The organism is Streptomyces amakusaensis (assembly GCF_039532665.1).
GTDB classification, from domain to species: Bacteria; Actinomycetota; Actinomycetes; order Streptomycetales; family Streptomycetaceae; genus Streptomyces; species Streptomyces amakusaensis.
Map to the genome: position 1 here is coordinate 1 of NZ_BAAASB010000033.1, position 57,283 is coordinate 57,283.

At 71.1% G+C, this 57,283-nt stretch carries 25 protein-coding genes; 17 read left to right on the plus strand and 8 right to left on the minus strand.

The window, feature by feature from the left end; genetic code table 11:
* The 3 genes from ABD371_RS34080 to ABD371_RS34090 form a co-directional block, all read left to right on the plus strand.
* The coding region (locus tag ABD371_RS34080; protein WP_344486041.1) for an alpha/beta fold hydrolase at positions 1-1,568 on the plus strand (1,568 nt) is incomplete at its 5' end.
* A gap of 21 nt (positions 1,569-1,589) precedes the next feature.
* Positions 1,590-2,621: a ketoacyl-ACP synthase III family protein gene (locus ABD371_RS34085; protein WP_344486044.1), complete on the plus strand. Its 1,032-nt coding sequence runs from the start codon at positions 1,590-1,592 to the stop codon at positions 2,619-2,621.
* A 16-nt stretch (positions 2,622-2,637) separates the two neighbouring features.
* Positions 2,638-9,321, plus strand: coding sequence for an SDR family NAD(P)-dependent oxidoreductase (locus ABD371_RS34090; RefSeq protein ID WP_344486046.1), 6,684 nt, complete (start codon positions 2,638-2,640; stop codon positions 9,319-9,321).
* A 60-nt stretch (positions 9,322-9,381) separates the two neighbouring features.
* Here ABD371_RS34090 and ABD371_RS34095 read toward each other — a convergent pair whose 3' ends face one another.
* Together ABD371_RS34095 and ABD371_RS34100 are read right to left on the minus strand one after the other, a co-directional pair.
* Positions 9,382-10,077 carry a LuxR C-terminal-related transcriptional regulator gene (locus tag ABD371_RS34095; RefSeq protein WP_344486049.1) on the minus strand — a complete coding sequence of 232 codons (696 nt, stop codon included), beginning with the start codon at positions 10,075-10,077 and terminating at the stop codon, positions 9,382-9,384.
* 269 nt (positions 10,078-10,346) lie between these two features.
* The gene (locus ABD371_RS34100) at positions 10,347-13,232 is read right to left on the minus strand and encodes an ABC transporter substrate-binding protein (RefSeq protein WP_344486107.1); all 2,886 of its coding nucleotides are present in this window, start codon (positions 13,230-13,232) and stop codon (positions 10,347-10,349) included.
* 169 nt (positions 13,233-13,401) lie between these two features.
* Between ABD371_RS34100 and ABD371_RS34105 the strand changes: the two genes are divergently transcribed.
* Entirely contained in the window at positions 13,402-13,719 is a 318-nt protein-coding gene (locus ABD371_RS34105) for a GNAT family N-acetyltransferase (protein WP_344486052.1), read from the plus strand.
* Positions 13,720-13,841: 122 nt separating this feature from the next.
* Positions 13,842-15,665, plus strand: a complete 1,824-nt coding sequence (locus ABD371_RS34110) for a serine/threonine-protein kinase (RefSeq protein ID WP_344486055.1) — start codon at positions 13,842-13,844, stop codon at positions 15,663-15,665.
* Between the two features lie 67 nt (positions 15,666-15,732).
* Here the strand turns inward: ABD371_RS34110 and ABD371_RS34115 are convergent, their stop codons facing one another.
* A complete protein-coding gene (locus tag ABD371_RS34115) occupies positions 15,733-19,290 on the minus strand; it encodes a S8 family serine peptidase (protein ID WP_344486058.1) in 3,558 nt (1,185 codons plus the stop codon).
* Between the two features lie 263 nt (positions 19,291-19,553).
* Positions 19,554-20,000, minus strand: coding sequence for a DoxX family protein (locus tag ABD371_RS34120; RefSeq protein WP_344486061.1), 447 nt, complete (start codon positions 19,998-20,000; stop codon positions 19,554-19,556).
* Between the two features lie 435 nt (positions 20,001-20,435).
* On the opposite strand from ABD371_RS34120, the gene aroF reads away from it, so the two are divergent.
* Positions 20,436-21,491 carry a 3-deoxy-7-phosphoheptulonate synthase gene (aroF, locus tag ABD371_RS34125; protein ID WP_344486064.1) on the plus strand — a complete coding sequence of 352 codons (1,056 nt, stop codon included), beginning with the start codon at positions 20,436-20,438 and terminating at the stop codon, positions 21,489-21,491.
* A 479-nt stretch (positions 21,492-21,970) separates the two neighbouring features.
* Entirely contained in the window at positions 21,971-22,879 is a 909-nt protein-coding gene (locus ABD371_RS34130; RefSeq protein ID WP_344486067.1) for a ParB N-terminal domain-containing protein, read from the plus strand.
* A gap of 142 nt (positions 22,880-23,021) precedes the next feature.
* Here ABD371_RS34130 and ABD371_RS34135 read toward each other — a convergent pair whose 3' ends face one another.
* Positions 23,022-24,167 carry an alpha-hydroxy acid oxidase gene (locus ABD371_RS34135; RefSeq protein ID WP_344486070.1) on the minus strand — a complete coding sequence of 382 codons (1,146 nt, stop codon included), beginning with the start codon at positions 24,165-24,167 and terminating at the stop codon, positions 23,022-23,024.
* A complete protein-coding gene (gene hppD / locus ABD371_RS34140) occupies positions 24,151-25,248 on the minus strand; it encodes a 4-hydroxyphenylpyruvate dioxygenase (RefSeq protein WP_344486073.1) in 1,098 nt (365 codons plus the stop codon). Before hppD ends, ABD371_RS34135 begins: the two co-directional genes overlap by 17 nt.
* A 225-nt stretch (positions 25,249-25,473) precedes the next feature.
* Between hppD and ABD371_RS34145 the strand changes: the two genes are divergently transcribed.
* The 7 genes from ABD371_RS34145 to ABD371_RS34175 all read left to right on the plus strand — a co-directional run bounded on the left by ABD371_RS34145 (position 25,474) and on the right by ABD371_RS34175 (position 36,534).
* Positions 25,474-26,625 (plus strand): prephenate dehydrogenase, encoded by a 1,152-nt coding sequence (locus tag ABD371_RS34145; RefSeq protein ID WP_381735449.1) that lies wholly within the window; start codon positions 25,474-25,476, stop codon positions 26,623-26,625.
* A 329-nt stretch (positions 26,626-26,954) separates the two neighbouring features.
* Positions 26,955-29,837: a helix-turn-helix transcriptional regulator gene (locus ABD371_RS34150; RefSeq protein ID WP_344486079.1), complete on the plus strand. Its 2,883-nt coding sequence runs from the start codon at positions 26,955-26,957 to the stop codon at positions 29,835-29,837.
* A 157-nt stretch (positions 29,838-29,994) separates the two neighbouring features.
* Positions 29,995-32,265 (plus strand): aminotransferase class I/II-fold pyridoxal phosphate-dependent enzyme, encoded by a 2,271-nt coding sequence (locus tag ABD371_RS34155; RefSeq protein WP_344486082.1) that lies wholly within the window; start codon positions 29,995-29,997, stop codon positions 32,263-32,265.
* A gap of 248 nt (positions 32,266-32,513) precedes the next feature.
* Positions 32,514-33,578 (plus strand): 3,5-dihydroxyphenylacetyl-CoA synthase DpgA, encoded by a 1,065-nt coding sequence (gene dpgA, locus ABD371_RS34160; RefSeq protein WP_344486110.1) that lies wholly within the window; start codon positions 32,514-32,516, stop codon positions 33,576-33,578.
* Positions 33,579-33,598: 20 nt separating this feature from the next.
* Entirely contained in the window at positions 33,599-34,252 is a 654-nt protein-coding gene (dpgB, locus tag ABD371_RS34165) for an enoyl-CoA-hydratase DpgB (protein WP_344486085.1), read from the plus strand.
* A complete protein-coding gene (dpgC, locus tag ABD371_RS34170; protein WP_344486088.1) occupies positions 34,249-35,556 on the plus strand; it encodes a (3,5-dihydroxyphenyl)acetyl-CoA 1,2-dioxygenase DpgC in 1,308 nt (435 codons plus the stop codon). Before dpgB ends, dpgC begins: the two co-directional genes overlap by 4 nt.
* 180 nt (positions 35,557-35,736) lie before the next feature.
* A complete protein-coding gene (locus tag ABD371_RS34175; protein ID WP_344486091.1) occupies positions 35,737-36,534 on the plus strand; it encodes an alpha/beta fold hydrolase in 798 nt (265 codons plus the stop codon).
* On the opposite strand, the gene ABD371_RS34180 is transcribed toward ABD371_RS34175, so the two are convergent.
* Positions 36,512-37,792 (minus strand): sensor histidine kinase, encoded by a 1,281-nt coding sequence (locus ABD371_RS34180; protein WP_344486094.1) that lies wholly within the window; start codon positions 37,790-37,792, stop codon positions 36,512-36,514. The two genes, ABD371_RS34175 and ABD371_RS34180, sit on opposite strands and share 23 nt — an antisense overlap.
* A gap of 8 nt (positions 37,793-37,800) precedes the next feature.
* Positions 37,801-38,454, minus strand: a complete 654-nt coding sequence (locus ABD371_RS34185) for a response regulator transcription factor (RefSeq protein WP_344486097.1) — start codon at positions 38,452-38,454, stop codon at positions 37,801-37,803.
* A 391-nt stretch (positions 38,455-38,845) separates the two neighbouring features.
* Here ABD371_RS34185 and ABD371_RS34190 point away from each other — a divergent pair, with 391 nt between their 5' ends.
* From ABD371_RS34190 to ABD371_RS34200, 3 genes are all read left to right on the plus strand, one after another.
* Entirely contained in the window at positions 38,846-39,070 is a 225-nt protein-coding gene (locus ABD371_RS34190; protein ID WP_190126863.1) for an MbtH family protein, read from the plus strand.
* Positions 39,071-39,169: 99 nt separating this feature from the next.
* Positions 39,170-41,224, plus strand: a complete 2,055-nt coding sequence (locus ABD371_RS34195) for an ABC transporter ATP-binding protein (protein ID WP_344486101.1) — start codon at positions 39,170-39,172, stop codon at positions 41,222-41,224.
* A 133-nt stretch (positions 41,225-41,357) separates the two neighbouring features.
* On the plus strand, positions 41,358-57,283 hold a 15,926-nt coding region (locus ABD371_RS34200; RefSeq protein WP_344486104.1), incomplete at its 3' end, for an amino acid adenylation domain-containing protein.

Consider the following 57,283-nt stretch of genomic DNA (forward strand, 5'->3'; position numbering starts at 1 on the left):
ACCCCGCCCTCAGGCTGGTCCCCGTCGGCGTCACCGGCGAACTCTACGTATCGGGTGAGGGCCTGGCGCGCGGCTACGCCGGCCGCGCCGCCCTCACAGCGGGCCGGTTCGTCGCCGATCCGTACGGTCCGGCGGGGACGCGGATGTACCGGACCGGGGACCTGGCGCGATGGCGTGCGGACGGTGAGCTGGAGTACGTCGGGCGGGCCGACGATCAGGTGAAGGTGCGGGGTTTCCGTATCGAGCTGGGCGAGATCGAGGCCGCACTCCTCCGCGACGCGCAGGTGGCCCAGGCCGCTGTCACGGTCCGTTCCGACCGGCCCGACGACCGCCGGCTCGTCGGGTACGTCGTCCCGCGCGCCGGGGCGGTTCTGGAGGGTGCGGTGGTACGGCGGGAGCTGGCCCGCCGCCTTCCCGACCATATGGTCCCGGCCGCGGTCGTCGTCCTGGACGGTCTTCCCCGCACGGTCAACGGCAAGCTCGACCGGCAGGCCCTGCCCGCCCCCGACTTCACCACCGCCATCACCGACGACGCACCCCGTACACCTCAGGAAGCCACCCTGAGCCGGCTCTTCGCCGAAGTGCTCGAACTGCCGCGTGTCGGAATCCACGACGACTTCTTCGAGCTGGGCGGCCACTCCCTCCTCGCCACCCGGCTCATCAGCCGGGTGCGGGAGACCCTCGGTGTCCAGCACACCATCAGGACCCTCTTCGAGTTCCCGACCGTGGCAGCGCTCGCCGGGCTGGACCCCGACGGCGGCGGGACCGGCGACTCCTTCGCCGCCCTGCTGCCGCTCCGGCCGCGCGGGACCAAGCCGCCGATCTTCTGCGTACACCCGGCCGGCGGACTGAGCTGGTGCTACGCGGGCCTGATGAGCGGCATCGACACCGAGCACCCGATCTACGGCCTCCAGGCCCGCGGCATGTCCGAAGAGGAGGAACCCCCCGCCGCACTGGACGACATGGCCGCCGACTATGTGAACACCCTGCGCACCGTCCAGCCGGCCGGCCCCTACCATCTGCTCGGCTGGTCGTACGGCGGCGTCGTCGCCCACGCGATCGCCGCCCGGCTGCGGGAGCAGGGCGAAGAGGTCGCCCTGCTGGCCCTGCTGGACTCCTACCCGAACCCCCCGCTCGCCGGAAAGATCCCCGGCGATCAGGAGATCGCGCAGCTGCTGCTGGAAGGCCTCGGCCGGGACGCCGACGAGCCGGCCCGGAGCGCTCTCGATCTGCCCGAGCTCATGGAACTCGTCCCCGAGAACGGTTCCCCGTTCGCCGGTCTCACCTCGGCGCGGATGCGCTCCCTCGTCGACATCGTCACCAACAACATCCGCCTCGTCGAAGCGCATGAACCGCCGGTTTACGACGGCGATGTTCTCTTCTTCACCGCCACCGAGGGGCGAATCGAGGACTGGATGAGCCATGAGGCTTGGATCCCCCATGTGAACGGCCGGGTGGAGAACCATCCGATCGCCTGCGAACACGGCGAGATGGCGAATCCGGGGCCGCTGCGGCGCATCGGTTCCCTCATCTCCCAGAAACTGTCGCGCCGCGCATCCCGGCCGTGACCGCCCGCCCAGGAGGCGTTTATGAAGCTGGAGAATCTCTACATCAGCGGGCTGGGTACCTACCTTCCCGAGCGAATGACCAGTCGTCGAGCCGTCGACATGGGTCTGTACGACGAGATCCTCATGCTGGACTCCGGAGTCACCGGAACCTTGATGGCCGGGGACACCCCACCCGTGGACATGGCGGTCTCCGCCGCCCGTGACGCCTTGACGAGAGCGGGCTCCGACGCGTCGTCGGTGGATCTGCTGGTGCACTCCTGTGTACTGCGACAAGGCCCCGAAATGTGGTACCCGGGCGGATACATAGCCCGGGAACTCGGAGCCGGGAACATCCCCGCCTTCGAAATACAGCAGGGCTGCAACGGAATGCTGGCCGCCATGGAGCTGGCGGCCGGCCGGCTCAGCCTGGATCCCCTGAGCACGACCGCGCTCCTGACCACGGCGGACAACTTCACCTCCCCCCGTGCCGACCGCTGGCGCGGCTACGGCCCGGGCACGGTGATCGGGGACGCCGGGAGCGCGATGCTGCTCGACACCACCGGCGGCATCGCCCGGGTGCGATCGGTCAACCAGCTGATGATCCCCGAGCTGGAAGGGCTGCACCGGGGCGGCGAGCCGCTGTTCGACCCGCACGGCCGGGCCACCATCGACATGGTCGAGCGGGCCCGGCACTTCGGCCGCGCGGACCGGACGCTCGCGGAGGTCAACGAGACCATCGCGAAATGGCAGGCCGATGTGGCGCTGCGGTCGCTGGACGAGGCCGGGATAGGCGTCGGAGACATCGCCCGGGCGATCTATGTGAACCAGGGGCACTACCTTGTCGCGCAGTTCTTCCTTGACCCTCTCGGAATTCCGGAGTCGAAGTCGAGCTGGGAATTCGGCCGTACCGTCGGCCATCTCGCGGCGAGCGATCACGTGGTGGCGCTCGACCACTATGTGTCGATGGGCCTGCTCAAACCCGGAGACCACGTACTGCTCGCGGGCGCGGCACCGGGCTTTGTGGTCAGCAGCGCCGTGCTGACCATCGACGCGGCCGCCCCCTGGGCGATCTGACAACCGAGGAGTTCACATGGCCAGCCGCAAGCGCCGCGAGACCCCCGAAGACCGCCGGATCCCCAAGGACAGGGCCAAGAAAGGCGGCCCCGCTGTCGCCGTCGTGGGCATAGCGTGCACCTTTCCGGGGGCCGCCGATCTGACCGAGTTCTGGTCACGCCTGGGCGAAGGACACGACAGCATAAGCGAAGTCCCGGCCAGTCGATTCGACATCGAAGAATTCTATGATCCCTGTCCGGGAAAGCCAGGGAAGATCGTCAGCCGCTGGGGCGGATTCCTCGACGGAATCGACGAGTTCGACGCCGACTTCTTCGGCGTGGCACCGCGCGAGGCCCACCACATGGACCCCCAGCAGCGGTTGCTCCTGGAGACCACCGCCGCCGCCGCCGAGGACGCGGGCTTCACCAGGGAGCGGCTGGCGGACGGCCGCACCGGAGTCTTCATCGGCTCCCTGGGCCGTAACTACTGGGACGCGATGAGCCGTTCGGGAGTCCTCGACCTCTACGCCAACGCCGGATCCACGCCCAGCGTCCTCTCCGGCAGACTCTCCTACGCCTTCGACCTCCAGGGCCCCAGCCTCACCGTCGACACCGCCTGCTCCTCCTCCCTCACCGCCGTTCATCTGGCCTGCCAGAGTCTGCGCAGCGGCGAATCCACCCTGGCGCTGGCCGGCGGGGTCAATCTCATCCTGGTCCCCGAGGAGAGCATCACCTTCTCCAGCGGCAAGATGCTCTCGCCCGACGGCCGCTGCAAGTTCGCCTCGGCGTCGGCGAACGGCTTCGTCCGCAGCGAGGGCGTCGGTGTCGTCGTCCTCAAACTCCTGGAGGACGCGATCGCCGACGGGGACGCCGTCCGCGCGGTCATCCTCGGCTCCGCCACCGTCAACGACGGCCGGAGCGGCGGCGCGATGATGGCCCCCGCGCGGTCGGGACAGGAGAAGACCCTGCGGGCGGCCTACGCCGATGCCGGAATACACCCGTCCAGGGTCGACTACGTGGAGGCGCACGGCACCGGCACCAGCGTGGGCGACCCGGTCGAGCTGGGCGCGCTGTCGGCCGTGCTCGGGGTGGACCGTCCCGCGGACCGGCCGCTGATCGTGGGCTCCGTCAAGACGAACATCGGGCACGCGGAGGGCGCCGCCGGAATCGCCGGTCTGATCAAGACGGTGATGTGCCTGGAGAGCGGAGTGATCCCGCCCAGTCTGCACAGCGCCGAGCTGACATCGGCGATCGACTGGGCGAACACCCCGCTGCACGTGCCCCAGCGGACCAGGGAGTGGCCCCAGGACGAACGGCCGGGAATCGCCGGCGTCAGCTCCTTCGGCATCTCCGGCACCAATGTGCACATCGTCCTCGGCGCACACCACCCGGCGCGAACCGCGCCCGCGCCCGCCCCCGCCCCCGCTCCCGAGGACGAGGAGGCCCGCCCCCGGCTGCTGAGTCTCTCCTCGCACAGCCCGAAGACCCTCCGCGAGACCGCCGCCCGCTATCTGCGCCATCTGGAGCCGGGCGGCGCGGGCCACGAGACCCCGCTGCGCGACATCTGCTACAGCGCGGCCACCCGCCGCGACAGCCACGAGAGCCGGCTTACCGTCGTCGGCTCCACCCGCAAGGAGCTGACCGGCAGGCTGTCCGCGTTCCTCGACGACGAGCCCGGCCCCCTCACCCGGTCCGCCGACGATGTGTACGAGGAACGCTCCCGGGTGGTCTTCGTCTTCCCGGGCCAGGGCTCGCAGTGGGTCGGCATGGGCCGTGAGCTGCTCACGGCCGAGCCCGTGTTCCGCCGGGCGCTCGAAGAGTGCGACGCGGCGGTCCGCGCAGAGACCGGCTGGTCCGTGATCGACCGGCTCACCGGCGGCGGAGCGCTCGAAGGCGTCGACGTCATCCAGCCCACCCTGTGGGCGGTCGAGGTGGCACTCGCCGCCCTCTGGCGGTCCTGGGGCGTCGAACCCGACTACGTCGTCGGCCACAGCATGGGCGAGACGGCCGCCGCCTGCGTCGCCGGCTCCCTCGGTGTGGCGGACGCGGCTGCCGTCATCTGCCGGCGCAGCGCCCTGGCCAAGTCGGTCTCCGGGAACGGGGCGATGGCCTCCGTGGAACTCGGGGCCGAGGCCGCCGCCGAGGAGCTGACCCGGTACGCCGGTCTCATCTCCGTCGCCGCGATCAACGGCCCCACCTCGACCGTGCTCTCCGGCGACGGCGACGCGATGCGGGAGCTGCTGACCTCGCTCCAGGAGCGCGGTGTCTTCTGCCGGCTGGTGCGGGTCGACTTCGCCTCGCACGGCCCCCAGGTGGAACCCCTGCGCGAGCCCCTCCTCGAAGCCCTCGGCTCCCTCGCCCCGCGCGCCGGATCCGTCCCCATGTACTCCACCGTCGACGCGGAGCCCGTCGACGGAACCGGTCTCGACGCGGCCTACTGGGCGCGCAATCTGCGGGAACCGGTGCGATTTGGACCCGTCGTCCAGAAGCTCCTGGACGAGGGCCCCACCGTATTCATCGAGATCAGCCCGCACCCCATCCTCACCCCGGCGATGAGCGAGTACGCCGACCAGTCGCCCGGCAGGGCCCTCGCGGTGGGATCCACCCGCCGCAACACCTCCGAACTCGCCGCCCTGCTCGACTCGCTCGCCGCCCTACGGCTGAGCGGACACCCGGTCGACCTCGGCCGGATCTTCGAACCGGAGGCGCGCTACGTGCGGCTGCCCGGCCCGGCCTGGCAGCGGCAGCGGTACTGGTTCCCCGAGCGCCCGCGCACCGAGACGCCCGAACACCCGCCGCCGCCCGAACGCCCGACGGCCCCCGGACACCCGACGCCCGGCCATCCCCTGCTGGGCGCGCCCGCGGCGGGCGGGGGCGAGGGCGCGGACCGGGTCTGGGAAGGCCCTCTCGACCTCACGGCCAACGCCTACCTCCGCGACCACCAGGTCCAGGGTGTCGTCATCATTCCCGGCACCGCCTACATCGAGATGGCCGCGGCTGCCGCCGCCACCGTCTTCGGGACCGTCCCCGCCATCCGGGACGTCATCTACCACGAGGGCATCTTCCTCACCGCGTCCGAGCCGCCGCCCGTGGTCCGCGTAACACTGCGCCAGGACCCCGGAGGCGGCTGGGGCTTCGAGATCGGCAGCCGCTACCACGACCAGTCGGAACACCAGCGCAATGTCACAGGCCGGCTGGACCCCGGCCTGGCCCCCGGTGAAGGACCGCCCGGCGGGGCGCCGGCCGAGGTCGCCTCCCGCGAACGGGCGCGGAGCGAGGGAGCGGAACTCTCCGGCGCGGAGTTCTACCGCCGCTTCGCCGCCAAGGGCAACCAGTGGCTCGGAGCCTTCCAGGGGGTCACCCGGCTCTGGCGGCGGGACGGCGAGGCGCTCGCGCGCATCGAGCCCCCGGCGTCCGTCCCCGACGCCGACCCGTCCCACCACTTCCACCCCGCGCTGCTCGACGCCTGCGGACACACCCTGGCGGCGGCCATCGAGAGCTTCCGCACCGACGGCGAACACGACGCCTTCGTCCTCGGCGGCATCGACCGGGTCCGTCTCCACCGACGCCCGCGCGGGCCGGTCTGGAGCCACGCGGTACGCACCGAGGCCCGGCCGGACGCCGTCGTCGGCGATGTCGAGGTGCGCGACGAGGACGGCGAGCTGCTCGCCGAACTCGGCGGCGTACGGCTGCGCTTCCTCGTACCCCGTACGGCGGCCCCCCGACGGACCGACTGGCTCCACGAGGTCGTCTGGCGGCCGGCCGAGCGCCCGGCGCCCGGCGGGCCGCGCACCGGCTTCTGGCTGGTTCTCGCCGATCGGAGCGACACCGCCGACACCCTCAAGGGCATGCTCGGCGGCCGTGTGATCGTCGTGACGCCGGGCGCGGCGCTCGTGAAGAAGGCCCCGGACCGGTACGAGACCGGCCCCGACGACTATCGCGAACTCCTGGCGGAGGTGCGCGGGGAGGTCGGCGACAGCGGCTGCGAGGGCGTCGTCCACCTGTGGTCACGGGACGCCCGCGACCCCGGCCCCCTCGGAGGGAGCGCGGCCGGGGCGACGGCCTCGGCGGCACGGCTGGGCGGCCACAGCGTGCTGCGCCTGATCCGGGCCCTGGAGGGGACGCCGTGGTACGGGAGCGGGCTGTGGCTGGTGACCGAGGGCGCGCAGCGGCTGCCGGACCACCCGGGTGAGATGTCGGTGGGCCAGGCGACGGTGTGGGGCCTGGGCCGCTCGCTGATCCAGGAGCGCGGCTCGGCGCGCTGCGTCCTGATCGACCTGCCCGCCGGGGCCGGGAGCGGGGCCGCCGGACTGCTGGGCGCGGAACTGCTCGCCCAGGACGACGGCGAGAACCAGATCGCGCTCCGGGCCGGCCTGCGGTACACGGCCCGGCTGGTGCCGCACACCCCGGCCCCGGAGTCCGCCACCGCCGAGCCCGCCGGCCGGGCCGCCGCCGTGCTTCCGCCGGCCTTCGAGGTCCGCAGCCGCACGGCGGGCCTGCTGGACGAGCTGGGCCCCGTACCGATGGCGCGGCGCGCGCCCGGTCCGGGCGAGGTCGCGATCCGGGTGACGCGGACGGCCCTCAACTACCGGGACGTGCTGACGGCGATGGGCGCGTACCCCGGCCTCGGCGACGCGGCCCCCCTGGGCTGGGAGTGCGTGGGCGTCATCACGGAACTCGGCGACGGCGTGGCGGGGCTGCTCCCCGGCGACGAGGTCGTCGCGCTCTCCGAGGGGGCACTCGCCAGCCATGTGGTGACCAGCGCCCATCTGGTGGGCAGGATCCCGGCCCGGCTCACGGCCGAGGAGGCGCTCACCCTCCCGGCGGCGTATCTCACCGCGTACTACGGGCTGTGCGAGCTGGCGAAACTGGCCCCCGGCGAGCGGGTCCTGATCCACTCGGCGACCGGTGGCGTGGGGCTGGCCGCGATCCAGCTGGCCCGGTGGCGCGGCGCGGAGATCTACGCGACGGCGGGCAGCCCGCAGAAACGCGCGCTGCTGAAGACCCTCGGCGTGAAGCACGTCTTCGACTCCCGGTCGACGGCGTTCGCCGACGAGGTGGCGGCGGCCACCCGGGGCGAGGGGGTGGACGTCGTCCTCAACTCCCTCGCGGGGGAGGCGATCCCCCGGAGCCTCTCCGTCCTCGCGCCGTACGGACGCCATGTGGAACTCAGCAAGAAGGATCTGATCGAGAACAGCTCGATCGGGCTGCTGCCGTTCTCGAAGAATCTGGCGTTCTTCTCGATGGACCTCGTCGACATGCTCCGGAACCGGCCCCGGCGCGCCGGTGAGCTGCTGGATCGCGTACTCGAACTCGTCGAGGGCCGGGCGGTGGAGCCGCTGCCGTACGAGGAGTACGGCATCGCCGACGTCGAGGCGGCGTTCCGGCGGATGGCGCGGGCCCAGCACATCGGCAAGGTCCTGGTACGTCTGGACGACACGGAGGAGCCCGCCGCCGTCCAGGCCGTCCCCGTCGCGTCGCCCGCCGCCGCGCCCGCGGTCCTTCCGCCCGGCGACGGCGGTCCCGCGCTGGTGTCCGACGGCGCCTACGTGGTCACCGGCGGGCTCGGCGGCATCGGGCTGAAGCTGGCCGCCTGGCTGGTGGAGCGCGGTGCCGGGGAGCTGATCCTGCTGGGCCGCACTCCGCTCGGCGACCGGGCCGGGCTCCTGCGCGAGCTGGAGCGCGGCGGTGCGCGGGTCGCGTACCACGCGGTCGACGTGGCCGACGAGGACGCGCTGCGCGCGGTGTTCGGGGAGCACGAGAGCGCCGGTCTGCCGCCGGTGCGCGGTGTCCTCCACGCCGCCGGGGTCATCGAGCTGGTCTCGGCCGCCGAGACGGAACCCGAGCAGTTCGACGCCATGATCGGTCCGAAGGTCACCGGGGCGTGGAATCTGCACCGGCTGCTCGAAGGGAGTCCGCTCGACTTCTTCGTGCTCTTCTCCTCCGCCTCCGCGGTCCTCGGCTCCCCGATGCTGGGCGCGTACGCGGCGGCCAACGCGGGGCTCGACGCACTGGCGCACCACCGGCGCGACCTGGGGCTGCCCGCGCTCTCGGTCAACTGGGGGTTCTGGTCCTCGGTCGGGATGGTGGCCCGGTACGACGATGAGCACGAGCGGAGTCTCGCGCCGAGGGGGATCGAGAGCTTCACCCCCGAGGAGGGGATCGGGCTGCTCCAGAGCGTCTGGGGGAGCCGGGCGGCGCAGCTCACGGTGCTCGCCGCCGACTGGGGCCGCTGGAGCGCCGCGTACCCCGACGCGGCTCGGGATCCGCTGCTGCGGGAGCTGGTCGCCGAGACGGGCCCGCCCCCGCCCCCGCCGGTCCCGGTGCCTGTCCCCGTTCCTGTTCCTGTTCCTGTTCCTGTCCCGGTGGTGAGTGCCGCCTCCACCGAGGTTGCCGAAGCCGAAGCCGAAGCCGAAGCCGAAGCCGAAGCCGGGGCCGGGGCCGAAGCCGGGGCCGAAGGCTCGGGGCCGGACGGCGACCCGGGCACGGTCCGGGCGTTCCTGACCCAGCGGATCGCGAAGGTGCTGGCTCTGCCCGCACAGCGGCTGCACGACCGCAAACCGCTGAACCGGCAGGGGCTCGACTCGCTGATGGCCACCGAGGTACGGAGCCAGGTCCAGCGGGAGTACGGGGTGATGGTGCCGATGGCGAGAATGCTCGGCGGGCAGAGCCTCACCGATCTGGCGGATTTCATCGCCGACGAACTGGCCGACCGGGCCTGAGCGGAGGCCGGCCGAGGAGCGGGCCCGGGGCGCACTGCCCCGGGTCCGCCGACCGCCCGCCTATTTCTGGGATTCCCGCTGAGGCGGCCGACTGACGATTCCCGCTTCATAGGCGTAGATGACGGCCTGGACCCGATCGCGTACATCGAGTTTGCTCAGAATTCCCTGGACATGTGATTTCACGGTGGACTCCGCCACCTTGAGCCAAGCCGCTATCTCCGGGTTGGACAGCCCCTGGACCATGAGTTCAAAGACGTTCCGCTCCCGTCTGGTCAGCGAGAGGAGATGTTCCCTGCTGCTGTGGTTGCTTCCCTTGAGGGCCACCGAAGCACGGGCCAGATTTCCCACGACATCATCTTTTACGGGGGTGTATCCGGCGATGCTGACCCGGATGGCCGCGATGAGTTCGGCCGGGCTGATCCGCCGGTCCAGAACGGTGCATCTGCCGATGCGGAGCAGATTGATGACCTGGTCCCCCGGGAAGGTGGCCAGGAATATCATGTAGATGGGTATGCCGCTCCTGGACTGCACGGCGACCTGTTCGGCGATCTTCAAGGTGTGCGCCGAGAACTCGTGGTAGCTGCAGAGGATGATGTCCGGTCTGAACTGTTCGGCAGATCTTGGGGCTTCCGAGAGGGCACTCACTTCTCCGATGACCGATATCTCGCGGTCATTGTTGAGTATGGCGCTCAGTCCGGCACGTTCCAATTCGTTCTCGCAGACGAGAAGGACTTTCACTCTGCCGTGCCCCTTCATCGCTCCTCCTCAGTGCCGACTCCCGAATCGATCTCGGTATTCACTCTCTGCCGATATTTCCCAGCCTGTAAGCCGCGTTGACCTTATCTTGGCCTGGTGAGACGGTTCAACAGAGGAATTGAGGAGGTTTCTTGATGTCTTGAACTCGTCGGTTCGATCATGGGGTTGACTGGTCGGATTAATGGTGAAAAGCGGGGGGCGCGCGCCGTGCACCGCACACGACCCGCGCCCCGTGTCAAAGCCCCGGGCTCGCCCGTGGCCCACCGCGTTCACTTCTTCCGGATCGCGCACTCCTTCTTCGTGAGCGGCTCGGTGTTCCCCGCGAGCCTGCTGCACAGCACCCGTGAACGCGAACTCCCGCCGTCGCCGCGCCGCACCTCCTTCAGCGCGATGCTGTGACCCTTGCGGTTCTTGTACGGCGTCGCTCCGGTGAAGTCGATCGTGCCCGTCGCCATCCCCGAGAGCCGGACCGTCCGGAGATTCACCCAGGTCTCGGCGCGGGTGTGCGAGCCGCCGGAGCGGGTCGCCGCCGCGTGCAGAGCCCGGGTCGCGTCGTGCGCCAGCGCCGTCTGACCGCTGGCCAGCACCGGGGTCGTGGGGGAGAGGCGCCGGGAGTCCAGCCCGGGAAGGTGCTTGGCGGCCTCCTGGTAGAAGGCCGTCTCCTCCGCCGCCTGCTCCAGCTCGGCCAGGACCGAGTGGTACAGCGTCACCTTCGAGCCGACCCCGACCCCGTTCGGGGAGAAGTCGGCCTTCGACAGATCGTCACCACCGAGGATGGAGATGTCCTGATTTTCGCACCCCGAATCAGTGCCGAGCTGGTTCATCAGCGGGCCGAGGTGCTCCACCCGGCCCGCGAAGTAGATCACGGTCGACGTGCTCCCCCCGTCGCAGATGCCCTCCGCCCCGGAGGGCAGTTCGGGCTTGCCCCCTTTCACCGCGTACCCCTTCCGAGTCGGCTTGAAGTCCTGGTCTCTCAGCATGGCCATGCCGAACTCCGCCTGCTCCTTCGTGTACAGGTCATCGGCGTTCCCGTCTTCCTGGGTGAGGACGACCGCGTGCTGCTGCTCCTGCTGCCGTCGGCCGGGCTTCCGCAGCTGGGCCGCGATCAGCCCCAACTGCTCGACCTGCCACTCGTCGGTCGCCGCCAGACTGAACCAGTTGCCGAACTCCCGTGCCAGCTGCGTGGCGGAGTTGGTTCCCGAGACCACCGCCAGATCCGCGTTCCGCAGGATCCTGGTCGCCTCCTTGCTGGACTCCAGATTCCGCCCGTTGCCCACGACGCCCACCAGGGTCCGGTCCTTGGCCGCGTACGCGGCGACGGCCTTCGCCATCTCCTTCTGGTGCAGCATGTCCACGCCGCCGTTGGCGATCAGGACCCGCAGCCCGATCGGGGAGTTCTCATTGATGACGGACTGGGCCAGATACACACCTGCCAGCTCCTCGACGCCCTTCAGCGGAGAGGATCCGCCTTCCGGGTCGGCGCTCAGCGGTCCGGCGTAGACGATCGTGACGTATTCGCTGTTGCGCCGCCCCACGACCTTCGTGTTGGCATCCTTGACGGCCTTCTCCAGGTCCGCCAGAGTCCAGCCGGGCCGCCGGCCGTTCTTCCGCTCCTCCCCCTTCTTCTCCTTGGGCACCCAGTCGCCGAACCGCACCTTCCCGGTGGCGATGCCCACGCACTCCGTTCTGCCATGGGGAACGGACCGCTTCACCGTGTCCCCATTGGCGCTCAGCAGCGAAGCCGAGCAGTGCCGGTCGTACAGCGTCTCCGCCCGCACAGCCAGCCCCGCCGTGAGGAGGACCCCCACCAGCCCCATGGCGTGCAGCGACCACACCAGCCGGGCCACGGTCGGCCGGGACGGAGTCCGCACACAGTGCCGAAGCCCCTCCACCGGCACCAGACGGGCGCTGGGCAGCGCCACCTTCAGCACCCAGGGCAGCTGAGCCGGCTCCCGGCTCGGCGACTGCCCGGCCCGCAGATTCCGCGCCCACTCGTGGTACCAGGTCTGCGGCGTTCCGCCCGGCCCCTGGATGACACTGCGCTGGAGCCTCGGCACATCGGTTCCCCGCGCCGCCGCCACGATCAGCAGCGGATCCAGCTCACTGCGCCGGCTGCGGACATCGCTCACCGCCTTGATCAGCTCGATCCCGCCGTTCGCCTCGGTCAGCTGCGGCAGGAAGAGCGCGGGCGGACGCGGCCGTTTGAACCCGCGCAGATCCCAGCTCCACCGGCGGTGGTTGTCCCGCAGATCCTCGAACAGGGCCAGCACATACAGCTGGAGCTGGAAGTCGTCCCCCGACTTGAGGGCCTCCGCCACGTCGTACGCCCGCGCCGAGATCGCGTTCCAGGAACGGGCGGGCCGCAACAGCGAGACATCGGTCGGCCGGCCGCGCGCCGCCGCCCTGAGGAACGTCGTCGTCATGAACCAGCGGCTCTCCCTGCGCAGCCACAGAAAGATCGGAGCCCGTCCCGGCAGCACATTGTCGAGCACCACCAGCAGCAGCAGGAACCCGGTGCCCGAGGCCAGCGCGACCGACCAGTGGCTCCGGGCCAGCAGCGCGGCGAGCACGGCGACCAGGCTCGCGGGGAGGATGTGCGCCATGTCGAACATGCGCAGCCCACTGCTCCAGCGGGCCGCGCCCTTCGGCCGCCAGCGCTGCCGCGCCAGCTGGTCCAGCAGCTGCTGCGCCGGGTCGGGCGGGCTCCCCCGGGAGCCTGCCGCCGAAGGGGCCTGCGGCCAGTCCGCGTCCAGCTCGCCCACGGCGTCCTCGATCGCGCGCACCAGACGGAGCCGGGGGAAGGCGTACCGCCGGTAGATCGAGTGCCGGCTGTCCCACCGCCTCGGATCCCCCAGCTCACGGACGAGTCCGGCCGCCCGCCGCACCTCGGTCGGTCCCTCCTGCTGCGCGGGTGCGACGGCGCAGCGGGTGCCGTGCGTGTCCTGCCCCGTGTACAACTCCTCCACCAGGTTGGTGACTTTCCCGTCGTCGGACGCCTCGTCCGCGTGGAGCACGACGACGGGCATCGGCGGTTCATTGGCACGGAAGTCCCTTATCAGGGTCTCCAGTCTCCGCTGAACATCGATGCCCGCGCCTGTCGACATCCCGACGTGCCCGCCCGAGCACTGCGGCGGTTCATGGTCGCTGTAGACCACGGTCAACCCCCGTTCATCATGGTCCTGCCTACGACGCTAGCGGCCCGGCGCTCGATTGGTGCCCCAACCGGACGGTTTCGCACTCGGACGAAATCCCTCCGCATGGCCTCCGGCCCTTGCCCCGCAAGGCCTGCCGACGCTCCCGGACGGTGTGGCAGACTCGACCGCCATGATCATCGAAGACGCCGGGAGCGAGGACTGGGCGGCCGTCTGGCCGTTCCGGCGGAAGATCGTCTCGGCCGGGGAGACCCGCACCCGGGACCGCGACACCTCCGAGGACGAGGCCCGCGCGCTGGCCGGGCATGTGCTGGAGCGGGCCCGCCGCGACGGCTGCACCGGGATGGTGTTCGGCTCGGCCGTCGAGACCAACCCGGCGGTGGGGCTGTGGACCTCGCTCGGCCTCCGGGTCCTGGGCACCGTCCCGGCGTCGTTCGACCATCCCGAGCACGGTCCGGTGGGGCCGCGTGTGATGTACCGGGAGCCGTAGCCCCTCGTTCAGGTGCCGTCCTGGCGACCGGGGTTCCGCGGTGCCGCGGAGGCAGTACGCTCCGTGGCCATGCGAATGGCTGAGGGTGCGGCTGGGGCCGTGACGGCGGCGTGGTACCGGTGATGGAGAAGGGGCGGAGGATCGACGGCCGGTACCGGCTGGTCAGGGAGATCGGCGCGGGCGGCATGGGGGTTGTGTGGCTCGCCAGGGACGAGTTGCTGGAGCGGGAGGTCGCGCTCAAGTGCGCGCGCGTCCCGGACGCGCGGAGCGCGAGACGGCTCCGGCGTGAGGCGCGGAACGCGGGGCGTTTCCATCACGCCAACATCGTGAGCGTGCTCAACTTCGTCGTCGACGGCTCCGTGTGCTGGATCGTGATGGAGTATCTGCCCTCGCGGAGCCTGCGGGAGATCATCCGGGAGCAGGGCAGGATCGGACCCGAGGCCGCGGGGTCGCTCGGCTGCCAGATCGCCGACGCGCTGGCGGTCTCGCACCGCGCGGGCGTGGTGCACGGGGATGTGACGCCGGAGAACATCCTCGTCACCCCCGAAGGCGTCGCCAAGCTCACGGACTTCGGGATCTCGCGCGCGGCGTGGGGCGAGACCACCCAGAGCGCCGGGGTGCGGGGGAAACCCCGGTACATGCCGCCCGAGGTGGCGCGGGAGAAGGCGCCCGACCACAAGTCGGACGTGTTCTCGCTCGGCGCGTCGCTGTACGCGGCGGTCGAGGGCCACTCGCCGTACGGGCAGGCGGAGCATGCCCTCGCCTATCTGAACCGGGCCGCCGAGGGCCGCGTCGAGCCGCCGCGCAGGGCCGGGCCGCTCACGGAACCGCTGTCGGCGATGCTGAGGGCCGATCCGCGCCGCCGCCCGGGCGCGGCGGCCGTCCGGCAGATGCTGATGGAGCTGACCCCGCCGCCCGCGGAGGTCCGTCGCCGGTTGCGCAGGACCCGGGGCGGCGTGCTCGCCGCGCTCCGGGCGCGGGCGCTGCCGTACCGCGCGCGACCGTCGGCCAGGGCCGCCGGGCTCACGGCGCTCGCCCTGGCGGGGGCCGCGGCGCTGGCCGCGCTCGGACCGTGGGGCCTGGACGGCCGTACGGCACCGCCCGGGCCGGTGGCCGCCGTGCGCGACGCTCGGCGGGCCGACCCCTGCGCACTGCTCGGCCTCGACGCGCTCGCCCGGCACGGACATGCCGAAGTGGACGACGACTACGGGGAGTTCGACCGGTGCGATGCGCTGATCAGCGCGGAGCGCGGCGGTCCGGTGGTCGCCGACGTGGTCCTCAGCTTCTCCGCCGACCGCGCGGAGCTGGGCTCCCGGGCGCGTACGGAACGGATCGGCGAGGTGGTCGTCTCCGAGCTGCCGGGCGGGAGGGACGAGTGCGAGCGCAATCTCCGGCTCGCCGACGGCCATGAGATCTGGATCTCGGCGAGACGCGAGCGCGAGCCCGCCCCCGATCTGTGCGCGCTCGCCGGGGCGGCGACCGAGCACGCGGTGTCGGTCCTCAACCGGGGCCCCGTCCCGGAGCGGCCCGCCTCCTTCGTCCCGAAGTCCCTGGCCCGTCTCGACGCCTGCGCGCTGCTGGACGCCGGGGCCCTCGGCCGCGCCGGCGCCTGGCGGCCCCCGGACGCCGACTTCGCCCGCTGGGAGTGCGCCTGGCGGAGCACGGCCGGAGACACGGCGGTCAATGTCGTCTTCAGCCGGGACAACGAACCGGCGGGCAGCGGGCGGCCGAAGACCCTCGGCGGCAGACGGGCCCATGTCGAACCCGGGGGCCACGGCGACGACACCTGTGTGGTCCGTACGGAGTACCGCGACTACCGGGACCCCTCCGGCGGGAGCGCCGTCGAACTGGTGCTCCTCGAAGTGTGGGGGAAACGGCCGCAGCGCGAACTGTGCGCGACGGCCGAGACCCTGACGACCGCCGTCGCCGCCGAACTGCCGCGCTGACGGGCGTACGCGCGGCGGTCCGACGACGGCACCGGCCCGCCCACCGGGCGGAACGGCTTGCCGGGGATCAGCCCCTGTCGGGGCGCTCCGTCACCCGGACCGTGTTGAGCAGGGGTTTGCCGAAGCCGCCGTGGGCGACGAACCGCACATTGAGCGTTCCGTCGGTCACGGTGACCGTGTAGGTGCGCTGGATCGCCGCGTACGACCCCGCCTCCAGGGCGATGTCCAGCGAGGGCAGCACCTCCACGCCTTCCGCGAGGACGTCGAAGACCCGCTTGTTCGGCCGGGTCCCCGTCACCTCGGCGAAGCCCAGCTCCACCGTGTAGACCCCGTTGGGAACCTGGTCGAAGCGGTACTCGTACATCCCCTCCCGGGCGGTCCGGAACAGCGTCTGGTCATCCGTCCCGGTGATGGCGCGAGCGGTGGATCTCACCGAGGAGTTCCCCTGGTACCCGTACGATCCGGCGGTGTACTTCCGGTCCGGGGTCCAGGTGTCGCCGAGGCTGTCGACCCGCTCCGCCGTCGCGCCGGTGTCCAGCGCGGTCTGATGGCGCGGCACGACTATCTTGACGGGCACGGTCACCACGGGGGCGCGCCCGCTCCGGGACTCGATCCGCACATCGGCGGTGAGCACGGTGCCCGGCGTCAGACCGGAGGTGTCCGCGACGAGGGTCAGCGGCTGCCGCCCGCCGGTCGGCAGTTCGCCGGCGGCGGGAGTGACGCTCAGCCAGGGAGCCTCCTCGGCGACGGTGTACGGGGTGTCGAAGCCCGGGTTGGTCAGTTCGATCGTGCGGGTGCGCCGCTGCTCCGCCGGTGCCACGACGTCGAGTGAGCCGCGGGAGGCGGTGAGCCTGCCGGTGCGCAGCGACTGGCCGACCGAGGCCACGGAGTCGGCCTCCACCCGTACGGCGGCCTCGCCCCGCTGATAGGCGGGGGCGGTGAGCGCCACGGTGTGGTCGCCGACCGGGGCCTGGAGGACATAGCCGCCGTCGGTCCCGGTGGTGGCGACGACCGCCGTGGCCCCCTCGCCCACGGTGACCGTCGCCCCGCCGACGCCCTTGCCGTCGTTGGCGTCCAGGATCTGGCCGCGGACCACGCCGCTCTTGGTGGTGCGGAAGGAGATCGACAGTCCGTCGCCGAGCACCGGGGTGTTGTGCGAGTAGGAGAAGGCGTCGGTGCCCGTCGCGTTCTCCACCCCGATGGTCGCGCTCGACCCGGCCTTGAGGCCGACGCCGGTAGTGCCCTTGTAGTGGTAGGAGACCCTGCCGTCCTCGCCGATCGCGAGGGCGAAGGTGAACCGGTCGGACTGCGCGGCCCAGTGGACGACGTTGCGCCACTCCACGATGTACGCGCGGTGCGGCGCGGTGCCCGTGACACCGGTGTGGACACCGGCCTCGGCGTCCACCACCAGATCGTCCCAGAACGGATAGAGGGCCGCGTTGGGCGTGCTCGTGCTCGGGATCTGGATGTTGGAGTCGTTGGTGTGCGCCCCGCCGAAGCTCACCGTGCCGTTGCTGCCCACCCAGGCGGTGGAGTGGCTCTTGCCGTACAGCGGCACGGGGAACGGCAGCTCCACCCGCTCGGTGACGTCGTCACCGGTCAGGGCCAGCTTGTGGTCACCGGTCGGAAGGGTCCGGGAGCCGGTCGCGCAGGCGTGGCCGTACGCGTCGGTGCGCTCCGGCAGGCTCACCGAGGCGGTGGTGTCCCCGGAGACGGTGACCTGGGTGCTGCCCGCCGTGACACAGCGGGAGGAGTGGGTGGCGCGGATCTCGTACGAGCCGAGCGGCAGGCTCAGCTCGAACCGGCCGTCGGCGCCCGCCGTGGCGGTCACGGGGGTCCCGGTGACGGTGAGGGAGGCCCCCGCCGCGGGTCCCGAGACGGTCGAGACCGTGCCGGTGACCTTCGCCGACGGTACGGGATCGAGGGTGAAGTCGCGGGTGACGGCGGCCCCTTCGGTCACCGGCACGCTCGCGGCGACCCGTCCGTAGCCGAACTTGGTGACGGTCAGCGAGTAGTCGCCCACCGAGAGGGCGGGGAAGGTGTAACCGCCGTCGGCGGCGGTGACGGCGGTGCGGCTGATGGGGCCTTCGGCGACCACCCGCGCGCCGGGGACGGGCGTCCCGGCGGAGGTGACCCTGCCCGTGAGGGAGCCGACGGGGCCGCGCGGAGCGCTCTGGACGGCGGCGAGCGCGTCGAGCCTGCCCTCGCCGAAGGTGTTGTTGTCGGCGGGGGTGCCGCCGCAGCCGGTGCTGTCGACGTCCACCGCGGTCTGGTCGAGGAGCGCCTCGGTCTGCGCCACGGCCCCGCGCAGGGCGGGGGCGGCCGACCAGATCAGCGCGACGGTGGCGGCGGTGTGCGGGGAGGCCATGGAGGTGCCGGAGAGCGATCCGTAACCGCCGTTGCGGACCGAGGAGCGCACATTGGAACCGGGCGCGGCGATGTTCGGCTTGATCCCGCCCTCGTCGCCCGCGCCGCGCGAGGAGAAGCTCGCGATGGCGTTGGCGCTGTCGAACGCCCCCGAGCTGTAGGAGGCCACATAGTCGCCGGGGGAGCCGCTGGTGGCGCAGCCGGGGCCGTTGTTGCCGTTGGAGAAGGCCGGGAAGATTCCGGCGGCGCGCCAGGAGTTGACGACGTCCTTGTACCAGGGGGTGTGGGCCGAGCTGCCCCAGGAGTTGTTGACGATATCGGGGGCGAGGTCGGGCCGGGGGTTCTGGCCGGCCCGGTCGGTGGGGGCCACCATCCACTGGCCGGAGGCGAGCAGCGAGGCCTGGGAGCAGGAGCTGGACTCGCAGCCCTTGGCGGCGATCCACTGCGCCCCCGGGGCCACCCCGATCTTGTTCTCCGCGCCGTCGTCGCCAACCATCGTGCCCATGGTGTGGGTGCCGTGGTTGTTGTTGTCGCAGGGTGCGTCGGTGGGGCAGACGGCGGCCGGGTCGAACCAGTTGTAGTCGTGGCTGAGGGTGCCGTCGGCGGCGCGGCCCCGGTACTGGCCGTCGACCGCCGGGTGCTGGAAGTCGACCCCGGTGTCGATGTTGGCCACGACGACGCCCTCGCCGCGGACCCCGAGTCCGTTCCAGACCTCGGGGGCCTTGATCCGGTCGATGTTCCACTCGACCGCGTTGACCGTGTGCTCCCTGCCGCCCTCGACGGGCCGGGGGAGGGGCACCCGGTCGTCGGCGTCGAGCCGGGAGACCTCGGGCCGCTGGGCGATGCTGTTCGCGAGCTTCGCGTCGCCGACCACCCGGACGGCGTTGACGATCCAGAACGGGGTGGCCTCGGCCCGGGCGTTCTTCAGGGCGGCGAGCAGATCGGCCTGAGTGCGCCGGGCGTGGTCGCGCTGGGCCTCGTACACCGCCTTCGCCCTGGCCGCTTTGGTGGTGGCGCGCCCGGCCGCGGTCAGATCCGCCGAGCTGTCGAGATAGACCCAGAAGGCGGTCTTGCCGTCCGCCAGCTCTGCCCTGAGCCGGGGCTCGATCGCGCGTTCGGCCGATGACGGCCGGTCGGCGGGGGCGGGCGCGGCGAGCGCTGTGCCGGTGCCGATGGGTAACAGGAGAAGCGAGGTCAGAGCCGCGCAGGCTGCGCGCAGGGGTCTGATCCGGCCGGTCCGGCTGCTCCGTGGTGCCACGTTGTCTCCTCTTGCGCTGGCAGCGGGCGGACCCGCTGAGGGACGGGCGGGAAACGTGCGTGGTTCGGGTGCGGCTCACCCATCCTTTTGCCATGAACGGGTCAGGAACCGTTCGTATGGTCGTTCAGCGGGCACCGGGGGACAAGAGGGCCTCGCTCAGCCGTACGGCCCATGTGGCTCATGTGGTTCGTCACGGCCCACGGCCCACGGCCCACGGCCCACGGCCCACGGCGCGCGCCGGGCCGGGCAGGTGGGCCGCGCGGTCAGACCAGGACCAGGGCGGCCGCGACGATGTACACGATCTGCTGCGCGGTGCGCGGACCGATGGCTTCTCCCATCGCCGTCTTCCGCCGGGCCGCGGAGATGTTCGCCGGGAACATGGCGATCATGAGCAGGATGAGCCCGGCCGCCGCCCACCGGGCCGTCGCGGGGATCAGCAGTCCCACCGCGCCCGCCAGTTCGAGGACGCCGGTGACGGTCACCAGCAGACCTGGCCGGGGCAGCGAGGGCGGAACCATGTCGATGATCTCCGCCCGGAGCCTGGGAACGAAGTGGGCCACCCCGGTGAACACGAACATCAGCGCCAGCCCCACGCGCAGCGCGGGCTGCCAGGCGTCGAGCGCCTCCACCCCGGCGAGCCCCGCCAGTCTGGCCCCCAGAAAACCGATGACGAGAGCGATCAAGGGCTCCACGCGGACCTCCCAGGTCATCGCCGGTCCGCCCCCGCCGGCCGAGGGGGGAACGGCTCGCCGCCCACTCCACCATCCGCCCCCGGGGCCCCGGCCGCGGCGCGTGGCGGCGCCTCGGCCGGGCGGGTGAGCACCCCACCCGCCCGGCCGAAGCGCGCGCGGCCCGGGGCCGGGCGAGTTTGTTCCCTCCCGGTTCAATCCGACGGCCGGGGCTCCTCCGAAAGGCCTTTCCGGGAAGGGGGAACTGCTTCCGGGGAATAGGGATTTCCGCAGCCTAAAGCGCCCGGTCCGCCTTTGCCCATGGGGAGTTGGACACGGCACGGCATCGGTCGACTCCGCCGACCGGGCGCTCTTAGGATGCGGAAAATACAACTGGTCGGGATATCTGATCGCCGAATGCGGCGGCTGCCGTTCCCGGCGGGTCCGAGTGTCCGAGTGTCCAAGTGAGGAGAGTTCATGGTTGTGGTGATGGCTCCCGAGGCGACTCAGGAGGAAATCGACGCCGTCGTGGCGCTGGTCCGGTCGGCCGGCGGAGATGCTTTTGTCAGCCGGGGGGTTTCACGGACAATTGTCGGTCTGGTCGGCGATGTGGATGATTTTGAAGCGTTGAACCTCGGCAGCCGCAGCGGGGTGCTCCAGGTGATGCGGGTGTCCGCACCGTACAAACTGGTCAGTCGTCAGCACCATCCGGCCCGGTCGGTGATCCGGGTCGGCGGGGTGCCCATCGGGCCGGACACGCTGAGCGTGATCGCCGGGCCCTGCGCGGTCGAGACGCCGGAGCAGACCCTCGAAGCGGTGCGGATGGCGAAGCGTGCCGGGGCCTCCCTGCTGCGCGGGGGCGCGTTCAAGCCGCGCACCTCGCCCTACTCCTACCAGGGGCTCGGCGAGAGAGGGCTGAAGATCCTCGCCGAGGTGCGCCAGGAGACCGGACTGCCGGTCGTCACCGAGGTCATCGATCCGGGCAGCGTGGACATGGTCGCCTCCTACGCCGACATGCTCCAGATCGGCGCGCGGAACATGCAGAACTTCGCGCTGCTCCAAGCGGTCGGCCGGGCGGGCAGGCCGGTGCTGCTCAAACGGGGTTTCAGCGCCACGATCGAGGAGTGGCTGAGCGCCGCCGAGTACATCGCGCAGCGCGGCAATCTCGACATCGTGCTCTGCGAGCGCGGGATCCGCACCTTCGAGACCGCGACCCGCAACACCCTCGACATCAGCGCGGTCCCCGTCGTCCAGCGGCTGTCGCACCTGCCGGTGATCGTGGACCCCTCGCACTCCGGGGGCCGGCGCGATCTGGTGGTCCCGCTCACCCGGGCGGCGATCGCGGCCGGGGCCGACGGGGTCATCATCGACATCCACCCCGAGCCCAAGACCGCGCTGTGCGACGGCGATCAGGCGCTGGTCGAGTCCGACGTCCGCGAGATCGCCGACGCGGTGACCATCCTGTCGCCCCTGATGGGACGCACGCTCACCATGCCCGTGCGCGCCGGAGCACTTCCGGCGCGGGCGGCGTGAGCCCGTATTCGGGGTAAAAGGTGGGGCCATTGTTACGGGGGGTGTCCCATGTGCTTCATGAGAACACCCCCCTAGGGGTTAGGGGGGCATAAGGGTCGACAGATGGGACTTACGCAGGGGTTACAACCCTCAAAGGACGAATGTTAATTTCTTTCTCATCTGGCAGAAGTCCGGTCAACCGAACGGATGTTCTGCTCGAAAACGTCCAGGGGGGTTCGAAGGAATTGGCAGCGAGCTGGTTTCTGCCCATCGATCCACAGTGCCACAGACGCTACGGGGGCTACCGCAACGATCCGGAAATGAACCCGGGTCGCACAAGTGCCCGCCGCCTCGTCATGAGTGCGTGAGGTGGCTTGATGGCACCCGAAGAAGTGAGCATCGAACAGCTGCCCGTAGACGAAGTAGAGCTGAGTTCTCTGAAGTCGGCGGGGTCACCCAGGCTTTCCGGGGAGAATGCCGAACACGTACACATTCTGGCGGTGACGCAGAGCCCGCTGCCGCCCATCGTCGTGCACCGGGCGACGAGAAGGGTCATCGACGGCTTCCACCGGCTGAAGGCGGCCAGACTGCGCGGGGCCGAGACGATCGAGGTCCGGTTCTTCGACGGGGACGAGGCCGAGGCGTTCGTCCTCGCGGTCAGGCTCAACGTCGCCCACGGCCTGCCGCTGGCCCTGGCCGACCGCAAGCGCGCCGCCGAGCGCATCATCGCCACCCATCCCCAGTGGTCCGACCGGAGGGTGGCCTCGGTCACCGGAATCTCCCCGGGCACCGTCGGCGACATCCGCAAGAGGACCGTACGGCCGGAGCCCGAGGCCCGGCGCGTCGGCCAGGACGGCCGGGTCCGCCCGCTCGACGGCAGCGCCGGCCGGATGCTCGCGGGCGAGCTGCTCGCGGCCAACCCGGAGCTGTCGCTGCGCCAGGTCGCCCGCGCGGCCGGCATCTCTCCCGAGACGGCACGCGACGTCCGCAATCGGCTGCGCAACGGCGACGAGCTGGTGCCGAGGCAGCGCCGCAGGAGGACGCCCGTCGTCCTGAGGGTGGCGGAGGACGAGGAGATCTCCCCGGACGACTCCTTCGGCGGGCGCGGCGAACTGGCCGGCCGGCCGTCGTCCCACCGGGCCGCCCGGCCGCGTACGGACATCGCTCCCGACCGCGCCGTACTGGTGAAGCGGCTCAAGGCCGACCCGGCCCTGCGCTTCACCGAGACGGGGCGCAATCTGCTGCGCCTGCTGGCCCTGCACTCGCTCCGGAACGAGGAATGGGACGCGATCATCAACAACGTCCCACCGCACTGCAGCGACATCGTCGCCGATCTCGCCCGGCAGTTCGCCGACCTCTGGTCGGAATTCGCCGTAAGGATCAAAGACGATGTGGCGCAGATAGGCTGAGCGTCCACCAGGGGTGTCCGAGCGTGGAAAGCGAACGGTTGGACACCGGGCGGGGCTCTCTCGGTACGCCCCCAACCCCTCACACCGCGAAGGGCCCTCCCGCCGTCACGGCGGGAGGGCCCTCGGCCGTTCGCGCCGGGCGTCAGACGGCCGGACCCGCGACGGGAGCGCGTCCCGCGGGCGCGTCGCCGCGCACCGTGCGCAGCCGGGCCGCGGCGGTGACGCCGTCGCAGCCCGCGAGCCCGAGGGCGTCCTCGATCTCCTCGGCCAGCAGCTCCAGGACCCGGGCGGCACCGGGCTCGCCGGCCGCCGCCAGCCCCCACAGCACGGGCCTGCCCACCAGGACGCCCGACGCGCCCAGCGCGAGCGCCCGCACCACGTCGACACCGCTCCGGATCCCGCTGTCGAGGAGTACCTCGCACCGCCCGTCGAGAGCCCGGACCACCTCCGGCAGCGCGTCCGCGCTGGGGATCGCGCCGTCGAGCTGTCTGCCCCCGTGATTGGAGACCACGACCGCGTCCACGCCCGCCTCGGCCGCCCGCAGCGCGTCCTGAGGGGTCAGCACCCCCTTCAGCGCCAGCGGAAGCCCCGTCCGCGCACGCAGCGCCGCCACCGAGGACCAGGTCAGCGCCGAGGAGAACGCCTGACGGGTGTGGGCGGCCACCGCCGAGCCGCCGGCGGGAGACTCATGGGCCGCGGCCCCCGTGTCGATATTGGCCGACCGCACATGGCCGGGCAGCCCGAACCGGTTGCGCACGTCCCGCAGCCGCCGGCCCATCCAGGGCACGTCGACCGTGAGCACGATCGCCGAGCAGCCGGCGTCCTCCGCCCGGCGGACCAGCTCCAGCGCCCGGTCCGGCTCCCGCAGCCAGTACAGCTGGAACCAGACCGTGCCGCCGACCGCCGCGATCTCCTCGACGGGAACACTGCTCAGCGTGCTCACCGTGAACGGCACCCCCGCCGCCTTCGCCGCGCGCGCGGTGGCGAGTTCCCCCTCCGGGTGCACCAGCCGGTGGTACGCGATCGGGGCCACTGCCAGCGGCAGCGCGGCCGGGCCGCCCAGCAGCCTGGCCCGGGTGGACACCCGCGACACGTCCCTGAGCACCCGGGGGAGCAGGAAGAGCCGGTCCAGCGCCGCCCGGTTGGCGTCCAGAGTGGTCTCCGAGCCGCTGCCGCCGGCGATGAAGTCCCAGACCTCACGGGGCAGGACGGCCGCCGCGGCACGCTCGACGTCGGCCAGACAGAGCGGGGGCCCGGCCCCGGGGGGCGGATCAGCGCCGGCCTCCACGCTGCCCCGTCCTCTCCAGCTCCACGGCCTCGTACAGCGCCTTGATGTTCGAGCTGCCGAAGGTCTCCGCCCCCTGCCGTTCGATGACCTCGAAGAAGAGGGTGTGCCTCGGATGCGTCGAGGCGGTGAAGATCTGGAACAGCAGCCCGCCGTGGTCCTCGTCCGCCAGCACATTCGTCGCGCGCAGATCCGCGAGCCGCTCGCCCAGGTCGATGCGCTCCCCGAGCAGCTCGTAGTAGGCGGCGGGAGTGGTCAGAAAGCCCACGCCCCGCCGGCTCAGGGCGCGCACCGAGCGGACCGCGTCCGGCGAGGAGAAGGCCAGATGCTGGACGCCGGAACCCTGGTGGCCCTTGAGGAACTCGTCTATCTGCCCCGGATCCGCCGTCGGATCGGGCTGGATCAGGGTCAGTGTCACGTCCCCGGAGAGGGACTGGACGACCTTGGACTCCATCGCCTGCCGGCCCACCGCGATGTGCTCCTCGAAGATATTCAGAAAACCGAGGGCGTCGCGGTAGTAGTCCACGGTCGCATCCAGATCGCCGATGTTCAGGCAGACCGCGACATGGTCGATCTCGACCAGGCCGACATCGTCGGCGCGGTCTCCGTCGGCCCGCAGCGCCGGGACGAAACCCGCGGGCAGTCCGGGCTTCTCCCCGGCCTCGCGCTGTACGAGGGTGTGGGCCACATCGCCGAAGCCCTCGATCACCGCGGTGACGGAAGCGCCGGGACCCGCGTGCCGGGCGGGTCCCCGCCGCGCCCGCGCGCCCCCGGCCACCGCGGCGGCGAACGCCGCCTCCACATCGCCGGTGCGCAGCGCGATGTCGGCGACCCCGTCGCCGTGCGCCGACACATAGGACGAGGCGGGATGATGGTCGGAGGTCGCCTGGGTGAGGACCAGGGTGATCCGTCCGTGCCGCAGCGCGATGCTGCGGTGGTCGGCCGAGCTGGCCGTGCCGACCACGGTGAAGGCATAGCGGTCGACCCAGTCGAAAGCCGCCGACTCCAGATGGTCGACATATATCTCGACGTAGTCGATGGAGAGATCTCCGAGTGGACCGATGGCTTTTGATGAATCCCGCACGAGTGTCCCCCAACCGGGAAAGAACCGAGTTTCTGGAACTGTAGAACGCGGGTCTTCTGTCCAGCCAATGGGCGGTTATGGACAGTTACCACATTGGCCGCCCGGTGGACCGGACGGTCGGCCGGACAGTTAGACAGCCGGATGGACGCGTGCGGTTGGACGGATAAATGTCTTCTGCTGAGTTCCTCAATGGGCGATGCTTTTCGAACGGGGTGAAGACTGGTGATCCGCGCCATTGCCGTCATCGGCACGGGCTTGATCGGCACGTCCGTCGCACTCGCGGCGAGCCGCCGGGGAGTGACCGTTTTCCTGTCCGACCGGGACCCCCTGGCCGCCCGGACCGCCGCCGCGCTGGGCGCGGGGCGGACCCGGCCGCCGGCCGTGCCGGTGGATCTGGCGGTGCTCGCCGTGCCCCCCAGCAAGGTGGGCGCGGTCCTCGCCGAGCAGCAGGCGCGCGGACTCGCGCACTGCTACACCGATGTGGCGAGCGTGAAGGTGCTGCCGGAGCGCACGGCGCTCAGCCTGGCCCCCGATCCGTCGAGCTATGTCGGCGGACACCCCATGGCCGGCCGGGAGCGGTCGGGCCCGCTCGCCGCCCGGGCGGAGCTGTTCGAGGGCCGGCCCTGGGCCCTCACCCCGTCCCCGTTCACCTCGCCGACCGCGCTGCGCCGGGCCCGCGAACTGGCGGTGCTGTGCGGTGCGGTGCCGGTGGTCACCCAGAGCGCGTCCCATGACGAGGCCGTCGCGCTGACCTCGCACGTTCCCCATCTTCTCGCCAGTCTGATGGCGGCGCGGCTGTCCGGCGGCCCGGCCGGGGCGACCCGGTTCGCCGGTCAGGGGCTGCGCGACGTCACCCGGATCGCGGCCGGCGACCCGGGACTCTGGGGGGACATCCTCCAGGCGAACGCGCCCGCCGTGGCCGGTGTGGTCAGGGAGGTGCACGCCGATCTCTCCCGGCTGGTCGCCGCGCTGGACATGCTCTCCGGGCCGGACGCGGGGCAGCGGGCCGGGGCCATGCGGACCATGGTGGACCTGCTCGACCGGGGGGTGGCCGGCCTCGCCGGGATCCGGCCCGGCGGCCCCGGCGGCCCCGGCGGCCCGTCCGGGGGCTCCCGGGTGCGGGTGGCCGTGGCGGATCGCGCGGGGGAGCTGCCGAGACTGCTCTCCGGGGCGGTACGGGCCGGGGCCGACGCCGAGCGGGTGACCGTCGAGGACGCCGGGCCGGGCCGGCTGTCGGTCAGGTTCGGCGTCGCGCCGTGTCTCGCCGGCCGGCTGACGGCGGCCCTGGTGGCCGAGGGCTGGGACGCGCGGGGGGAAAACAGCGTGTATGCCGAAGCCTACGAAGAAGGCCCGGTACGTCCGGCTGTCCGTACCTGAGCAGTCGACTGGCTGATTCTCTATTCCCGTGCTGACGCATTTCGCCTAATCTCACCCGCACATGAATTCGAGCGATGTCCCAAAATCGTCCGTGCGCTCCCCTGTGAGTGGCTGGAAAGGGCCCACGTCGGCCGGTTCGGCTCGGTATGCTGTTTTGAGGTGTGTTTCTGTTCGGGTGGCCTCCAGACCCTGCATCCCCCACATGCTAAAACGCCGCAGGTCAGGTGCGGTTCCTTTGGGAATCGCACCGAAGGACGGTCCACGTGGCAAACATGCACGGCCAGGACATACAAAGCTGGACAGAGCACACAGAACGTACGGGGGGATCCGTGAAGTTCAGTGAAAGAGACGAGGAACTGCGACTGCTCGTCCGGCTGTACGCGGGCACCGCTCAAGGCAGGGGCGCCGTCGTCTTCACGAACGGGCCCGTCGGCTGCGGGAAGACCGCCCTGCTCCAGGACTTCGCCAGCCGGGTGAAGGAAGAGGGCGGCCTGTTCCTGTCGGTGACCGCGGCCACCAGCGAACGGCTCCATCTCTACGGCCTCATCGACCAGCTGGTGAACGCGATACGAGCCGCCGGAATCACCGCCGACCCGCTCGCCGCCGAAGAGATCGGCGTCACCGTGTCCGCGGGCGACCACCCCAGAACCTCCAGGATCCCGCTGGGTCTCCTCCAGCGCGTCAGCCGCACCATCTGCGAACTCGCCGAACGGGGACCGCTCGTCCTCGGCGTCGACGACGTCCACTTCGCCGACGAACCCTCGCTCCAGTGCCTGCGCTATCTCATCCGGCGGATCGATTCCTCGGCCGTCCTCATCATCATGAACGAGAGTTCCTGCCACGAGAGGGAACTCGCCACCCTGCACGCCGAGACACTCCATCTGCCCTACTGCCACCGCGTCCGGCTGGCCCCCCTGACCGTCAGCGGCACCGCCGACCAGCTCACCCGGCGACTGGGCGCCGTACGCTCCCCCCGCTCCGCCGAGGCCTGGTCCGACATCAGCGGAGGCAATCCGCTCCTCCTCAACGCCCTCGTCGAGGACCAGCTGATCGAGGAGCAGCTCGCCGCCGACGGCGCGCCGGCCCGGACCGACCCCGAACCGGGGGAGTCCTTTCGCCACGCCTTCCTGCGCTGCCTCCACCGCTGCGAACCCTCGATGCTCGCCGCCGCCCGCGCCCTGGCCGTCCTCGGGGACTCCGCGTCCCCCTCCCTGGTCGGCGACTTCCTCGGCGTCGACGCCACCTCCGTACGCCGCTGCCTCGCCGATCTCAACGCCGCCGGACTCCTGCTCGACCTCCGGTTCCGGCACGAGCGGGCACGCCAGGCCGTCCTCGACGGCATCACCCCCGACCGGCTGCTCCTCCTGCACGGCAGAGCCGCCGAACTCCTCCACGCGAGCGGCGCGTCCGCGCGGGCCGTAGCCGAACAGCTCATGGCCACCCACGACTCGGCCAAGGCCTCCTGGCGCGTCGGGATCCTCCGCGAGGCGGCCCGCGAGGCGATCCACCTGGGCGAGATCGCCCAGTCCGTCGACTATCTGCGCCACGCGTCGGGGATCTGCGAGGACGCCGCGCAGGAAGCGGGCGTCGCCGCCGCGCTCGCCGACGCCCAATGGCTCGTCGACCCGGTCAAGGCCGCCCGCTATCTGCCCCGGCTCAGCCACCTCGTCACCACCGGCGCGCTCACCGGCGACGAAGCCATGGTCCCCGTCAGACACCTCATGTGGCGCGGCGACTTCACCCAGGCCGAGACACTCCTCGACATCGTCGAAAGCGAATCCGTCCGGACCGGGACCGGGACCGAGGGCCGGGCCGGGGCCGGCGGACCGAAGCGGACGGCCGCCCCGGTCGATGTGAAGATCGGCCGGCTCTGGCTCTCCTTCGTCAACCCGGGCCTCGCCAAGGACACCAGACCCGCGGCCGGCCCCGGGGCCTCCTCCGCGGCGTCCCATCCGATCTCCCTCATGACCCTGCTGAACGTCACGGCGACCCTCGTCGGCGACGGCGAGGAATTCCAGGGGGCCGACCACGTCCTGCACCGCACCGACGCCGACAGCCCCCTCACCCCCGCGCTCTTCGCCCTCCTCTTCCTGATCCAGACCAGCCGCCCCGAGGAGGCGGTGCGATGGTCCGACCGGCTGCTGCGAGAGCCGTGGATACGCCATGTGCCCATGCGCCGCGCGATGTTCGAGACCATCAGATCGGCCGCCGCGCTGCGCGGCGGGGACGCCGTAGCGGCGGGCGAGTCCGCGCGCACCGCGCTGGAACAGATCACCTCGGCCGCCTGGGGCGTCGCCGTCGGCCTCCCGCTGGCGCTCGCCATCCGCGCCGCCACCGAGCAGCGTGACTTCGACGCCGTGATGCCCTACCTCAACACCGCCGTCCCGCCGGTCATGTTCGACACCCCTTTCGCCCTGCCCTACCTCCAGGCGCTGGGCCGGTACCACCTGGCCATGGGCCGCCCGCACACCGCGCTCACCAACTTCCAGTCCTGCGGCGAGCTGATGAGGCAGTGGGGAGCCGACTCGCCCGAACTCGCCGACTGGCGCAAGGACGCCGTCGCCGCCCTCGTCGCCATGCGGCAGGCGGGCCGCGCCCGGACCCTGCTGGAGGAACAGATCTCCCTTCTCGGCGACGGGCGCAGCCGTCACCGGGGCATCGCCCTGCGCCGCCTCGCGGCGATCAGCGCGGCCCCCGACCGGCAGTCGCTGCTCACCGAGGCCATCCGGATCCTCGCCGACTGCGGCGACCAGTTCGAGCTCGGCCGCGCGCAGAGCGACCTGGCGGCCGCGACCGTGCCCGACCGCCCGGACACCGCCCGCGAGGGGCTCGACGCCCCCACCGCCGGGAAGTTCCCCGCGCCGGGCCGGCGCAGATTCGACTTCGCCCACGACATCCCCCTGGCGGAGAACCCCGGCCGTACCAGCCCCCCGGCCCCGTACAGCGTGCGGAACGCCGGCGGCGGAACCGACGACGAAAAGGCCGTGCCCCCGCAGCTCGCCGAACTGACCGACGCCGAACGCCGTGTCGGCTCCCTCGCCGCCGCCGGCTGCACCAATCGAGAGATCGCGCTCCAGCTCTTCATTACGGTCAGCACGGTCGAGCAGCATCTCACCAAGATTTACCGCAAGTTAAAGGTCAGGAGCCGTTCCGGGCTGCCTGTGGAACTTCTCGCCTTCAACGACCTCCCATGCTTCCCGAATGGCGGATAAAAAGGAAACGCGTCCATGCGATGAAGTCTGACGGCTTCGGCGTGTCCAAGTGACCACTCCCGTCGGTTGGACGATGCTGGCGATCCAGTAACACCCATGTGATCCTGACGGCCGGTAATCCATTCGCCGAAATTCCTTGATTGCCTGGGGGAAATCCATGGCCGGACGCAGCCTCGACGACTATGCGAGCCTGGCGCGGGAAGGTCTGGACGCGGTGCCGGCGGAATTCCTCGCCCCGGAAGAACACGGCCGGGAGGAGAACCGCGAAATCCTCGGCCGGGCCCTCCGACGGCCGGCGGGCGAGGACCCCGCCGACCCCGCCGACCCGCCCGGGACCGCCGTCAAGATCCTCGGCCACACCTGGTCCGCCCCGCTCGTCCTCGGCCCCCTCGCCGGACTCGTCCGGCCCGAGGGCGAACCCGCCGTGATCCGGGCCGCCGGCGCGGCCGGGCTCCCGGCCGTGGTCGACGCGTTCACCGGACACACCTTCGCGGAACTCGCCTCGGCCGCCGAGGGCCCCCTCTGGCTGCGCACCCACGCCTTCCGCGACCACGGCCTCGCCCGCAGGCTCCTCTCCCGCGCGGCGGACGCCGGCTTCACGGCCGTCGTCCTCTCCGCCGGACCCCAGCGCCACCCCGGGCCCACGGCCGACCCGGCACCCGCGGCCCCCGCCAATCTCGCCGAGGACCTCCCGGCCGCCGCCCTCACGGACCCCGCCGCCCTCCTCGACGACACCCTCGACTGGCCCGGCGTCGCCCAGCTGCGCTCCGTCTCACCGCTCCCGCTGCTCGTCGCCGGGGTACGCACCGCCCAGGACGCGGTCCGTGCCCTCGACGCCGGGGCCGACGGCATCGTCACCGAGTCGCTCGGCGCGCTCCCCGGCATCGTGGCCGCCGTCGACGGGCGCTGTCCCGTGCTGCTGAGCGGCGGCGTCCGCCGGGGCGACGAGATCCTCGTCTCCCTCGCCCACGGCGCGGACGCCGTCCTCGTGGACCGCCCGGTCCTCGAAGGCCTTGTCGTCGCCGGCGGCGAAGGCGTCACGGACGTGCTGCGCGCCCTCGTCGGCGAACTGCGAACGGCCCGCACCGGCACCGGCACCGGCACCGGATCGGCCCGCCGGGGCCCCGGCGATCTGCACAGGAGCGAACTGCACAGCAGCGTCTCCGACCCGGTGCTCGACACGATGAACTTCCTCAACGAGGTCACCCAGCGCTACCCCGACGCGATCTCCTTCGCCCCCGGCCGCCCCTACGACGGCTTCTTCGACACCGAGGAGATCATCACCCACGTCCGCACCTACCTCGCCCACCTCGCCGAACAGGGCGGCTCGCCCCAGGCCATCCGTACCGCCATGTACCAGTACGGCCCCACCGCCGGCCAGATCCGCGAGATCATCGCCGACTCGCTCCGCGACGACGAGAACATCGACGTCCCGCCGGAGTCCATCGTGGTCACCGTCGGCGCGCAGGAGGCGATGCTGCTGGTGCTCCGCGCCCTCATCACCGGACCGGACGACGTCCTTCTCGTCTCCAGCCCCTGCTATGTCGGAATCACCGGCGCGGCCCGCCTCCTCGACATCGAACTGACCGCCGTCGAAGCCCGCGAGGACGGCCCCGCCGCCGCCGATCTCGACGCGGCGATCCGGCGGGAGAAGGCACAAGGGCGACGGCCCCGCGCCTTCTACGTCGTACCCGACCACTCCAATCCCACGGGCACCACCATGAGCGCGCGGGCCCGCGCCGAGCTGCTGGAGACGGCCGCCCGCCACGACATCCTCATCATCGAGGACAGCCCCTACCGGATGGTCAGCCCCGGCACCCGGCTGCCCACCCTCAAATCCCTCGACCACGCCCGCAGAGTGGTCCACCTCGGCTCCTTCTCCAAGACCATTTTTCCCGGCGCGCGCGTCGGCTTCGCCATCGCCGACCAGGTGGTCGTCGATGGCGAGGGCGGCACCGGCCTCCTCGCCGACGAACTCGCCAAGATCAAGAGCATGGTCACGGTGAACACCTCGTCCCTGAGCCAGGCAGCCGTCGCCGGGGCCCTCCTCGCCGCCCGGGGCCGGATCTCCGAACGCAACGCCGAAGCCGCCGCGTACTACGGTGACGCGCTCCGCACCACCCTGCGGCACCTGGAGCTGAGCCTGCCCCAGGAGCGGCGGACCGCCCTCGGCGTCCGCTGGAACGAGCCCACCGGCGGCTTCTTCCTCACCGTCCATGTGCCCTTCCCGGCCGACAGTGAGGCACTCACCCGCTCCGCCCAGGAATTCGGCGTCATCTGGACGCCCATGTCCTATTTCTATCCGCAGGGCGGCGGCGATCACACGCTGAGGCTCTCCACCAGCTATCTGACCCCTGAAGAGATCAAAGAGGGCACCGCGCGCCTCGCCCGTTTCATCGAGGCGCAGAGCGCGACGCCCCGGCCGTAGACCGGCCGCCGTATTCCCATCACTCGTACGAGAAGGACGAAGAGAGTGACCGGCACAGGAAACACACAGCGAGCGCGGAGCAAACCGCGCATGTGGGGGTGGACGTTCCGTTGACCATCAGCATCGGGCAGCCGGCGATACCGGGTGCGGACACAGTCGACAGCACCGGCAGTACCTACAGCACCGAGAACACGGACGGCACGGAGAATCAGCGGGCCCCGCGCACGGCGACGGCCACCGGACCGTACATGCCGCTCGCGCCCAGGATCGTCGGAGTCGGCACCTCCGCGACCGCGACCTCCTACACCCAGCGGGAAGTCCTCGACGCCTTCGACATCGACGACCCCAAGATCCGCGGTGTCTTCCTCAACAGCGCCATCGACCGGCGCCATCTCACCCTGCCCGCCGCGGACGCCCACGGCGTCCGGCACCCCGAACCGCAGGGCGACCTCCTCGACAAACACAAGGCGCTCGCCATCGAGATGGGCGCGGAAGCACTGCGCACCTGCCTCAAACGAGCCGGAGCCGAACTCTCCGACCTGCGCCATCTGTGCTGTGTCACCTCCACCGGCTTCCTCACCCCCGGCCTCAGCGCGCTGCTCATCCGGGAACTGGGCATCGACCGGCACTGCAGCCGCTCCGACATCGTCGGCATGGGCTGCAACGCGGGCCTCAACGCCCTCGGCGTCGTGAGCGGCTGGGCCGCCGCCCACCCCGGCGAACTCGCCGTCGTACTCTGCTCGGAAGCCTGCTCCGCCGCCTACGCCATGGACTCCACCATGCGCACCGCGGTCGTCAACAGCCTCTTCGGCGACGGCTCCGGAGCGGTCGCCCTCATCGCGGGCGGCGACGAGTCCCCCGCCGTCCAGGAGGGGCCCCGCGTCCTCACATTCGCGAGCACCATCATCCCCGAGGCCGCCGACGCCATGCGCTACGACTGGGACAGGACCCAGGGCCGGTTCAGCTTCTTCCTCGACCCGCAGATCCCCTACGTGGTCGGAGCGCACGCCGAACTCACCGTCGACCGGCTGCTGGCGGGAACGGGCCTGCGCCGCAGCGACATCAAACACTGGCTGGTCCACTCCGGCGGCAAGAAGGTCATCGACGCGGTCATCGTCAACCTCGGACTCACCCGCCACGACCTGCGCCACACCGTCGGCGTACTCCGCGACTACGGCAATGTGTCGAGCGGCTCCTTCCTCTTCTCGTACGAAAGGCTCCTCGACGAGCAAGTCACCGCACCCGGCGACCACGGCGTCCTCATGACGATGGGACCGGGATCCACGATCGAAACGGCGCTGGTCCAATGGTGACCACGGGGGAGACAGCGAACATGTTCACACTGAAGATCGACGGAACCACTCCGCCGACGGCCGAGTCGGTCAAGGCCCTCGCGGCCCTCTGCGACCAGGCCGAGGACCACGCGGGCCCGGCGGCCGTCACCCTGCACGTCGAAGGCGTGCCCACCGAGGGCTGGACCACCGGACTGAGCGTGGCCGCGGTCACCAAGTGGGAGCGCACCCTGCGCCGACTGGAACGGCTGCCCACCCCCACCGTCGCCGTCGCCTCCGGGGAGTGCGGAGGCACCGCGCTCGACGCCTTCCTGGCGACCGACTTCCGGATCGCCGCCACCGGCACACGGCTGCTGCTCGTCTCCGACGGCGAGGCCACCTGGCCGGGCATGGCCGCCTACCGGCTCGTCCAGCAGGCCGGCGTCGCCGCCGTCCGCCGCGCCCTCCTCCTCGGCCGGCCGATACCCGCCGCCGAGGCCGCCGCCCTCGGCCTCGCCGACGAGGTGACCGACGACCCGGCGAGCGCCCTCGAAGCCACCGTCCGCGCCGTCCTCCAGCTGCCCGGCAAAGAGCTCGCCATCCGCCGCCAGCTCCTCTTCGACGCCACGACGACCAGCTTCGAGGACGCCATAGGCCCCCACCTCGCCGCCTGCGACCGCGCCCTGCGCCGCGTCTCCGCCGGGGCGGCCCCATGACGACGACCCTGCCCGAACACCCGGCCGCCCCGGCACTCTGGCCGAATCTCACCGAAGCCGTCCGGCACGCCGACGACCTGGTGGCCGCACTGCCCAGGCCCGGCGACCGCACCCTCGAACAGCGCGCCGTGGCCGCCGCCGCCAAGGACGCCGCCCGCGCCCTGCGCGTCCGCTATCTCGACGCCCACGCCGATGCCGTGTACGACCGGCTCACCGAGGGACGCACCGTACCCCTGCGGCTGGACGAACTCGTCGCGGCCGCAGCCACCGCCTTCCCCGGCCTGCTGCCCTCCGCCGAACGGCTCGCCGAGGAGCGCCGCAGAACCCAGGCCGACAAAGAGGGCCACGAGATCGACCAGGGCATCTTCCTCAGAGCCGTGCTGAGATCGCCCACCGCGGGCCCGCACCTCATCGACACCATGCTCCGGCCCACCCCGCGCGCGCTGCGCCTGCTGCCCGAGTTCACCCGTACCGGCTCCGTCCAGCTGGAAGCCGTACGGATCGAACGCCACGACGGCGTCGCCCGGCTCACCATGTGCCGTGACGACTGCCTCAACGCCGAGGACAACCAGCAGGTCGACGACATGGAGACCGCCGTCGACCTGGCACTCCTCGACCCGGCGGTCCGTGTCGCACTCCTGCGCGGCGGAGTGATGAGCCACCCCCGCCACCGGGGCAGACGTGTCTTCAGCGCCGGCATCAACCTCAAGAACCTCAGCTCCGGCGACATCTCCCTGGTGGACTTCCTGCTCCGCCGCGAACTCGGCTACATCCACAAAATCGTCCGGGGCGTACGCGTCGAGGACCCGGGCCGCTGGCACTCCCCGCACATCGAGAAACCCTGGGTCGCCGCCGTCGACGGCTTCGCCATCGGCGGCGGCGCGCAACTCCTCCTCGTCTTCGACCATGTCATCGCCGCCGCCGACTCCTATCTCAGCCTCCCGGCGGCGAAAGAGGGAATCATCCCCGGAGTCTCCAACTTCCGCCTCAGCCGCTTCACCGGCCCCCGCGCCTCCCGGCAGATCATCCTCCAGGGACGCAGAATCCGGGCCGCCGAACCGGACGCGCGACTCCTGGTCGACGAGGTCGCCGAACCCCACGACATGGACGACGCGATCGAACGCGCCCTTAACCGCCTCGACGGCGAAGCGGTCGTCACCAACCGGCACATGCTCAACCTCGCGGAGGAACCCGCCGAAGCCTTCCGCGCCTACCTCGCCGAATTCGCCCTCCAGCAAGCCCTGCGGATCTACGGCGAGGACGTCATCCACAAAGTCGGCCACTTCGGAGCGACCACCCCCTGAGCGGCAGCCGGACCCGCCGCCGACCACACCGGCCGGGCCCGCCGCCACCCCACAGGGCGACGGTCCCGGCCCTCCGGTGTCCAAGCGCCGGTACCGGACGGTTGGACGAAGAGGCGAGCCTCGGAGCGGGACCGGAGCGGAACGAAGAGCCGGACCAAGAGAGACAAGGACAACACACCGATGCCGATCGCACGCATCAACGGGATCAACCTCAGCTACGACACCTACGGCTCCGGCCAACCCGTCGTCATGGTCACCGGAACCGGCGCCCCCGGACGCGTCTGGCGCACCCACCAGGTCCCCGCCCTGCGCAGAGCGGGCTACCAGGTCATCACCGTCGACAACCGCGGCATCCCGCCGACCGACGTCCCCCGGAGCTTCACCCTCGCCGACATGGTCGCCGACATCGCCGCCCTCATCGAACACCTCGGCCAGGGACCCTGCCGCGTCGTCGGCACCTCCATGGGCGGAATCATCGTCCAGGAACTCCTGCTCGCCCGGCCCGAACTCGTCCACCAGGCCGTACTGATCGCCACCAGCGGACGCACCGACGCCCTCCTCGCCGGCATGTCCGCGGGCGACATCGAACTCGCCGACAGCGGAGTCAAGATCCCACCCCGCTACGCCGCCTACATCCACGCCCTCCAGAACCTCTCCCCCGAGACCCTCAACGACGAGGCCAAACTCCAGGACTGGCTGACCGTCCTCGAAATGTCCCCCGTCGACATCTCATCGGCCCGGGGCCAGCTCGGCCTGGACGTCATCCCCAACCGGCTCCCCGCCTACCGGCGCATCAGCCGCCCCTGTCTCGTCATCGCCTTCAGCGACGACCTCGTCGTACGACCCCACCTCTCCCGCGAGGTCGCCGACAGCATCCCCGGCGCGCGCTACACCGAGATAGCCGGCTGCGGCCACTACGGCTACCTGGAGAAGCCCACCGCAGTGAACACCGCCATCACCGACTTCTTCGCCCGCTGATCCCGCTGACTCCGCTGACCCGCTCCGGACCGGACCGCACCACAACCGGCCGATCACCCGTCGCCGGAAACGACACCAGAATCGTCAGCCCGCCCTCCGGCCGCGCCCGCGTGGTCACCGTCGCGTCATGCGCCTGAGCGATCGCCTGCACGATCGACAGACCGAGACCGAGCCCCTCCGTACGCGCCACCCGCGTCGCGTCCAGCCGCTGAAAAGGCTGGAACAGCCGGCCGATCTCGTCCGACGGGACCACCGGACCGGTATTCGTCACCGTCAGCGTCGCCCGGCCGTCCAACGTCCCCGTGGCCACATCCACCCGGCCGCCCCGCGTGTTGTGCCGCAGCGCGTTGTCCACCAGATTCGTCACCAGCCGCTCCGCCAGATTCCGATGCCCCGCCGCGACCGCGGGCGAGATCGACGGCAGGAACACCACCGTCCGATGGAGCGCGTCCGCCTCCCGGGAATCGATCACCTCACGCGTCAGCCGCGCCAGATCGAACGGCTCCCGCACATCGATACCGCCCTGACTCCGCGCCAGCGTCAGCAGCGCCTCGATCAGCCGCTCCTGCTGCGCGCCCGTCACCAGGATCCGTTCGTGCGCCGCCCGCAGCGACTCCACCGTCGCATCCGGATCCGCCAGAGCCACCTGCCCCAGAGCCCGCTGTCTCGCCAGCGGCGTACGCAACTCGTGCGACGCGTTCGCCACGAACCGCCGCTGCGCCTCGAACGACGTCTCCAGCCGGCTCAGCAGACTGTCGAAGGTGTCGCCCAGCTCCTTCAGCTCGTCCCCGGGCCCGTCGAGCGCCAGCCGCTGATGCAGACTCGTCGCCGAGATCGCCTGCGCCGCCGCCGTGATCGTCCGCAGCGGACGCAGTATCCGGCCCGCCACGATCCAGCCCAGCGCGATCGAGACCACCAGCATGATGGCGAGCGCGATCCCCGACTGGGTCAGCAGCTCGTTCATCAGATTGTCCTTGCTGTCCACCGGACTCGGCTGCGGGGTCACCTGCCCCGGCTGCCGCGTCGGCGCGGGCTCCGTCAGCCCCGGCAGCGGTTGCAGCGGATCGTCACTCGGCCCCAGCTTGTCCCGCCAGCTGTCCTTCACACTGTTGTTGACGAGAATGAGCATGATCGCCAAGAGCGCCGCCCCGGAGACCAGGAACAACCCCCCGTACAGCAGCGTCAGCCGCAGCCGCACACTGCGCCGCGAGCCTCCCGACCGGAACGCGCGGCCGGAGAGACGGTCCGTCACAGACATGGGCATCCTCAGATCCGGTATCCGCGCTTGGCCACGGTCTCGATGACCGGGGGATCCCCCAGCTTGGCCCGCAATCTGCTCACAGTGATCTTCACCGCGCTGGTGAACGGATCGGCCGCCTCGTCCCACACCCGCTCCAGCAGCTCCTCCGCGGACACCGCCCGCCCCTTGGACGCCAGCAGCAGCTCCAGCACCCCGAACTCCTTCGGCGCCAGATCCAGCGGACGACCGCCCCGGCTCGCCCTGCGCCGCGCCGTGTCCACCATCAGATCCCCATGGCGCACCACCGGGGGCACCAGCGGATGCGCCCGGCGCGCCAGCGCGCCGATCCGGGCGATCAGCACCGGGAAGTCGAACGGCTTCGCCAGATAGTCATCGGCCCCCAGGCTCAGCCCGTCGACCAGATCCTCCGCAGTCGCCGCCGCCGTCAGCATCAGCACCCGGCTGCGACACCCGGAGGCGATCAGCTCCGCACACACATCGTCGCCGTGCATCCCCGGTAAATCCCGGTCCAGGACGATCACGTCGTAGTCGGTGAAGAGGGCGTGCTCCAACCCCTCCTCACCGTCGAACGTCACATCCACCGTCATCTGCGCCCGACGCAGACCGACGGCCACCGTCTGCGCCATCTCCTCGTCGTCCTCCACCACGAGCACCCGCACCTGAACCCCCTCGATTCCCAGCGCCTCGGACCACCGGCCGACGCGGTGGGTCCACTTCCGAAAACGGCCGCACATCCGGCTGCGGCGACCGCCCGGTCAGAGCACTACCACACCGCCGCGCCGGACACGAACACCTTGACAAGTACTCCCAGGATCCCCTGCTCACGGTTTCCGCAGGGTTTCGTCCAACAGCCGCCCCCGACGGCCCCGCCCGCCCCGGGCGACCACCCGCCCAGCCATTCCCGCGAATTAATCCGGGAAATCTGTCAACCACTGTCCAAGTGTCAGAAATTCATGGTTGGACACTAACAAAGATGACCAACGTTGCCCGCCCACACCCGCCCCGCTAACGTGAAGCTCGTTCCGCCAACGACAATTGATGGGAGTGGTTATGGCCAACCCGTTCGACGATGAAAACGGCACCTTCCTCGTCCTGGTGAACGAGGAAAACCAGCATTCGCTCTGGCCGGCCTTCGCCGATGTTCCCGCCGGCTGGAAGGTCACCTTCGGCGAGGACACACGCAAGGCCTGCCTCTCGTACATCAACGAGACCTGGACCGACATGCGCCCGAAGAGCCTCATCGACGAGATGAACAAGGCCCGGGCGAACGGCTAGCCAAGCCCTCCCGACATCGAAGACGAAACAGAGGAGGCAGCAGTGGCGCTAATCGGCGGCCCGGGGCCGATGATGGGCGGCCCCGGGCCGGACGGACCCATGTCCAAACGACAGGTCACCCCCGGCACGACCAAGCGAATTCTTCCGTACGCCCGGCCCTACCGGCTCAGCATCGCTTTACTCCTGGGCATCGCCGCACTCAACGCGGCCATCACGGTCGCGACGCCGGTGCTGTTCAAGTACCTCATTGACAACGGTATCGCCGTACGCAATACCGAAGTCGTCGTCTGGATCGCCATAGCCGTCGCCGGTCTCGCACTGGCACACTCATTCGTCGGGTTCGCCGAGGCATGGCTGTCAGGACGAGTCGGCGAAGGGCTCATCTACGATCTGCGCACCAAAGTCTTCGACCATGTCCAGCGACAGCCGCTCGCCTTCTTCACCCGCGCCCAGACCGGCGCCCTGGTCAGCCGGCTCAACAATGACGTCATCGGCGCACAGCAGGCCATCACAGCCCTGCTCTCCACCGTCGTCTCCGCCGGCCTGACCGTCCTGTTCGTGCTGATCGCCATGTTCTATCTGTCCTGGACCGTCTCCCTCGTCTCCCTGGTGCTGCTGCCGCTCTTCGTCCTGCCCGGCAGGGTCGTCGGCCGCCGCCTCCAGCGCGTGATGAGACAGCACATGGGAGTCAACGCCGAAATCGGCTCCCTGATGAACGAGCGCTTCAACGTCACCGGAGCGCTCCTCGCCAAGCTCTACGGCCGGCCCGACAACGAGACCGGCCTCTTCGCGCGCATGGCCGGCCGCGGCCGCGACCTCGGAGTCCAGACCTCGGTCTACATGAAGATGCTCCCCATCTCCATGCTGCTCCTCGGCTCCCTGGCCCTCGCCACCGTGTACGGACTGGGCGGCGCCCTCGTCATCCGTGACGCCTTCCAGATCGGCACCCTCGTCGCGCTGGCCACTCTGGTCACCCGGCTGCTGACACCGGTCAACCAGCTCTCCAGCGCACAGGCCGACGTCATGTCCGCGCTCGTCAGCTTCGACCGCCTCTTCGAGGTGCTCGACCTCAAACCGCTCATCGCGGAGAAGCCCGGAGCCGTACCCCTGCCGGCCATCGGCGCGAAGAACGGCACCGCTCCCGCCGTCGAGTTCAGCGCAGTATCGTTCCGCTACCCGAAGGCCGCCGACGTATCGCTCGCCTCCCTCGAATCCATCGCCCTGCCCACGCAGGAGCGCACCGGAACCGAGTGGACCCTGCGCGACCTCAGCTTCACCGTCCCGGCCGGGAAGCTCACCGCCCTCGTCGGCCCCTCCGGCGCGGGCAAGACCACCATCACCCAGCTCGTGCCCCGGCTGTACGACGCGGTCGAGGGAACCGTCAGCATCGGCGGCCACGACGTCCGCGATCTCACCCTGGAATCGCTCCGCACCTCCATCGGCATGGTCACCCAGGACGCGCACCTCTTCCACACCACCATCCGGGGGAACCTCGTCTACGCGAAGCCCGACGCCACGGAGCAGGAGCTGATGGAGGCGTGCAGGGCGGCGCAGATCTGGCAGCTGATCGAATCGCTCCCCGACGGCCTCGACACCGTCGTCGGCGACCGCGGATACCGGCTCTCCGGCGGTGAGAAGCAGCGCATCGCGATGGCACGGCTGCTGCTCAAGGCCCCGCCGATCGTGGTCCTGGACGAGGCCACGGCGCATCTCGACTCGGAGTCCGAGGCCGCCCTCCAGCGCGCGCTCAAGACCGCGCTCGCCGGGCGGACCTCACTGGTGATCGCTCACCGGCTCTCCACCATCCGTGAGGCGGACCAGATACTCGTCATCGACCAGGGACGGGTCCAGGAGCGCGGTACGCACGACGAGCTGCTGGCACAGGACGGGCTGTACGCGGAACTCCACCGCACCCAGTTCGCCGGCCAGGGCACTCCGTCGGCCAACGGCGACGGGCCGGCAGCACCGCACCGGATCCCCGAGCACGTCGGCCCCCACGGAGGCTTCCCCGGCGGTCCGCCGCCGGGTCCGTACGCCGGCGGCCCGCCGCCCCCCGGCCCCTACCCGGGCATGCCGGGCCCCGGCTTCCACCCCGGCGGCCCCGGTCCCGGCCCTGGCCCCGGAGTCTTCCCGGGCGGCCCGCCTCCGGGCTGAGCCACACCGAGCACGGACGGGCCGACGGGACGACCGGATCCCTCCGGTCGTCCCGTCGGCCCATGAACCAGCGGCGGGCGCGAGCCCGCAGCGCAGAGGGACATCCACCATCGAGCCAGTGGGGACCGTTGGAATGCCTGATTCTCACCGTTCACCTCTCTCCGACACCCACCCGGACACTTTCCTCGACCTTCTGAGGGCACGGGTCGCGAGCGTGCCCGGGGTCGTGGCCGTGCGGTGCGAGTCGGACGCTCTGTCGTACGGGGAGCTGGACGCCCGGTCGAATCGCCTGGCGCGGGTGCTGGTCGCTGCGGGTGTGGGTCGGGAGCGGGTGGTGGGTCTGTGCCTGCCGCGCGGTGTGGAGATGGTGGTGGCGCTGCTGGCGGTGTGGAAGGCCGGTGGGGCGTATGTGCCGCTCGACCCGGAGCATCCCGCGGACCGTCTCGCGTACATGATCGCCGACAGCGGCGCGGTAGCGGTGCTGACCACGGCGGGTGTCGAAGTTCCGGACACCGGTACGTCCGTACTCCTGCTGGAAGAGATCGAGACGGACTCGGTCCCCGCCGCAGCGCTCGATGTGGGCGTGGGTCCGGCCCAGCTGGCGTATGTGATCTATACGTCGGGTTCGACGGGTCGTCCGAAGGGTGTGGCGGTCGCGCACGGTGGGGTGGCGAATCTGGCGCTGGCGATGCGTCCCGCGCTGGGTGTGGGCGAGGGGGTGGTGGCGCTTCAGTTCGCCTCCTTCAGCTTCGACGCCGCCGTGCTGGACGTCGCGGTGACGCTGGCTGCCGGTGGAACGCTCGCGATCGCGTCGAGCGAGGAGCGCCGTGAGCCCGAGGCGTTGGCGGAGATGATCCGCACCTCCGGTGTCGAGGTCGCGAGCGTCGTCCCCTCACTGCTGGGTGTGCTGGATCCGGTGGCGGTGCCCGGTGTGCGGAACTGGGTGGTGGGTTCCGAGCGGGTGAGTGCGGGGCTGGCGAGCCGCTGGGTCAAGGGTGCGCGGGTGTGGAATGCGTACGGTCCGACCGAGGTCACGGTGATCGCGACGACGGGCCGGATCGACGGGGGGACAGGCCCGGAGGATCCGCCTCCGTCCATCGGGCGTCCGCTGCGCCGTACACGGGTCTTCGTGCTGGACGGTTTTCTGCGGCCTGTTCCGGTGGGTGTGACGGGTGAGCTGTATGTCGCCGGTGACGGTCTGGCCCGGGGCTATGTGGGCCGTGCCGATCTGACGGCCGAGCGCTTTGTGGCCAGCCCCTTTGAGTTCGGCGGCCGGATGTACCGGACAGGGGACTTGGCGCAGTGGTCGGAAGACGGCCGGTTGTCGTTCGTGGGTCGTGCGGATGAGCAGGTGAAGATCCGTGGCTTCCGTGTCGAGCCGGGCGAGGTGGAGTCCGTTCTCGCGGCGCACGAGAGCGTGGGTCAGGTCGCGGTGGTGGTGCGTGAGGACCGGCCGGGTGACAGGCGTCTGGTGGCTTATGTGGTGCCGGGTGCGCGGGGTGTGGAGGTGGAGGCGCTCAGGCGGTATGCGGCGTCGAGGTTGCCGGAGTACATGGTTCCGGCGGCGGTCGTGGTGCTGGACGCCCTGCCGCTGACGGTGAACAGCAAGCTGGACCGGGCCGCGCTCCCGGCTCCGGGGCGTACGACCGGCGGGCGTGCCGCGCGTACGCCGGTGGAGGAGGCTCTCTGCGGGCTTTTCGCCGAGGTACTCGGCCTCGCACACGTCGGTGCCGACGATTCCTTCTTTGAACTCGGCGGCGACTCCATCCTCTCCATGATGGTGGTCTCGGGCGCGCGCCGAGCCGGCCTGGTGATCACCACCCAAGCCGTTTTCGAACACCGCACCGCAGCCGCACTCGCCACCGTGGCCACCCACCTCGCCGCCGAACCCCTCCCCGGTGAGACCGCCGAAGGAACCGGCCCGATCCCGCTCACTCCGGTGATGCGCGAACTCCTCAGCCGCTCCCACCCCGACGGCCTCTCCGAGGTCTATCAGTCGGTGCTGGTGGTGGCCCCCGTCGGCCTGGACCCGGAGATTTTGACGAGTGCGGTCGGTGTGCTTGTCGATCATCATGATGTGCTGCGGGCGCGGTTCAGTGTGGAGTCCGGGGGGCTGTTGGTGGTGCCGGAGCCGGGGTCGGTTCCGGTGGGTTCCTACGTCCGGCGGGTCGACGGGTCGGTGGCCGGTGGTCTCGGGCGGCTGGTGGAGGAGGAGTCGCGGGCGGCCGTGGCCCGGTTGGACCCGGCGGCCGGTGTGATGCTCCAGGTCGTCTGGTTCGACCTCGGTCCCACCACCCCCGGACGGCTGCTGATCGTCCTCAACCACCTCGTCGTGGACGGCGTCTCATGGCGGGTACTCCTCGCCGACCTCGCTCACGCCCACACCGAACTGACTGCCGGACGGACCCCCGCCCCGGCACCGGTCCCCACCTCGTTCCGGCACTGGATGAGCCGGCTGGCGGCCCAGACCCACAGCGCGGAGCGCCTCGCGGAGCTGCCCCGCTGGACGGAGATCCTCCAGGGCCCGGACCCCCTGCTGACGGCACGCCCCATGGACCCCGCCCGCGACCTGAGTGCCTCGGTCCGGCGGGTGTCGGTCCGGGTGCCCGTCGAGGTGACCTCCGCTCTGCTGACCACCGTGCCGGCCGTCTTCCACGCGGGCATCGACGATGTCCTCCTGACCGCGCTCGCGGCGGCGGTCGAGGAGTGGCGCGGCGACCGTCCGGCCACCGGCGGTGGATTCCTGGTCGATGTGGAGGGCCACGGCCGTGTTCCGCTCGACGCGGCGACGGATCTGTCCCGCACGGTCGGCTGGTTCACCCGCATCCACCCCGTACGGCTCGCTGTCGATACGGACAGCCACGCCGGGATACGCGAGGGCGGCCCGGCGGCCGGGCGGGCGCTGAAGCGGGTCAAGGAGCAGGTGCGAGCGGTGCCCGGCGACGGCCTCGGCCATGGCGTTCTGCGGCACCTCAACCCGGACACCGCCGCCGAACTCGCCGAGCTGCCCTCCGCGCAGATCGGCTTCAACTACCTCGGCCGATTCTCCGCCCACGACGAGGAGTGGCAGCTTGCCGGGGAAACCGCGCTCGGTGAGGGCGGCGACCACCGGGCACCCGTCATGCACCCCCTTGAAGCGGAGGGCGTCGTACACGACCGTGCGGACGGCCCCGAACTCCTTCTCAGCCTGGCATGGCCGGAGCGGTTGCTGGACGAGCCTGCGGCGCGCGCCCTGGCCGAGGGCTGGGCGGCGATGCTGGCCGGTCTGGTCGACCATGCCTCCCGGCCGGGTGCCGGGGGCCGTACGCCGTCCGACTTCCCGCTGGTCGCGCTCGACCAGCGGCAGATCGAGGAGTTGGAGACCTCGGTCCCCGCCCTGGCCGAGATTCTGCCGGTGACCCCGCTCCAGGAAGGGCTGCTGTTCCACGCGCTCTTCGACGAGCAGAGCACCGATGTGTACGTCGAACAGCTGGCCATCGGCCTGGACGGGCCACTCGACCTGCCCGCCCTGCGCGCCTCCTGGGAGGCGCTGATCGACCGGCACGCGAGCCTGCGGGCCGGCTTCCGATACCCCGCCGGAGCCGACCGGCCCGTGCAGGTGATCGAGGAACGAGCCGCACTGCCATGGCGCGAGGAAGACCTCTCGGACCTCCCCCCGGAGACCGCGCGCGCCGAATCGGAGCGCCTGGAGCACGCGGACCGGCACCGCCGGTTCGACCTGGCGGTCCCGCCCCTCGTACGCGTACTCCTGACCAGACTCGGAGCCGACCGCCACCGCATGGCGATCACCCTGCACCACGTAGTGCTCGACGGCTGGTCGCTGCCGATCCTGACGCGCGAGCTGTGGACCGCGTACGAGGCCGGGGGCAGCACGACCGGTCTGCCCGCCGTCACCCCGTACCGCGAGCACCTCGCGTGGCTCTCCCGCCAGGACAAGGACGCCGCGCGAACCGCCTGGCGGCAGGCGCTCGCCGGGCTGGACGAGCCCACGCTCGTCGCACCCCCGGAGCACGGCACCGAACCGGCCCCACAGGACGCGAACGCCGACGCGAACGCTGACACGGGCACTGACACGGGCACCGTCGTCATCGAGCCGAGCGAGGAGTTCGCCTCCGCCGTACGCGATGTGGCCCGTACGCACGGACTGACGCTGAACACGGTGGTGCAGGCGGCCTGGGCCCTGGTCGTCGGCCAGCTCGCGGGCCGCGCCGACGTGGTGTTCGGCGCGACCGTCGCGGGCCGTCCCGCCGAACTGCCCGGCATGGAATCGATGCTGGGCCTGTTCATCAACACCGTGCCGGTCCGCGTACGCCTCGACCCCGCGCAGACCGTCGCCGAGCTGCTCACCGACCTCCAGGCACAGCAGTCAGCGCTCCTGGACCATCAGCACCTGGGGCTCACCGAGATCCAGCGCCTCGCGGGCCCCGGCGCGGCCTTCGACACTCTCATGGCCTTCGAGAACTACCGCGCGGCCGAGAACACCCCTCCCGCGCCCCTGACGCTCACCGGGACCGAGGTCCGCGAGTCGACCACCTACCCCCTCGCCCTCGACGTCAGCCCGGTCGGCGAGTTCCGGCTCCGGCTCGACCACCAGCTGTCCGCCTTCGACACCGCCGCCGCCGGCGCCCTGCTCGACCGTCTGGTCCACGTCCTCTCCCAGTTCGCCGCCGACCCGACCGCCCGGCTCGGCCGGATCGCGGTGCTGGACGAGGCCGAGCGGTCGCGGGTGGTGTCGGAGTGGAACGCCACTGAGCTGCCTTCGGCCGAGGGCACCTTCCTGGACCTGTTCGCGGCACGGGTCGCGAGCGTGCCCGGGGTCGTGGCCGTGCGGTGCGAGTCGGACGCCTTGTCGTACGGGGAGCTGGACGCCCGGTCGAATCGCCTGGCCCGGTACTTGGTCGCTGCGGGTGTGGGTCGGGAGTGTGTGGTGGGTCTGTGCCTGCCGCGTGGTGTGGAGATGGTGGTGGCGCTGCTGGCGGTGTGGAAGGCCGGTGGGGCGTATGTGCCGCTGGACCCGGAGCATCCCGCGGACCGGCTCGCGTACATGATCGCCGACAGCGGCGCGGTGCTGGTGCTGGGCACCGCCGGGACGGAGATTCCCGGGATCGACGCGCCCGTTGTACGCCTGGACGAGATCGAGGCGGGTTCTGCCGAGCCGCTCGATGTGGGCGTGGGTACGGAGCAACTGGCCTACGTCATTTACACCTCGGGTTCGACGGGCCGTCCGAAGGGTGTGGCGGTCGCTCACGGTGGGGTGGCGAATCTGGCGCTGGCGATGCGTCCCGCGCTGGGTGTGGGCGAAGGGGTGGTGGCGCTTCAGTTCGCCTCCTTCAGCTTCGACGCCGCCGTGCTCGATGTCGCGGTCACGCTCGCCGCCGGTGGAACGCTCGCGATCGCGTCGAGCGAGGAGCGCCGTGAGCCCGAGGCGTTGGCGGAGATGATCCGCACCTCCGGTGTCGAGGTCGCGAGCGTCGTCCCCTCACTCCTCGGGGTCTTCGACCCGGCGGCGGTGCCCGGTGTGCGGAACTGGGTGGTGGGTTCCGAGCGGGTGAGTGCGGGGCTGGCGAGCCGCTGGGTGAAGGGCTCGCGGGTGTGGAATGCGTACGGTCCGACCGAGGTCACGGTGATCGCGACGACGGGCCGGATCGACGGGGGGACAGGCCCGGAGGATCCGCCTCCGTCCATCGGCCGTCCGCTGCGCCGTACACGGGTCTTCGTCCTGGACGGTTTTCTGCGGCCTGTTCCGGTGGGTGTGACGGGTGAGCTGTATGTCGCCGGTGACGGCCTGGCCCGGGGCTATGTGGGCCGTGCCGATCTGACGGCCGAACGCTTTGTGGCCAGCCCATTCGGTGGCCGGATGTACCGATCCGGTGATCTGGTCCGATGGAGCGCCGATGGTCAACTGGCGTTCGTGGGGCGTGCGGATGAGCAGGTGAAGATCCGTGGCTTCCGTGTCGAGCCGGGCGAGGTGGAGTCCGTTCTCGCGGCGCACGAGTCGGTGGGTCAGGTCGCGGTGGTGGTGCGTGAGGACCGGCCGGGTGACAGGCGTCTGGTGGCTTATGTGGTGCCGGGTGCGCGGGGTGTGGAGGTGGAGGCGCTCAGGCGGTATGCGGCGTCGAGGTTGCCGGAGTACATGGTTCCGGTGGCGGTCGTGGTGCTGGACGCCCTGCCGCTGACGGTGAACAGCAAGCTGGACCGGGCCGCGCTCCCGGCTCCGGGGCGTACGACCGGTGGGCGTGCCGCGCGTACGCCGGTGGAGGAGGCTCTCTGCGGGCTTTTCGCCGAGGTACTCGGCCTCGCACACGTCGGTGCCGACGATTCCTTCTTTGAACTCGGCGGCGACTCCATCCTCTCCATGCTGCTGGTGTCCGGTGCCCGCCGGGCGGGCCTCGCGATCTCGGCCCGCGAGGTGTTCGAACACCGGACCCCGGCGAACCTCGCGGCCGTGGCCGCCGCGGGCGACTTCGAACCGGGGACGAGCGGTGCCCCAGGAGTCGGTGAGGTGCCGCTGACCCCGGTCATGCGCGAGCTGATCGACCGAGTGGGCACGGACCATCTGGGCCAGGTTGTCCAGTCGGCGCTGGTGGTGGCCCCTGTCGGTCTGGACCCGGAGATTCTGGCGAGTGCGGTCGGTGTGCTTGTCGATCATCATGATGTGCTGCGGGCGCGGTTCAGTGTGGAGTCCGGGGGGCTGTTGGTGGTGCCGGAGCCGGAGCCGGGGTCGGTTCCGGTGGGCTCCTTCGTCCGGCGGGTCGACGGGTCGGTGGCCGGTGATCTCCGGCGGTTGGTGGAGGAGGAGTCGCGGGCGGCCGTGGCCCGGTTGGACCCGGCGGCCGGTGTGATGCTCCAGGTCGTCTGGTTCGACCTCGGTCCCACCACCCCCGGACGGCTGCTGATCGTCCTCAACCACCTCGTCGTGGACGCGGTGTCACTGCGCGTACTGCTGCCCGATCTGGCGGAGGCCTGCACCGCGTCGGCCGCCGGCCGCGCGCCCGCGCTCCAGTCCGTACCGACGTCCTTCCGGCACTGGGCCCGCGCGCTGGCGGACCAGAGCCACAGCGCGGAGCGCCTCGCGGAGCTGCCCCGCTGGACCGAACTCCTCAGGGGCGCGGACGCGCTGCTCACCGCTCGTCCGCTGGACCCCGCCCGTGACCTGAGTGCCTCGGTCCGGCGGGTGTCGGTCCGGGTGCCCGTCGAGGTGACCTCCGCTCTGCTGACCACCGTGCCCTCGGCCTTCCACGCCGGGGTCGAGCAGGTGCTGCTGACGGGGCTCGCGGCGGCGGTCGAGGAGTGGCGCGGCGACCGTCCGGCCACCGGCGGTGGATTCCTGGTCGATGTGGAGGGCCACGGCCGCGTTCCGCTCGACGCGGCGACGGATCTGTCCCGTACGGTCGGCTGGTTCACCGGTGTTCATCCCGTACGGCTCGCTGTCGATACGGACAGCCACGCCGGGATACGCGAGGGCGGCCCGGCGGCCGGGCGGGCGCTGAAGCGGGTCAAGGAGCAGGTGCGGGCGGTGCCCGGCGACGGCCTGGGGTACGGAGTGCTGCGCCGTCTCAACCCGGACACCGCCGCCGAACTCGCCGAGCTGCCCTCCGCGCAGATCGGCTTCAACTACCTCGGCCGATTCTCCGCGCCCCCCGAGGAGTCGGCGGCGACACCCTGGTCACCGGCCGCCGAAGGCGGACCGGTCGGCGGAGTGGGCGGCGCGTTCCCGGTCCCGCACGCGCTCGAAGCCGAGGGCGAGGTCCACGAGTCCGCCGAAGGGCCTCGGCTCACACTGACTCTCGTCTGGCCGGAGCGGCTGCTGGACGAGTCGGCCGCGCGCGCCCTGGCCGAGGGCTGGGCGGCGATGCTGGCCGGTCTGGCCGACCATGCCTCCCGGCCGGGCGCCGGGGGCCGTACGCCGTCCGACTTCCCGCTGGTCGCGCTCGACCAGCGGCAGATCGAGGAGCTGGAGACCTCGGTCCCCGCCCTGGCCGAGATTTTGCCGGTGACCCCGCTCCAGGAAGGCTTCCTCTTCCACGCGACCTTCGACGAGCGCGACACCGACGTCTATGTGGAGCAGTTCGACCTCGGTCTCGCGGGCCCCCTGGACGCGGCTGTCCTGCGCGCCGCCTGGGAGGCCGTCGTGGCGCGCCACACCAGCCTGCGGGCCGGCTTCCGGCAGCTGCCGGGGGTGGACCGGCCGGTCCAGGTGATCGCCCGAGAGGTGGTTCTGCCCTGGCGCGCGGAAGACCTCTCGGAGCTGGACGAGGCGCACGCGTCGGCCGAGGCCGAACGGCTCGGCGTCGAGGAGCGCTCCCGCCGGTTCGACCTCGCTCAGCCGCCGCTGCTGAGGATCCTTCTGGTCAAGGTGGGCCCCGACCGCCACCGGATGCTGATCACCCTGCACCACATCGTCCTCGACGGCTGGTCGCTGCCCATCCTGATGACCGACCTGTGGGCGGCCTACGAGGCCGGGGGCAGCACGGCGGCACTGCCCCCGGCGACCCCGTACCGCGGCTATCTCGAATGGCTCGCCCGCCAGGACCGGGAAGAGGCGCGGGAGGCATGGCGGCAGACGCTCATCGGCGCGGACGAGCCGACCCGGGTCGCACCGGCCGAGACGGCCGTCGACGCGTCGGCCCCCTTCGGCCGGGTGTCCACCAGGGCCGGAGCGGCACTGACGCACGCGCTCCGCGAACTGACCCGGACCCGTGGCGTCACCCTCAACACGGTGGTGCAGGCCGCCTGGGCACGAGTCGTCGGCCAGCTCGCGGGCCGCGCCGACGTCGTGTTCGGCGCGACCGTCGCGGGCCGTCCCGCCGAACTGCCCGGCATGGAATCGATGCTGGGGCTGTTCATCAACACCGTGCCGGTCCGCGTACGGCTCGACCCCGGCCAGAGCGTCGCCGGGCTGCTGACCGAACTCCAGGCCGAGCAGTCCGCGCTGCTCGACCACCAATATGTCGGGCTCACCGAGATCCAGCGGCTGGCCGGCCCCGGCGCGGTCTTCGACACGCTCATGGCCTTCGAGAACTACCCCGGAGACCCGGACGCGCAGCCTCCGACGGAAGGGCTGACGCTCACCGACTCCACGGCCAGGGAGTCGACCAACTTCCCCCTGATCATGATCGTGAACCCGGCCGAGGACGACCTGACGTTCCGGCTGGAACACCTGCTGAGCGCCTTCGGCGAGGATGCCGCGCGGGCCCTCGCGGAGCGGCTGCTCTCCGTGCTGGACCAGATGGCCGCCGACCCCGAAGCGCCGCTGAGCGGAATCGCGGTGCTGGACGAGGCCGAGCGGTCCCTCGTGGTCGACCACTGGAACGACACCGGCCGTACGGTGCCGGGCACCTCCCTGGTGGAGCTGTTCGAGGCGCGGGCCAACCGCTCGCCGGACGCGGTGGCGGCCGTCGGCGGAGGCCGGGAATGGTCGTACGCGGAGCTGAACCGGATCGCCGACCGGGTCGCCTGCGGTCTGATCGCCCGGGGTGTGCGCCGCGGCGACCTCGTCGGAGTGGTGCTGGAACGATCCCTGGACCTGGTGGCGGTGCTGCTCGGTGTCGCGAAGGCGGGCGCGGGATTCGTCCCGGTGGCCCCGTCCTGGCCCGCAGCCAGGACCGCCGTCGTCCTCGAACATGTCGCCCTGACCGTCATCGAGGCCGAGGCCGAGGCCGTGGTCGTGGTCGGGGCCGTGGTCGGGGCCGGTCCGGACGCCGGTGTTCGGACCGCGCGAACCGTCCCGGCGGCGGAGCTGCTCTCGGGCCCCGACGGATCCCCCGGGGTGACCGTCGGCGGCGACGACGTGGCGTACGTGATGTACACATCGGGTTCCACCGGTGTGCCGAAGGGAGCCGCGATCCCGCACTCGGCGGTGGCGGCCCTCGTCTCCGACTCCTGCTGGAGCGCGGCGGCCCGCGACCGGGTCCTGGTCCACTCGCCCCATACGTTCGACGCCTCGACCTACGAACTGTGGGTACCGCTGGTGAACGGCGGCCGTGTCGTGGTCGCCCCGCCCGGCCGGGTGGACGCCGCGACCCTCGCCGGGCTGATCAGCGAGCACCGGCTGACCGCCGTCTACATGTCCGCCGGGCTGTTCGGCGTCACGGCCGAGGAGTCCCCGGAAGCCCTGACCGGACTCTCCGAGGTGCTCATCGGCGGAGACGTGATCCCCGCCGGAGCGATCGCGAGAGCCCAGGAGTTCTCCCCCCACCTGGCGTTCGTCAATGTGTACGGGCCGACGGAGGCCACCGTCCTGGCCACCACGTACACCGTGGCACCCGGTGCCCCGGCCCCGGCGGTCGTGCCGATCGGCCGGCTCAGGGACAACACCCGCGTATACGTCCTCGACGAATTCCTCCTGCCGGTCCCGGTGGGCGTCAACGGCGAGCTGTACATCGCAGGCTCGGGGCTGGCCAGGGGATACGCGGGCCGGCCGGTACTCACCGCCGAGCGGTTCGTCGCCTGCCCGTTCGGTGGCCGGATGTACCGGACGGGCGACCTGGCGCGGTGGACGGACGACGGACAGCTGATGTTCGCGGGCCGCGCGGACGCCCAGGTGAAGATCCGCGGCTTCCGCGTCGAACCCGGCGAGACCGAGGCCGTCCTCGCCTCCCACGAGAGCGTCAGCCAGGCCGCGGTGACCGTCCGTGAGGACGGGCCGGGGGAGAAGCGCCTGGTCGGCTATGTCATCCCGGCCGGCCGCGCACACCCCGGCCTCAGCGCCGACCTGCGCGAATTCGCCGCCGAACACCTGCCCGAGTTCATGGTTCCGGCCGCGATCGTCGTCCTTGACACCCTGCCGATCACGGCGAACGGCAAGCTCGACCGCACCGCCCTCCCCGCCCCCGAATTCGCCGGGCGGACGGACGGCCGAGAACCGGCGACCCCGATGGAAGAGACGCTGTGCGGGCTCTTCGCCGAGGTGCTCGGCCTGGACCGGGTCGGCGCGGAGACCTCGTTCTTCGACCTCGGCGGCGACTCCCTCCTCGCGATGCGGCTGATCGCCCGGGTCCGTTCCGTCCTCGACACCGACATCAGCATCCGCGACCTGTTCACCGCCGCCACGGTCGCGGCACTCGCCGGCCTGATCGAAGGCACGGACGGCGACAGCGGCGCGACCGAACCCCTTGCCGCTCCGACGCCGAGGCCGCGCCCCGACACGCTGCCGCTGTCCTTCGCCCAGCAGCGGATGTGGTTCCTCAACCGGCTGGAGGAGACCGAATCCGGCGCTGACGCGACGTATAACCTGCCGCTGGCGCTGCGTCTGTCGGGTGAGCTGGATGTCGCGGCGCTGGAGGCGGCTCTCGGTGATGTGGCCGACCGGCACGAGAGCCTGCGGACCGTCTTCCCCGAGACCGACGGCGTACCCCGCCAGCAGATCATCCAGGGCGCGGCGGGCCGCCCCCGGCTGGAGACCGAGGAGACCACCGGGGCCGGACTCGCCGAGACCCTCACGGCGCACTCGGGCCGCGGCTTCGACCTCAGTATCGATCTTCCGTGGCGTGTGCGGTTGTTGGTGGTTGGTCCTTCGGAGTATGTCCTGTTGATTGTGGCGCATCACATCGCGGTGGACGGCTGGTCGATGGGTGCGCTGGCCCGTGATCTCGGGGTCGCTTATGCCGCGCGGTGCGGTGGCCGGGTCCCGGGGTGGGAGCCACTGCCGGTGCAGTACGCGGACTACGCGCTCTGGCAGCGCGAAGTCCTCGGCGATCTGGGCGACGAGGACAGCCTGATCAGCGCACAGCTGCGCTTCTGGCGTGAAGCACTGGAAGGCGCGCCGGAAGAGCTGACACTGCCGACCGACCGACCGCGCCCCCCGGCGTCCTCCTTCCGAGGCCGCACAGTGCCCGTACGCGTCGACGCTCGCACCCACACCGGCCTCGCGGACATCGCCGGACACGGACAGGCGACCATGTTCATGGTCGTCCAAGCCGCGCTGGCCGTGCTGCTCTCCCGGATGGGCGCGGGCACCGACATTCCGCTGGGAACCGCGACCGCCGGGCGCGCCCACGCCGACCTCGACGATCTCGCCGGACTCTTCGTCAACACGGTCGTCCTCCGGTCGGACCTCAGCGGCGACCCCACCTTCACCGAACTCCTCGGCCGGGTCCGGGAAGCCGATCTCTCCGCCTACGCCCACCAGGACGTGCCCTTCGAGCGCCTGGTGGAGGCGCTCAACCCCGCCCGGTCGCTCGCCCGCAACCCCCTCTTCCAGGTGATGCTCGCCCTGGAGACCAGCACCTGGGCCGACTGGGGCCTGCCTGGCCTCGCCGTCGACCGGATCGAGTTCGCGGCGGACGCCGCGCGGTTCGACCTCTCTGTTGACCTCGTTGAGGAGCGGGATGCGGAGGGTGGTCCTGCGGGTATCGGTGGCGGGATTCTGTATGCGACGGATCTGTTCGACGCGGCGACGGTTGAGGGTTTGGCGCGGCGTTTGGGTCGGGTGCTGGAGCAGGTGGCGGCTGATCCGGATGTGCGGCTGAGTGAGATCACCGTGTTGGACGAGGTCGAGCGGTCGTGGGTGGTGTCGGAGTGGAACGACACGGCTCTGCCGGTCGAGGCGGACACGTTCCTGGACCTGTTCGCCGGCCGGGTCGAGCAAGGTCCCGAAACTCTGGCGGTCCGGTGCGGCGGTGATGTTCTCTCGTACGGGGAGTTGGACGGGCAGGCGAACCGGCTGGCCCGGTACTTGGTCGCTGCGGGTGTGGGTCGGGAGCGGGTGGTGGGTCTGTGCCTGCCGCGCGGGATCGACATGGTGGTGGCCCTGCTGGCGGTGTGGAAGGCGGGCGGGGCGTACGTACCGCTGGACCCGGAGTACCCGTCAGACCGGCTCGCGTACATGGTCGCCGACAGCGGCGCGGTGCTCGTCCTGGGCAGTGGTGACTCGCTGGCGGGTGTGCCGGTCGATGCCGCTGTACGGACTGTGCTGCTGGACGAGATCGAGACGGAGCTTGTCGCCGAGTCCGCCGAGCCGCTCGGTGTGAGGGTGGGTCCGGACCAGCTGGCGTATGTGATCTATACGTCGGGTTCGACGGGCCGTCCGAAGGGTGTGGCGGTCGCTCACGGTGGGGTGGCGAATCTGGCGCTGGCGATGCGTCCCGCGCTGGGCGTGGATGTGGGGGTGGTGGCGCTTCAGTTCGCGTCGTTCAGCTTCGACGCGGCTGTGCTGGATGTCGCGGTCACTCTCGCCGCTGGTGGAACGTTGGCGATCGCTTCGGGTGAGGAGCGTCGGGAGCCGGAGGCGCTCGCCGGCATGATCCGTGCCTCGGGTGTCGAGGTCGCGAGCGTCGTCCCCTCACTGCTGGGTGTGCTGGATCCGGCGGCGGTGCCCGGTGTACGTAACTGGGTCCTCGGAGCCGAGCGGTTGAACGCTGATCTGGCGAGTCGGTGGCTCGCTGGTTCGCGGGTGTGGAACACGTACGGTCCGACGGAGGCGACCGTCATCACCACCGCCGTTCCTCTCGACGCGGGGATGACCCCGGACGATCAGCCTCCGGCGATCGGGAGCCCGATCGGCAATGCCCGGGTGTTCGTCCTGGACGGTTTCCTCCAGCCGGTCCCGGTCGGTGTGACGGGTGAGCTGTACGTCTCGGGTGACGGTCTGGCCCGTGGTTACGCGGGTCGTGCGGATCTGACGGCGGAGCGTTTCGTGGCGAGCCCCTTCGGCGGGCGGATGTATCGCTCGGGTGACCTGGCCCGCTGGAGTGCGGACGGTCAGTTGTGGTTCGCGGGGCGTGCGGATGAGCAGGTGAAGATCCGTGGCTTCCGTGTCGAGCCCGGTGAGGTCGAGTCCGTACTCGCCGCGCACGAGAGTGTCGGTCAGGTCGCGGTGATCGTCCGGGAGGACCGGCCCGGTGACAAGCGTCTGGTTGCCTACGCCGTACCCACGACCGCCGACAGTTTTGACGCCGAGGCGCTCAAGCGGTTCGCGGGGGACCGGCTTCCCGAGTACATGGTCCCGGCGAGCGTCCTCGTCCTGGACGCCCTCCCGCTGACCGTGAATGGCAAGCTCGACAAGGCCGCGCTCCCGGTCCCCGATGCGGGGGAAAGTGGTGGGCGTGCTCCGGTGACTCCGGTGGAGGAGACGCTGTGCGCGTTGTTCGCCGAGGTGCTGGGGCTTGAGCGGGTCAGTGCCGATGGTTCGTTCTTCGAGCTGGGCGGCGACTCGATCATGTCGATGCTGCTGGTGTCGAGCGCTCGTAAGGCGGGGCTGGTCATCACCGCCCGCCAGGTCTTCGAACGGAAGACGCCGGCGAGCCTGGCCGCGGTCGCCGTCGAGGATCGCCTCGGGCGGGTCGAGAGCGGCGGTGATGTCGGGGTGGGGGTCGTGCCGCTGACGCCGGTCATGCGCGAACTCCTTGAGCGAGTCGAACCGGGCAAGGCTGTTCAGTCGACTTTGACGGTGACCCCGGTGGGCCTGGACTTCGCGGTGCTGACGGATGCGGTTCAGGCCTTGGCGGACCGCCACGACATGCTCCGCGCCCAGCTGGTGCGTGACGACGTGCCTGCTCTTCTCGTACCGGACACGGCCATGGTCGGCCCCTGGGTGAGACGGGTCGATGCGACCTCCGGCGATCTGCGGCGGCTCGTCGCGGACGAGACGCGGTCGGCCGTCGGCCGAATCGACCCGCGCGCCGGTGTGATGGTGCAGGTGGTGTGGTTCGACCTGGGGACGGAGGTTCCTGGGCGGCTGTTGATTGTTGTGGATCATATGGTGGTGGACGGGGTCTCCTGGCGGGTTCTGCTGCCGGATCTCGTTCAGGCGTACGGTGAGCTGGCGGCGGGTCGTACGGCCGGTCTGGAGCCGGTGCCGACGTCGTTCCGGCACTGGGCGCGTGAGCTTGTGGCGCAGGCCGGCAGCGAAGAGCGGCTGGCGGAGACGGCCCAGTGGATCGACCTCCTCCAGGGCTCCGAGCCGCCGTTCACCACTGTCGAGCAGCCGATCGACCGGCCGGCCGACACGGTGACCCCCGTCATGAGAACCGTCTCCGCGAAGCTCCCCGCAGAGGCGACGGCCCTTCTCCTCACCCGGGTGCCGACCGCGTTCCACGCGGGAGTCGAACAGGTGCTGCTGACCGGTCTCGCGTCGGCGCTCGCCGAATGGCGGCACACGAGCAGTACGGCACGCGGACTCCTGGTGGATGTCGAGGGGCACGGCCGAACCTCCCTCACCGGGAACGACGATCTGTCGCGGACGGTGGGCTGGTTCACGAGCAGTCATCCGGTTCGGCTGGATGTCGGGTCGGTGGATCTGTCGGAGGTGCGGGAAGGCGGCCTGGCGGCCGGGCGGGTGCTGAAGCGGGTCAAGGAGCAGGTGCGGGCGGTCCCGGGTGATGGTCTGGGGTACGGCGTACTGCGCTACTTGAACCCGGATACGGCTTCCGCGTTCGCCGCGCTGCCCTCGGCCCAGATCGGCTTCAACTACCTCGGACGGTTCGCCGGGTCGGTGGAAGCAGGCCGACCCTCTCGGGGCGGCTGGCCCTTGGCCGATGAGGCCTCAGTGAGTGAGGACATCCCGCTCGCACACGACTTGGAGGCCGTCGGAATCGTCCACGACCTCTCCGAGGGTCCTGAGTTGACGTTGACGTTGTTGTGGCCGGAGGCGTTGTTCGAGGAGTCTTCGGTTCGGGCGTTGGTGGACGGCTGGGCGGCGATGCTGGGTGGTCTGGTCACTGCCAGTGCGGAGGGTGGCGGTCACACTCCGTCGGACTTCCCCCTGGTGGTCCTCGATCAGACACGGATCGAAGAGCTGGAGACCTCGGTACCGGCCCTGACCGACATCCTGCCGGTGTCTCCGTTGCAGGAGGGTTTGCTGTTCCACGCGCTCTTTGATGAGCAGGGCACGGATGTGTATGTGGAGCAGCTGGATCTGGGGCTTGAGGGTCCGCTGGATCCGGTGGTGCTGCGGGCGTCGTGGCAGGCGTTGCTGGATCGGCATGCGAGTTTGCGGGCGGGTTTCCGGCAGTTGTCGGGGGTGGATCAGCCGGTGCAGGTGGTGGCCCGTGAGGTGGTTCTGCCGTGGCGTGAGGAGGACATCTCCGGTCTCGCGGTGGGTGAGCGGGAGGCGGAGGC

Coding starts and splice junctions, on each gene's coding strand:
- dpgC (WP_344486088.1), top strand. CDS start 34,249: ATGACGACGACCCTGCCCGAACACCCGGCCGCCCCGGCACTCTGGCCG.
- ABD371_RS34190 (WP_190126863.1), top strand. CDS start 38,846: ATGGCCAACCCGTTCGACGATGAAAACGGCACCTTCCTCGTCCTGGTG.
- ABD371_RS34175 (WP_344486091.1), top strand. CDS start 35,737: ATGCCGATCGCACGCATCAACGGGATCAACCTCAGCTACGACACCTAC.
- ABD371_RS34085 (WP_344486044.1), top strand. CDS start 1,590: ATGAAGCTGGAGAATCTCTACATCAGCGGGCTGGGTACCTACCTTCCC.
- ABD371_RS34095 (WP_344486049.1), bottom strand. CDS start 10,077: ATGAAGGGGCACGGCAGAGTGAAAGTCCTTCTCGTCTGCGAGAACGAA.
- ABD371_RS34195 (WP_344486101.1), top strand. CDS start 39,170: ATGTCCAAACGACAGGTCACCCCCGGCACGACCAAGCGAATTCTTCCG.
- ABD371_RS34120 (WP_344486061.1), bottom strand. CDS start 20,000: ATGACCTGGGAGGTCCGCGTGGAGCCCTTGATCGCTCTCGTCATCGGT.
- aroF (WP_344486064.1), top strand. CDS start 20,436: ATGGTTGTGGTGATGGCTCCCGAGGCGACTCAGGAGGAAATCGACGCC.
- ABD371_RS34155 (WP_344486082.1), top strand. CDS start 29,995: ATGGCCGGACGCAGCCTCGACGACTATGCGAGCCTGGCGCGGGAAGGT.
- dpgA (WP_344486110.1), top strand. CDS start 32,514: ATGCCGCTCGCGCCCAGGATCGTCGGAGTCGGCACCTCCGCGACCGCG.
- ABD371_RS34110 (WP_344486055.1), top strand. CDS start 13,842: ATGGAGAAGGGGCGGAGGATCGACGGCCGGTACCGGCTGGTCAGGGAG.
- ABD371_RS34180 (WP_344486094.1), bottom strand. CDS start 37,792: ATGTCTGTGACGGACCGTCTCTCCGGCCGCGCGTTCCGGTCGGGAGGC.
- dpgB (WP_344486085.1), top strand. CDS start 33,599: ATGTTCACACTGAAGATCGACGGAACCACTCCGCCGACGGCCGAGTCG.
- ABD371_RS34090 (WP_344486046.1), top strand. CDS start 2,638: ATGGCCAGCCGCAAGCGCCGCGAGACCCCCGAAGACCGCCGGATCCCC.
- ABD371_RS34105 (WP_344486052.1), top strand. CDS start 13,402: ATGATCATCGAAGACGCCGGGAGCGAGGACTGGGCGGCCGTCTGGCCG.